Genomic DNA, 57,671 nt, shown 5'->3' with positions numbered 1-57,671 from the left:
GGCGATAGCCGGCACGAGGCCCTGGTGGTGGATCTTTTGCCCGCCGGGTTTGAAATCGAAAATTCGGCAATCGGTAATGGCCGGAATGCGGACGAGCTGGAATTTCTCGGGGAGCTGAGTTTTACAGAGTTTGTCATGGCGCGCGATGATCGTTATGTCGCGGCGATCAACCTTTGGGGCGACCAGACTTTCAAGCTGGCCTACATCGTCAGGGCTGTAACACCCGGACGCTTCGTCCAGCCCGGTGTGTTTATCGAGGACATGTATCAGCCTCAATTCCACGCCCGGGGTGAAATGGCCGGGATCACGGTGGAGAAATAAATTCGGGGAAAAAATGAGACAGGTAAACAATCTGAATGGTGAGATATAAATAGGAATGTTGCCCTTACCCCGGTTCCAGTGGATCGAGAAGCTGATCAGGCGATTGCAGGTTTCTGCAGTGGTGCTGTTGTTGCTTGGCCTTCTGCTGGGCGGGGGAGCGGCAATCCTTGATCGATTGTTCCCGCCGGATTTGGCCCGTTACCAGGACTTGGCCCGGGTGGTGGTGGATCGTCAGGGAATGCCGTTGCGTTATTACCTGAGCAAGGATGAAAGTTTTCGCCTGCCGGTGCTGAGCAGCAATGTTGATTCCGGTTATCTGGCAATGCTGGTTGCTTATGAAGACAAGCGTTTCTATGAGCATCCCGGTGTTGATCTGCTGGCTCTGCTCCGGGCCAGCGGACAGATGCTGGGGTCTGGCCGGGTTGTCTCCGGTGCCTCGACCCTGACAATGCAGGCGGCGCGGTTGCTTGAGCCCCGTCCGCGTACCCTTGCCAACAAGCTGATTGAAATGGCCCGGGCGCTGCAGCTGGAGCGGCACTACAACAAAGAAGAGATCCTGTCGATCTATCTGACACTGGCCCCCTTTGGCGGCAATGTTGAAGGGGTGGAAGCCGGGGCACAGGTACTGCTGGGGCGTCCCCCGCGGAATCTGACCCCAACGGAAGCGGCATTGCTGGTGGCTTTGCCGCAGTCGCCCACCCGTCTGCGACCGGATCGACATCCTCTTGCGGCCAGGGCAGCAAGAGACAAGGTGCTGACCCGGGTTGCGGAATCTCTAACGCTTGAGGCTGGACATCTGACGCGCCTGCTGGCGGAGGGACTGCCTCGGGGGCGATCTGATCAGCCTTTTATTGCCCCGCTTCTGGCGGAACGGATGCAGCGGAGCCAGCCGGATAAAAACCGGATCGAGACCACGCTTGACGGGGCTCTGCAACAGGGACTTGAGCAGCTCGTCAGGCGGGGGGCAAGCGATTTGGGGCCAGCGGTGAGTATCTCGGTACTGGTGGTGGAGAATGCCACCCGGGAAGTTCGGGCCTATATCGGTTCTGCCGACTTCCGATCAGAGGAAAACCAGGGGCAGGTGGATATGATAAGCGCGGTGCGCTCGCCGGGATCGACCCTCAAACCCCTGATTTACGGTCTGGCCTTTGAACGCGGGCTTGCCCATCCCGCCAGCCGTGTAAATGACGCACCGCGTCCCTTCGGTGCCTATGTGCCAAAGAACTTCCAGGACCGCTATTACGGCGAGGTTGACCTGACTGACGCCCTGAGAAAATCGCTCAATGTTCCTGCAGTTCTGTTACTGGAACGACTTGGTCCGGTCAATTTTGTAGAACGGTTACGCCGTGACAAGATCGGGATGCATTTCCCTGATGACAGTCAACCCGCCTTGCCAGTTGCCCTTGGCGGTGTGGGGATGCAGCTGGAGGATCTGGTGCGACTTTATGCGGCAATGGCGGATGACGGAATGGTTCGCCCGTTGGTCTATGGTCCGGAAGATCTGCAAAATTTTATGGAACAACAGCCAGATGGTCCGTTGTTGAAGTCGGAAGCCCGGGCCCAGATACACCAAATCCTGCTGGGGGTTGACCGCCCGGTTTTTGCAGCTTCGGGCAAGGCGAAGAGCGTCGCCTATAAAACCGGGACCTCTTACGGGTTCCGGGATGCCTGGGCGCTGGGGTTTAACGAAACCTTTACAGTGGGAGTTTGGATCGGTCGCCCTGATGGAACACCTAATCCTGATCATTACGGCTATAAAACCGCTGCGCCGCTGATGTTCGAGGTTTTTGATGCCCTGCCGGAAAACCGGGAGGGGAGGACGAAAACCAAACTGGTCACTGTTTCACTGGAAAACCCGAATTTGCCGCCGGGACTGCAGTATATCGACAGGCCCCTGGCAGACCGGGGGGAGCGAAGTCGCCCGGGGCCGCGTATTCTCTTTCCCCTTCCCGGGGCCGAGATCCCGCTGGATATGGTGGAGCTGGCCGGGCGGGGAATTCCCCTCGAGGCTGAAGGGGGGAGCCGTCCCTATCGCTGGATAATTAACGGTCGTCCGTTCCAGACAGAAGCGGTTCAGGGATTTTCAACTACTCCCCGGCTGATACCAGATGGACCCGGCTTTACCGAGATCACACTGGTGGATGCCTCGGGGCGGAAAAATACAACCTATGTCCGCTTTGTCAGGGAAGCTGCCAGCGTATTGCGGCGTTCTGCTCCGGCTTTGTGACGAGCGACCAGGTTCTGCGGAGCGCAGAAGCAGGGTGGTCTTGGCATTTAACAAAATCTAAAAGGTCTTCCGGCTAGGCTTGTTTACAAGGATAAAATTGTAGTCACAGCCTTTCATGATCGTGGAGAACCATGTTTGATATCCCGCGCCTATCTGTGCAGATTACCCGGTTTCTGGGCAGTTTTGCGCTGATTGTTCCTGTCTGTTTTTCCCCGCAGGGCGAGGCGGGTGAACTGAAGCTGGTTACGGGAAACTATCCTCCCTTTACCGCAGAACAACAAGAAGGCGGCGGTCTGGTAACCGAGGTTGTCCGCACTGTTTTTGCCAGGATGGATCTGGAAGCTTCCATTGAGTTCCTGCCCTGGAAGAGAGGCTATGTCCTGACAGAAAAAGGCGATTTTGCTGCTACTTTCCCTTATTTGCGCACGGATGTCAGGTCAGCTGCTTTTCTGTTCAGTGACCCGGTGATTGAATGGCGGAGCAGGATATTTGTCCGCCGCGAGGCTGAAGTTGAATTTGATAGCCTGTCAGATCTGTCAGATCTGTCGGGTTTGTCAGGTTTGACCGAATGTCTGCCGCATCACTATGGCGGTCTGGAGCAACTGGACCGGATGCATGCCGCAAAAGAAATCCGGCGTATCCGTCCTCCCTTTATCAAAAGCTGCTGGCTGATGGTGCTCAATGGCCGGGCAGATTTTTTCATCGAGGATATCATCGTTGCCGAGATTGCCCGCCATGAACATCTTGGTGAACAGCGAGATCAGGTTATAGCCGCTGGATCTGTGGTCAGTGTGGATCAGGGTTATGTAATCTTTCCCCGGAGCTTGCCTGGGTCGGAAAGGTTGAGGGAAAAGTTCAATGTAACTTTGCAGGGGCTCGCTGATCAGGGAGAAATTGATAAAATAACAAAAGGTTATGTTGCCCGGACAACAGACACACTGGATCTGGTAAATTGAAGGTCGATAAAGCAGGATCACACGGTCAGGGTTTTCTGACAGGAGCCTGTTCTTTTGAGTAATTCTGGCAGGAGTTAACTGCATATCAACATATGCGATACTAGGATCAAGCAATAAGTTCATCTTTATAAATAAAGTGATGACGCAGCCAGACACCTTGAATTTTTTTTCTGTGACGAGAATGACACAGCTCTTGTGCAGTTTGTGGCTGGTGGTTTTTTTCCTGACAGGTTCGTTTGCCAAAGCGGCAGACGGGTCAGAAAGTCAGGGTCCAGAAAGTCAGGGTCCAGAAAATCAGGGCCCAGAAAGTCTTGTGAGAGAAATCAAGCTGGGGATGTCAACGGCTCTGAGTGGACCTGCCGCGGATCTGGGGCAAAATATGTACCTGGGGGTGCGGATCGGGCTGGCTGAGCAAAATACAAAAGGGGGGATTCAGGGAAAAAAACTTCGCCTGGTTGCCCTGGATGATGGTTATGAGCCTGTGCGTACCGTGCCGAATATTCATGGTCTTATTGATCAGGAAAATGTTCTGGCAATTATCGGCAATGTCGGAACACCAACGGCCATCGCCGCCTTGCCAATAGTGAATGATGCCAAGGTTCTGTTTTTTGCGCCCTTTAGCGGTGCCGGGGGCTTGCGCAAGAACCCGCCGGATCGTTACATCGTCAATTATCGGGCCAGTTATGCTCAGGAAACCTCGGCCATGGTTGAAGCCCTGATCGAACAAGGTGGGGTCAAGCCGGAGGAGGTCGCTTTTTTTACCCAGTGGGATTCCTATGGAGATGCTGGATATGTTGGAGGGGTTGCCGCGTTGATGCAGCATGGCCTGAGTTCCCCGGCGGCAATCACGCACGCACGCTATGAACGCAATACACTGGCTGTGGAAAATGCCTTGGCAGATATTCTGCTGGCTGAACCCAGACCCAAGGCCGTGATTATCGTTGGGGCCTATGCGCCGAGTGCACGCTTTATCCATCTGGCCCGCGATGCAGGAATAAAAGCTCTGTTTCTGAATGTTTCTTTTGTCGGCAGCAGTTCGCTGGCGCGCGAGTTGACAGAAGAGCCGATGGCTATTCACGAATTTGCGCAGGAGGGTGAAGCGGCAAGAAACGCGCTGACAACATTTGAAATAGAGCACGACGAGACTGTGGATTATTCCAGGGGGGTGATCGTAACCCAGGTTGTTCCCCATCCCAAAGACCTGCTGGTGCCTGTTGTCCGGGACTACCACAAGGCTCTGGCCGAACATGCGCCGGGGAAACCTGAGTCTTTTGGCAGTCTGGAGGGGTATATCGCGGCCCGTATCTTTATCAAGGCCCTGGAAAGCCTAAAAGAAGAGCCAAATCGGGATAATATCGTTGACGCACTGGAAAAGCTTGGGAGGTTTGATATCGGTACCGGACATGCACTCTATTTAGATCAGCAGGAGCATCAGGCCAGTCATGAAGTCTGGCCGACAGTTTTTGTCGACGGGGAGTTCGTCCCTTTTGACTGGTCACAAATATCTTCTTTCCTTCCGCGTTGAGACGGGATCCTTATGAAGCCAGGGACAGATAATCCTTCTCCGAAAAGAGAGCCTGCCGAACAGTCTTCGGCTGTTGGAGGCTCTGCCTTGCCGGGGAAAGCCGAAACACCCAACATGGAGGCCAGACAGGTTAACCGGATGTTGTGGGCTCTGGTGGGATTGATTCTGGTGACTGCCCTGTCGATCAACCTTCTGATGGGCTGGGGTGTTCTCAGCCAGCAAAAAGAACTGGCAGACAGGACGGCGGAAAAGGTCGGCTTTGCTGCCCAGAGCGCCCAGATCAGGCTTTTGTTCAGCCGGAGCCGGGCGACAATCAATGATGTTCTTAACCCGGAAGGGGTTGTCCAGCAGCAGGGGGGGCCGGAGCAGGTTGTAAATTTCCGCGACAGCCTTTTGCATCTTCTGGATGATGACGGGGAAAGTGACAGGGGCGGTGGCCTGGCGCTGCGCAGTTCTGCTGAAGGCTTTGTCACCTTGCTTGACCAGGTTCACCGCTGGCGCAAAGCCTATAAACCGATCTTGAATGATATCGAAAGCCGCAAGTCACTGGAAAAGGTCCGCGGCGAAATTACGGCCATGCATGGCATTCTGACAGCGGTGGTTGGGCGTGAACGGATCGTGTCTGCCCGACAGATTCAGAAATACCAGGAAGCCACAGGTGATGAGGCGGAAAAAATGGCCCATGAACTGGTCGATACCCACATCCGCTATATCCGGGGAACCTGGGGCAATTTGCAGCGGGAACTGGCGGATGTACAGCGTTTGATTGAGGTCCTGTCAGGTGAAGATAACTATGATCATCTGGTTGATATCAAGGACAACAAGCTGAAACCGGCTCTGGAGCGTCTACAGCGCGATATGGTGGCGCTTAATCTGGCCGGGGAAAACGGGATTGTTTTCGGGGAAACCGAGCTGGAGGGGCTGATGAAGTCGCTTTTCGGTACGGGTTATGTGATTGATCAGCGTCACCAGACCATTCATGTTACCGGAGACGGGTTTTATCCCTTGCGCCGGGATTACCTGTTCTTGCAGTTACAACGCAGAAGCCTGCAACAAAATCTGGATGTTCTTTCGGGCAACTTTGAAAGGGCTTGGGCCCGCTTTGTCCAGTTTGAGCAAAACCGCCAGAAACAGGTTGATCTCCGGTCGGGCGACGAGCTTTCAACCACCTGGATTATCGTTTCTATCCTGAGCCTGACGGGCGCGGGGGTTTTCCTGTTGCTGGTCAGTCTGATATTCCGCGAAATCAGCAAACAGGTCCGTATTCTGGCCTATCTGCGCGGTGCTGCGGAAGCCTCCAACCAGGCCAAGAGCAAGTTTCTGGCGTCCATGAGCCATGAACTGCGCACGCCCCTGAATGCAATTATTGGCTTCTCCGAAGTGATGCAGATGAAAACCTTTGGGCCGCTGGGCAACAGCCGCTATGAGGAATATGTCCGCGACATCGGACTTTCCGGTAAACACCTGCTGGATATCATCAATGATATTCTGGATATTTCCTCGATCGAGGCGGGACGGCTGGAAATGAACGAGGCGCCGTTTGATTTCAATCAGGCGCTGGACGAGGCAGTACAGATGGTGCGTTTCCAGGCTCAGGAAGCCAGAATAAGGATTGAGCTCGACAGCGAAGAAGAGGCGATGCGCTTCTGGGGCGATGCCCGTCTGATCAAGCAGATCCTGGTCAATCTGCTGAGTAATGCTGTTAAGTTTACACCGGCAAATGGGTCAGTCATGCTGTCGCGTTATTGGGACGGTGAGGGGCATTTCTGCCTGGCGGTCACCGATACCGGGATCGGCATGGATGACGAGGGGCTGGTCACCGCCCTGACCCCCTTTGGCATGGTCAAGGGCGCTTATGATGGCAGCAGCCGGGGCACCGGGCTGGGGCTGCCGCTGGCCAAGAACATGATGGAAATGCATGGCGGCAAGATCGACATCCGCAGCAACCCCGGCGTTGGCACCGAAGTGGTTCTGATCTTCCCGGGTGAACGGGTGCTTGGCAAGGAGATCGCCCCGGCTGTAGCCATGGTGCATTGAGGCTTTCTGTTCCGTTCTGCTCTGTTCCGGGCAAAATTTCACAAGATCTGGGAACGCTGTTGCCGGAACATTTCATTTAAGCTGAAGCATAAAAGCGTTTCCGTTATCTATTCCTTCTGGTTCTGCTGTCTTTTATTGCGCTGTCTTTTCCTTTTGGGCAAAGCGTTTGCGGTAGGCGGCGGGGGAGGTGCCGACCAGCTTGCGGAAGGCGACGCGAAAGGTCTCGAGCGAGCGGTAGCCACAGTCTTCGGCGATGTCATCCAGTGCAGAGGACGAGGTTTCAAGCATCTGCTGGGCCCGGTACATGCGTTCGCGTTGCAGCCAGGCCATGGGCGGGCTGCCGACGGTTTCGCAAAAGCGCCGCAAGAAGGTGCGTTCGCTCATGGCGGCGCGGTTGGCCAGTGCCGAGATATCCAGCGGTTCTGACAGGTGATCCCGGGCCCAGTCCATCACCGCGCTCATGCTCTGGCCCGGGCGTTGCTGGATCGGGGCGGCGACATACTGTGCCTGCCCACCATCGCGGTGTGGCGGTGTGACCAGCCGCCGGGCCACGCTATTGGCAACGGCGCTGCCAAAATCCCGGCGTACCAGATGCAGACAGGCATCAATCCCCGCAGCGCTGCCCGCAGAGGTGATCACCGAGCCTTCATCAACATAGAGCACGTCTTCTTCAACCTGCAGGTCGGGAAAGCGCTCCTTGAGATGCGGCATGTGGCGCCAGTGGGTGGTGGCGCGTTTGTCTTGCAAAATACCCGCCGCGGCGAGAACAAAGACGCCGGAGCAGATCGACAGACAGCGTGCGCCGCGTTGTGAAGCCGCCGCAATGGCCTGAAGCAAGGCAGCAGGGGGCTGTTCGGCCCGGTCGCGCCAGCCAGGCATGATGATGGTGCGGGCCTGTTGCAACAGCTCCAGCCCCGCATCAGCCTCGACCATGATACCGCCCGTTGCCCGAACTTTTTTACCTTCGGCCGAGACCACGGCAAAGCGGTACCAGGGAAAATCAAACTCGGGACGGGCTAGACCAAAGACCTCAACCGCAATGCCAAACTCAAAGGTACAAAGACCGTCATAGGCAATGACAACGACAAGTCCAGGGTCCTGGCTGTTGCGATCTTGTTGAGGCAGATCATCAAGGGGATGGGCCTGCTGTCTGCGTTCTTTCAGCGTGTCTTTTGAGGTGAAATCCAAATGGTCAGTCACTGGCGGCATGGAAAATCGCTGAAGGTCAGAGAAAAGGGGCTGGTTTTCTGGGCTGTAGATCAGTTTCCAGTTATTTGGCGAAATATTACCAGTCTTTGTCATTAACGCCAATGGCGTTTTTTCATCGAGCGGGTTTATATGGGGCATTCACCCAAGACCGAAGCGTCCAGACCAAGGAGTTCATCATGACCAGTTCCGTAACCCAGACCCCGGCAGCCCCATCCGATCTGGCCCAGCAGCATTTTGCCGCCATGCTGGGCTTTGAGACCGATTGCTGGGATACCCATGAAAGCCTTGAGATGGCGGCACAGAAAGGCGCGGAGCCGGACTTTATTCTGGTTGATGTCCGCAGTCCTGATATGTATGCCAAGGGGCATGTGCCGGGTGCGATCAACCTGCTGCATGGCAAGATGATCGGCTCGCGGATGGCGCAGTTCCCCAAGGACAAGCTCTTTGTTGTCTATTGCGCGGGACCGCATTGCAATGGCGCGAACAAGGCGGCGCTGCGGCTGTCCCGGCTGGGCCTGCCGGTCAAGATGATGATCGGCGGGATTACCGGCTGGCTGGATGAGGGCTTCGCTCTGACAGCTCCGGGGGACACTGAGCCCGGTCTGGTGGATATCGGCGCGGTCGGGGTTGAGGCGTGAGCAGCCGTGATTTGCCCGGATCAGATTTGCCCAGACCAGATATACCCGGATCAGACAAGCCCGGATCAGACGTGAATATCCGCCGGGCGGGGGAGGGTGATATTGCCGCTCTCTCCCGGCTCTGCGCCGCCCATGCTGCTTTTGAAGGGGCCGGATTTGATGCGGCATGTTTTGAGCGGGGGATTGGCCCAGCCCTCTCTGCTCCCATGCCGCGTCTGTGGGTCTATCTGGCGGAAGATCAGGGAACTGTGGTGGGCTATGTCGCGCTGTCGCGGGAATTTTCCACCTGGCGGGCGCAGGACTATCTGCATATGGATTGTCTCTTTATCGAAGAGGGCCAGCGTGGATCGAGGCTGGGCCAACGGCTCTTTGCGGCTGCACAGGCCGAAGCCCGCGATCAGGGGCTGGAAACCATGGAATGGCAAACCCCGGACTGGAACGCCCCGGCCATTGCTTTCTATCAGGCACTGGGCGCAAAAGCCCAAAACAAGCTCCGCTTTTCGATTGGCTAGGTGTCTGAATAGCCTTGGTAAGAACCCTTTATCTTTGCCCTTTATTCGATCATGTCGCCTATGCAGTTTGTCAGGGGAGTATTGTTTCCTGATTGACAGAGTTGTAGCGGCTCATGCACGCTTTGCTGCCTTGAAGTGTGCTGATATGGCCCGACGCAGAGGGTCACCTTTTAGGCCGATTGCCTTAAGCTCTTTATAAAGTCTGGGCTGATTTCGGGCTTAAGGTCAGCCCCTCCACAACCAGAAATTTGGCCGCCCTGGTGGCACCGATCGTTTTGCTGGCAAAGCGAGCATTTGCGGCAGTTTTTTCTGAGTGAGTGCTTTTCTTCATGGGGTTATAATACCACTGATTTCAAAAGAAGGTGCTGGTATTTTGTTCCGAGGTTGACGGTTGCCCGGGCGAAACGGGGGCCTCTTCACTGGTGAATTGCCCAACTTCCTTTTCTCAGGTGCTGGGCAGGGATAAGGATATTCTCAATCCGCTTTTAATCGTCAGCTATTCCGGGGGGCTGCGCTCCACCGCTCCACCGCTCCACCGTTTGAGCGCTTGACCTTGAAGGCTTTAAGCCAATTTTTATTTTCCGTCTTTATGATGATACCCGGTACAGATTTTCAGTGTGATTTTGGAGACCAGTATAAAAACAAGGATCAGGGATGAGTCAGAGGTCCAATCGATTTATCAGGATGCTCATTTTTCTTTGTTCGGCTTCGTTATCGGTGTCGCTATCGGTGGCGCTATCACAATTGGTGGCGGCGCAAGAGCCGCTTGTCTTTTCCGCAATTGAAAAATCTTCCTACTCCACCATTAGTGAACGCGTCATGCGCGAAGCTTATGCGCGGATGGGTATCGAGGCCCGGTTTTCTGCTTTGCCTGCCGCCAGAGCCTTGGCGGTGGCTAATTCGGGAAGCGTCGATGGAGAACTCTACCGCATTAAAAATGTGCACTTAAGATACAAAAACCTCCTTATGCTGCCCGTGCCCATCGGGATTATGGAGGGAGTTGCCATTACAACAGACCCCGACATCACCTTGTCAGCGTGGCAAGATCTGAAGCCCTATCGGGTTTGCATTCGCAACGGTGTAAAGTTTTCCGAAATCGGTACCAGGGATTTACCCGTCGATACCAGCAATTCCAACGAGCAGCTTTTTACAAAGCTGGGCAGCAACAGATGCGACGTGATTATTTTGGCGCGTCTGACCTCTATCCCCCTTGCCAAGAAATTTGTTAAGGAGATGAAGACCCCGGTTTATTACCACGTGGTCGAGACCTACCCCTTGTTCCATTACCTGCACAAAAAGAACCAGCATCTGGTGCCAAAGCTGACGGCGGTTCTGAAAAGAATGGAAAGAGAGGGCACCATCGCAAAGATCCGGGCCCAATACATTGAAGAAATATCTTCTGCCAGCTAGGGATTAAGGCAGGCCTGCCGGATCAGGATTTCCACTTGATCGGGGTGATGTGCAAGCTGCTGTCATCGACAGAGACCATGATATCGCCGTCCTGGATGTTGACCTGCAACCGCATTGAACGGTTGGCCAGTTTTCCCAGTTCACTGGTGTCTGTTCTGGAAAAATTGATCACCTGGAGATTATCAAACCGGGTGGTGCTGTTTCTGGTTTTTTCCCACCACATATCCGCTGTACTGCCGCCGTAGGAATAGATAATCACCTTATCGGCCTTGCCGCAGGATTGACGGATGATTTTCTCGCCCGGCAGGCCCAGCGCCACCCACAGCTCAATCTCGCCGCTCAGGCTTTTCTGCCAGACGTCGGGCTCGTCATCGGTCGAGATGCCCTTGGTAAATTCCAGCTGTTCATGGGCATTCAGGGCAAAAGCGAGAAGGCGCACCATCAGGCGTTCATCGGTTTCGGACGGATGTTTGGCAACGGTCAGGTTATGGGTTTCGTAATAGTGACGATCCATATCGGCAACGGAAAGTTCAACTTTATAGATGGTGGCTTTCTGCGCCATGTCTTGTCCTTGGGGAAATGTATCCGGGGAATATCACAATCAGGGATGTGTACTGGGTCTGGCAACTTTGGGAAAGCTTAAAAAGAACCGCCCGGGGAGGCCCGGGAGCCCAATAGCGGGATTATCTGCTGGACAGGGCTATTCGGGCAGGAGGGCCGAACAGGCGCTGACCCCAAAAAGGGGTGCTTCGATTGAGCTGTTCGAAAGCGCAACCGTTTGGGTCAGTCGGGGATTTTGAGATGGGACTATTGAGGGTCAGGCGTGTTCTGCGGCCATCATTGCCTTGAATTGTGCCACTGCTTCCTGGGCGAAGCCCACGGCGGCAAAAACTTCGGCTGTGAAACTGGCCGGGGCGGTGCCGGGGGCGGTAATCACCCGATCCGCCGAGACCGCGCAAGGGCTGCTGACATAATGCGCGGAACCCGCGTAAGTCGCGGCATTGCGCGTGAGAAAATCCGGATCGTTCGAGGTGTGGCGCAGATCATTGAGCAGTCCGGCCCGGGCAAGGGCCAGCGTGCCGCCACAGATCCCCGCAACCGCAGCGCCACGGGCATGTTGAGCCTTGAGAAGATCGCTGATATCCGGTGCCTGATCCGTCTCCCAGATCATGCCGCCGACAACCACAACCGCCGCGGGCTGCCACGCTGCAAGCGCGTCCAGATCCTGTGAAACAAGGGCCGTCAGCCCGCCCTGGGATTGCACATCGCCCGTCACAGGCGCAAAAAAACGGACATCGAGACCATAAAACGGCCCGCCTGTTCCCGCAATCAAGGCGTATTCCCAATCAGCAAAACCTGGCGTGAGTAGTACCGCAATTTTAGCCATCGTCGCTGTCCTTGTGGGGTCTGTTCGTCTGGGGTGCTTTTGACGGGAACCTATCGTGAACAAAGTGTTTGCGCAATGGTTAATTTCGCCCTGAGGTGGTGATTGGCGCCGATGGATGCTTAATCTTGATTGATCTCTTTAGTAGATTTGTATAGTGTTTTTGCAGCTATAAAGGGATTTTTAGTTTCGTAAATTTTGTGAAATAAGAGCAAGATGATTTGTCGTTTTGATTGATCCGAATGTAAGCTTTCAACCCGAAGCGGTCCTCACCATTCAGATAGCGAAACGACAACTATGTGGACTTTACTGCCCGACACCGTCCTCGAACTTGCCGATTACAAGCACATCAAGGTGGTGCGGCCCAGTGAGGAAATTAAGAAAAGTTTGCCTTCGTCATTCCCATTGCTACCCAAGACAGATCTTGTTACCGAACGATCCGTAAATGCCTCCAAATCGCTGTAACTGACCAACCGTTTCTTGAGCCGTCGGTGACTTACCCGCCATTGACCAAATTCAAAGTCAAGATCGCGAGAAATGCGGGAAATAGAAATTGTTTCGTGCATGAGCTTTTTGGAGGGCAAAATCATTAGCCGAAGGCTGAGCGGGCCTCGTTTTTGTATAATTTCGACAAGGACGGACCCAGCGTTCAGTCAAACGGTCTTAATTTCGGCTCTCCTTTAAACCATGTTGTGTTGCGCACTGACTAGCTTTAATGTTTGAAAAATTGCATAGAGATCGCCACACAGTGATGCCAATATTCAAGACTTAACTGTGTGATACAACAAGAAAGATGGATCAATGACGTCAACCAATCAATCTGTGACCTGGGACCCACTCGACGCCGCTGGTTTAACAGATGCAAATGTCCTTGCTTCTGCGAAAAAACGCGAAATCAAGAATATTTTGAAGTCATATGTAAGTAATTATGACCCCCTTTCCGAGTTGATCCAAAATGCTATGGACGCAGTTGAGAAGAGGTGCGAGGCAGATACGAAGATCTACCCTAAGGTCACGATCATCGTTGATCTGAATGAGAATTCTATCGAAGTTTTGGATAATGGATGTGGATTTGAGGAAGCAGAATTTAAAGCGTTCCTAGCACCGAGTATTTCGTTCAAGTCGGGAGGCGAGACACGGGGCAACAAGGGCGTTGGTGTCACGTACATTGCATATGGGTTTAATGACCTAACTATACGGACGAAGAATCGCCTCTTCTCTTATCAAGGCACGATGCGCAGAGGGCGCGAGTGGATTGAGGATCACGAGGGGACTGTTTCGCGTCCGCTTATTGAGCCAGCAAAGACTAAGAGCAACGCGTTCGATGCGCTTGACCAAGGAACCAGCTTCAAAATTGCGTTCTCAGGCAAGCATGTTCGCCCTAAAAATCTTGGGTGGTATCAAGCAAAAACAGCAGAACAGTGGCTGTATTTGCTGCTTATTAAGACACCTCTTGGTTCGATTAAATTACCAAGTTGTTCTGCCTCAAATATCCAATTTGATTTGAGGGTCATGGACAAGGATGGCAAAGTTACAAGCCTTGAAGAGCAGGAAGCAAAATATAAGTTTCCCCACTTAGAGGTCCATGCAAGCCAACAACTTCGGAAGATTGTTGAGATTCAGCAAAAAGCTTTGAACGAAGGTAAAGACCCTGCGAGAGCAATAGACAAATTTCGAAAATCGAATGGTATTTATGAAGTTTATTCGCTCGACCAAGTTTTGCCGTTAGCTCGACTATCAGATGATGAAATTGAACTGGCTAAAACTCACAATGTTACTGCCTACGGTTACTTTGTATATTCGACCGAGATTTGGGACCAATTAAATGACAAGAAGGCTAAACTCAGGCAGGGATTGAGAATCATCAAAGGTGGCCTCCAAATTGCAAGCAACAGCATGCCGCAAGGTGAGCTTATTACCATTCCATTGTCCAAGAGTATGGGCCATCAAAACCAAAGCCATGTGATCGTTCACTTTGAGGGCGCTGAACCTGACTTGGGTCGGAAGGGGTTTCAACCTGAACTTAAAGAACTGGCCGAAAAAATTGCTGCGGGGGTCGTTAAACAGCTAAGCGCGAGAAGAGAGGATATCTTGAAATCGGATAGCGGTGCACATACTGATATCGATAAAGAGCTTAAGGTACATGAATGGCTAAAATATCAAGAACAATATGAGGCCGATCACCCCCTAGTGCTTAAAAATGATGGCTTCTTTCTGCCTACGAAAAAGATTTCTGTTATGTGTGTCCCACAAAGCGAGCAAGACGTAATCGTTTTATTCAATCAATTAATCGCAGGTGGGGTTATTCGTGGATTAAAGCTACTCGCAACTTCACAATCATCCCAATACGACGGCGTTTTCCGCTTCTCCGCGGAAGATCCATTGTCGGCATATGAATTCTGCCAAAAAAATAATCCGCTCGGAGTGTTCGGAGAACAGCTTACAAAGACATACACGACTCAACCGAAGGTTCTTGAGTATAAATTCTGTTTAGATGGATTGATCAGAGAGTTTGAAGGTGGAGACAAACACGAGAACGATGTCGATCTTGCAGTGTTTTGGGAGATGGGCAAAGATTTCGACAAAGAATATTCAGTGATTTCGTATCTTGATTCAGAACTAACTCACCGTCGATCACACCACGGCCTAACACATCGGCTTTGCTCAGCGAACTCTTATATTGAGGTTATTTGCCTGCAGGAACTCTTCCAAATGCTTAATGATCCAGAAGAAGCTCATAAATATCAGCAGTCTCACTATGGTGACGACATATAGAAATCGTTCCCCTCTGAGAATGGTTATTGACCGTAACAATCTCGGAGGGTTGAGTTAGGCCCATTGGTAAGTATAAGCGCTGGTTCAAATTCTTGGCGTAGCTGCGGTATTGGTAAAACACAGCAGCTTTTTATGCGCCAGTAGTGAAGGTCCGCTAATGGCACAAAGCAGTCATCAAATTATGGTTCTTAGATTCTCCTATACTTACTGCTTTACCAGCCCCCCCTCACACCCAATCGACGGCGGATTTGGGGGCGAGGATGATGGCGAGGTCGTGGGGGTGGGTCAGGGCGCTGTAGAGGGTTTTCTTTTCTTCGTCGCTGGGGAGTGCGGCGGGCGGGCTGTCTGATGGCGCGCCAGATGTATTTCCAGATGAACAGGGGCCGATGATCAGGGCGGCGGTGCTTTGCTGGGCGCGGCTGCGCGGGGCATGCAGGGCATAGGCGAGGGAGAGGCGGTCGAGCTCGTCAAAGGCGAGGTCGTGGCTTTTGCCCTGGAAGTCGATGGTGATGCGGCCTGTATCCAGCTTGGGAACTGTGTCTAGCCTGGAGCCTGTATCCAGTCTGCTATCCTGATCTTGCACTGCTGCGGGTTCTGTTGTCTGTGGCGCTGCGATGTTCGAGGTCATGGCAGAGGCCGTACTCGTGGCTGTGCCAGAGGCTGTGGGGGCTGCAGGGAGCGCGGCATCGGGGGAAGATGCTGTCAGGGTTGCTGGGGCAGATATATCTTCAGATACAGTCGTTGATCGTGGCCCGGAAGCTGTCGCCGGGACTGGCCCGGCCAGGGGCGGCAGGTCATCGCGGGTGATGTCCTTGATGATGCCACAGTCGCCCGCGAGCAGGTCGCGTTCGGGGTCGTTCTCGCTCAAGGTAACCTTGTCACCGATGCGAAAGCGCCAGCCAAAACGATCGACAAAGAGGCCGTCTTCGGGCGGGTTGAGCAGCTGTTGCAGGCGCAGGTTCAGCTTGCGCGGGCCGAGTTCGCCCAAGGCGGAAAGACAGATGACCTGCAGGTCCTTGCGCGGGTCCAGCTTGAAGGATTTGGGCAGGCGGTTGCTGATGATTTCGGTGATCTTGCGCAGGCTGTCGGCGGGGTCACTGGTCTCGACCAGATAAAAACTGCCCTGCGCGTTGGGGCCTGTCTTGAGGGTTACGGTCTTGCCATCCTTGATACGAGAGGGATGGGGGTGTTTGTCTTCGGCCATTTTTGCCTGCATTTCTGCAGCAGGTTTTTCGCGCTTCAGGTTGGGCGGTCTGCCGTGGAACAGGCGCAGCTGGTTATCGGACAGGCGGTTGTGTTCCAGTTCTGGCGGCAGATCCCACAGCGCCAGCCAGGGCACATCGGCCTGTCGGGTCAGTTCTTCGAGTACCCGGCCCGATCCGGCGGCGGGCAGGCGGGTCATGTCATCGATCAGCAGCAATCCGGCGTCTTCGGGCAGGGCTTCGAGCGCCGCCAGCAGCAGGGCGCGATCAAGCAACGCGGCAGAGGTAATCACCAGCAGCTGGCAATCCAGCGGCTTGCGGCTGTTGTGTTTGAAATTGCCCGATTTGGCGGTGTAGTCCAGCAGCTTGACCAGCGAGGTGGCGCTGTAGTCCTTGAGCGCCGGGTCTTTGGCGAGATCACGGGCTTCGGCTGCACTGGCCGAGGTCAGGGCAATGGAAAAGCCCTTGGCCGCGAGGATGCGCAGGAAGGCGCGGGTGACGGTCAACTTGCCTGTGTTCGGGCTGCCATTGATCAGGCGGATCTTGCCCGTGTCGGGCTTGGCGAGCAGGCCGATGACGGTCTGTTTCTGGTTGATGGTCAGGGGGATCTTGCCCTTGTCCCGCACCCAGTCCACCGCCTTTTCAGCCTCGATCCCGGCCCAGAGCGCGCTGCCGTCGCGCAGGGCCTTGAGCCGCTTGCTGATTTTCTGTTCGGCCTGCCAGTGGTCGTGCAGGATCAGTTCTTCAACTTCATAGCCTGTTTGATTCTGGGGAGGTTTTTCTTCGTAGCGCTTGCGGTCCTTGACCAGATGGATCTGTTTGTCCGCCCGTTCGGCCTCTAGCGCAGAAACCAGCAGATCCAGCGGCAGGTCGAGGCGTTTTTCCAGCTGGGCCAGCAGGGCATTCCTGCCGCGATAATCCGCCGCCTGGGCCAGCGCGTGATAAAGGGCGGCACGGGCGCGCAGGGGGGAATTGGGCTCCAGCCCCAGACGGTGGGCCAGGGTGTCGGCCATGGCAAAGGGCAGGCCACGGGTCACCCGCAGGAAACAATAGGGATCGGCACGCAGCAGATCGATGATCTCGGCGGCGGTCTTGCCGGGCCAGGCCTGAAGCAGGCGCAGGGCGCGGACGGGCTCGACCCCGTGGTTATGCAGGAAGCTGGCAAGGAGGGCAGAGTTCCGGCGTTCACTGGCCCAATCGCTGAGCAGGGTGAGCTTGGCCTTGGTCAGGCCCAGGTCCTTGGCCTGTGCCTCGAGCTTGTCCGGCTGGTTGAGGATGATATCCAGCGCTTCCGGGCCAAAGGTTTCGGCCAGCTGTTTGGCGGCCTTGGCCCCCAGCCCCTTGATCATGCCGCCCGCCAGTTGCTTTTCCATGCTGGCGATCTGGCGTTCACGTTGTTTTTCGGGGCTTTCAACCTTGCCCTTGCCGCCGAGATGTTCATCGAGAAAGTCGCGGCAGGTTTCAAAGTCTGAAGTGTAGCCCTTGGGCAGTTTCAGGCCGCGCGCCGCCGCGATGGATTTGGCGGTTTCTTTCATCTTGTCGGTCGGCTTGCCCCGCCCGGCCCCCTTGGGCATGGCAACCCCGGTGTTGATCTTGGGGGCAGAGGCGGCGTTGGTCTTGATGATGTTGATCAGACGCGCAGTATCCCTGCCGATGTCGTCCCAGACCTGTCGCGCCGACTGCTTGCCTTCGAGCACGTCATCCAGATGCATTTCCCAGATCGCGGTCACGCCGGGATCCACCAGTTCAGGCGCGGCGGTCTTGAGCGTGCTGTAGAGCGTCAGGCCAGCCTCGGTCGGGATGATGTGCTTGCCGCTCTGGGCCAGAAAGTTCTGGACCTTGAGCCCGGTAATGACCGAGGCGCGGGTCGCCGGGGTGCCGATGCCCTTGGCTTCCTTGAGCCGTTCTTTCAGGTCCTTGTCTTCGACAAAGCGCCAGGCGTTCTGCATGGCATCGATCAGCGTACCCTCGTTATAACGTGGCGGGGCCTTGGTCTTTTTACTGTCGGTGGTCACGGGATTGAGCGTGGCAAGGTCGCCGTCCTGCACTGGAGGTAACTCACGCCCCTCTTCACTGGCGTCCTCTTCCTTTTTCTCCATCACATCGGTGTAGACCGCTTTCCAGCCCTGTTCTTTCGGAATGTTCCCGGTGACCTTGAAGTCGAGGATCTTTTCCTTTGCGGGGCTGCCGTCGGGGTTGGGCAGGGTGACCGGCACATCCATGGCCACGGTGGTGGACTCATAGACATAATCGGGCAGCAGAATGGCGAGATAGGAACTGGCGACCAGATCAAACATGCGCTGCTCGTCTTCGCTCAGGCGCGGATAGATCGTGGTGATGCGGTCCATGGTGTTCTTGTTCGGCACAATCGCGTGGTGCGAGACCCCCTTGAGCCCCGCATCCGAGAAATGGCCGCTTTTGCCCTTGCGCACTTCCGGCTTGCTCAGGTCGATGTTCTGGTACTGCGGCAGACCCGTCAGACCCTGGATAATCTCAGCAATGTCCTCGATCTGGTTTTCCGCCAGATAGCGCGATTCAGCGCGGGGGTAGGTCTGGATCTTCTTGCCTTCGCCATCGTACAGTTCCTGGGCAATGTTCAGGGTCTTGTCGGCGGTCCAGCCCCAGCGTCGCGCGCAGATCTTTTGCAGTTCCGGCAGATCAAGCAGGCGCGGCGGCTTGGTCGACTTGATCTTCTTTTCGGCCTTCAGCGGCCCCTGATAACCCTCGACCGCAGCGCGCAAGGCCTCGGCCTGATCCGGGTCGAGGATCTTGTTTTTCGGGGCGTGGCGCAGATCGAGCGTGCCGTCTTGTTCCTGTGGGGCGGCGTCGGTTCCCAGCTGGAGCTTTACATTGGCAGTGGCGACGAGGTGGTAATAATCCTGGGGCGTAAAGTCACGGATTTCCAGCTCGCGCATGCAGACAATCGCCATGGTCGGGGTCTTGACCCGGCCAATACCAATGGCACCGTACTGTCCCGGCTGTTTCAATGCGACCGTCGCCGCGCGGGTCAGCGACAGGTTGTAGACCTGATCGGCCTGCTGACGCACCACCGCGGCCTGACCCAGATTGTAATACTTTTCGTTCGGTTCCAGATTGGCAAAGGCCTGGCGCAGGGTCTTTTCATCCTGCGCGGTGAACATGGCCCGTTCGACCTTGCCGGAAAATTTGTAGTGGCGCAGGATTTCCTCGCCGATCAACTGACCTTCGCGGTCGCAGTCGGTCGCGATAATGACGCGGGTGGCGGTCTTGAGCGCATCGGCAATGGCCTGCAGCTTTGACTTGGCCGAGGGCGAGGCATCGGGCGCGGGACAGGTCGGGTAAAAGTCATCGGGCTTGAGCAGGTCAAAGGACCAGCGGCCCCAGCTGCTTTCAACCTGTTGCGGTTCCTGCAGGCTGAGCAGGTGTCCCTCTGCCGGGAGAATGCGCCCGTAGTCATTGCCAACCGCCGCCTGGACATCCCGCTTCTGAGAAGTCTTTTCCGTAATAACTATGGTCGACAATCCGCAATCCCTAACTCTCAAACACACCGTTATCCGCTTTTAGCCCAAAGCCAGCACCCAAAGCCAGCAAAAGCATAAGTCCCGAATGGAGATTTTTTTTAACCCGCCGGGTTTTGGGGCGGGACTGTGCCGGGACTGGTGTTGTATTGGGGCTGGTCAGGCGGGGCTGGTGTTACCAGCGATATGTTTTCTCCGAAAGGGAAAGCTTCCCTTCCGGGCCATCCCGGTTTGTGTTTCAAGCTTATGATGAGTTGAGGGACGGCTCTGGCTGCCTTAAAATTCTGTTCAGTCTATTGATCTTGAACGGTTTTGGAGGGGTTGTGCAGCAGAAGTCAAAACCGGAAGCCGGGAAGGCTGGGGCGTCAGATCCGGGCAACGCGTCTGGAAAGTCCCAGAGAACGACCCAGAGAGCTATCAAGGCAAAGTTTCATGAACAGTCCAGTGCCAAACTGTCGGCGCGGCAAAGCCGTTTTGTCGAGGAATATCTGGTTGATCTCAATGCCACACAGGCGGCGGTGCGGGCGGGATATTCGCCAGCAGGCGCGCAGCAGAGCGGCAGCCGGGTGCTGGGCATGCCAGCGGTACGGACAGCGGTGGATCAGGCGCTGGCCGAGCGGTCCGCGCGCTTGAAAATCGATGCGGATTACGTGCTGCGCGGGGCGGTTGAGCTGTTCGAACGCTGTATGCAGCGCAGCCCGGTACCGGATGCGGCCGGGGAATACAAGTTCCAGTATGCGGGCGCGGGCAAGGCGCTGGAGCTGATCGGCAAACATGTCTCGGTTCAGGCCTTCAAGGAACGGGTGGATGTCGGGATCGAAAGTGCTCTGATGGAACGCCTCGCCCGTGGACGCAAACGGGTTCAGACCGGTGGGGTTCAGGTTGGCGAGGTTCAGGCTGGCGGGGTGCAGCCCGGGCAACCCGAACAGGCCACCCAACCCGAACAGGCCAACTGACCTGCTTTGCGGGCTTTATTGTAGAAAACATCCCTTATTCTTTAGCAGGACAGGATTGAACTATGGCCAGGGTTGATCTGGACATTGCCGAGGATTGCGCGCGCTTTTATGCCGATCCGCTCGGCTTTGTGCTCTGGGCGTTTGACTGGGGCAGGGGCGATCTGGCGGACTTTGCCGGGCCGCGTGCCTGGCAGCGTGACTATCTGGACCATCTGGGCGCACAGATCCGCAGCAGAGGCTTTGACGGCGTGCATCCTGTCGCCCCGACCGATATCGCCACGGCGTCAGGCCACGGCATTGGCAAGTCGGCGATGTCGGCATGGCTGATCCTGTTTATTCTCTCGACCCGGCCCTTTGCCAAGGGGGTCGTGACTTCCAACACCGGGGATCAGCTACGGACCAAGACCTGGGCCGAGCTGGGAAAGTGGCACCGCCGCTGTCTGACCGGACACTGGTTTCAGTACAATGCGAGCAAGGGCAACATGTCGCTCAGCCACAAGAGCCACGCCGAGAGCTGGCGTTGTGACGCGCAGACCTGCCGCGAGGAAAACTCGGAAAGCTTTGCCGGGTTGCACGCCGCCAACTCGACGCCTTTTTATCTGTTTGATGAGGCTTCGGCGGTGCCGGATAAAATCTGGGAAGTGTCGGACGGGGGCCTGACCGATGGGGAGCCGATGCGCTTTGTCTTTGGCAACCCAACCCGCAATTCCGGGCGGTTTTTTGAGTGTTTTCACCGCCTGCGCCACCGCTGGCACAGCCGCCAGATCGACAGTCGCGCGGTTGAAGGCACCAACGCCGATCTGATGCAGCAGTGGGTCGAAGACTATGGCGAGGACAGCGATTTTGTCCGGGTGCGGGTGCGTGGTGTCTTCCCCCGCGCGGGCTCGACCCAGTTTATTTCCGGGCAATTGGTGGCTGAAGCCAGGGCGCGTGAGCTGCCACCGCAGCCGGAACAGCCGATAGTGATCGGCGTGGATGTGGCAAGATTTGGCGATGACCAGTCAGTGATCCTTATCCGTCAGGGGCGCAAGCTGCTGGAAATTCGCAAATACCGGGTTGATACCATGGCCCTTGCCAGCTTTGTGATCGAGGCGATCGGACGCTACAAACCTGACGGCGTGCTGGTCGATGGCGTCGGGGTTGGCGGCGGCGTGGTTGATCGCCTGCACCAGCTTGGCCATGCGGTGATCGACGTCAACGCCGGATCAACCGCGCAGGATCACAAGAGCTTTCTCAACAAACGCGCGGAAATGTGGAGCCGCCTGCGCGACTGGCTCAAGACGGCGGATATTCCGGCGGATGACAGCGAACTTGAAAGCGACCTGACCGGGATTGAATACGGCTTTGACGCCAAAAACCGCCTGCAGCTGGAGAAAAAATCCGACATGAAAAAGCGCGGCCTGCACTCACCCGATGTCGCCGACGCCCTGGCCCTGACCTTCGCCGAAGAGGTTGTCAAATGGGGCGACGAACCCGGCGATTTTGACACGGCAATTATGGATTACGAACCGGGGGGGTAGGGCTAAGGGGGAAGGATCTTTATCGATCACAGCCTTCTGGCTTCTGATATGGCTTCATTGGCTTTATCTCTGATACGATCCATATCGTTCTTGGCGGCTTCGACATAACTATCTATACAGTTGAAATATTCTTCTATTTCTTGGTTGTAGCGACTAACTTGCTGATTGTACTGATCTATTTCTATCTGCTGAGTGATCCGATAGGGCTTGTGTGGTTTAGTACGTGGCTTGTTACAGGAGTGAGAGGGATAATTATTATACCCAAAGTTAGAATCTCCAAACGTCAGGGCATATGATACTGATGCCAGAATTATTGTTGAAAATATTGTTCCACAAAAAAATATGATATTTTTTGTTCTCATCTACATTTCTCACTAGTGATTTCTATAATTCAGCGCTGGTGTAATATGAGATCTGTTTTATTCGTCTCAATATCCCTGAATTTTCAGATATTCATCATAGAGGCCAATGGCTTTCAGGCCGCATTCCATCGGGTCGTAACCGCTGCTGAGGGGGGTAAAGCTGCTGGCTTCTGTGGTCAGGGTTTTGCGTTCGGACTGATCGAGGCTGATGCCCTGGACCATTTTGTTGTAGACCGCGCGGTGGTCGGCCGTCAGGACGCTGTTCCAGGTGTGTTCATTGGCACAGCGACAGGCCGAGACCTGTTCCCCGAGGGTGATCGAAGTTGATTTTTCGGCCATTTTTTTGACCAGACTGTGAAGCTGCGGCGGTGCGACGGCCAGCATCTGTTTGAATTCTTCCTGTCCGGCAGGGGTGTTGAGAAAGGCCTTTTTTTGCTGGCCTTCGATCATGCAGTCGCCATAGGGGATGGCTTCGCCGGGGGCAGAGAAATGGGCAGCCAGTTCCTGGAGCGGGCCAAGGACGGCACCGGGATAGGCGGTAAAACTTGTGCGGTAGAGTTCGCTCTGCTTTTGATAGAACGCTGCTGCTTCCGGGGAAGGCGCGCGGATGTGTTCCAGCCAGATCGCGGTTTGCTGTTCCAACGTGCCGGTTTCGGCAAGGACCTGGGCTGGCAGCAGGACAGATGCTGACAGCAGGAATGCTTTCAGAGCAGATTTCATGTAAATAACCCCCAATAGTTGTAGCGAGTTTAGGGGGAGTTTGTACGGCTGGCAAGACAAGGCTTGAGCCTCTGCCGACCACGATAGGGGCGTGATAACGGCAAGGCAGAAAAAACCTGGGGCGCTATCTTCCGGTTGTCCCCTGCTTTTTGTCCTCTTGCCGGGGGCGTTATTTCACAATGGCGTAATAGTGGGTGACAAAAACCTTTGCGGCAACATTGAGGAAATAATCTTTGGTCGCATCTGCATTGGACCGTAAATACAGAGGGAAGACAGTCAGGGTGGTTTTGACGTTGCGGCTGCCTTTGAGATAGAAAAAATCAGCGGTCACGTGGGAACTCAAGGGGCCGAGGGGGTCTTTTCCAGGTGCCTCGTGCGCCATCCCTGTTGTGGACCCATCGGAGCGGAATTTCTGGGGCGCGTCTTTTGTGAGAAAAAAGCTGAACCCGGCAAGAGATGGTACGACAAAGTCAGTTATGTCGGGTGTGTCGACCAGACGCCAAACTTCCGCGGATCTGATCCGGTCTGGTTCAAAGAGGATCATTTCGCTCAGGGGAAAACTTTTGGTCAGCAAAAACTCGTCGACCTGACAAACATGGAAGTCCCCGCGCCGGGCAAAAGCCTTGTCGATCAGGTTGAAACTCGATGGCAGGGTTAACTCAAGTCTTTTGGCCAGGGCCTTGAGCGTAAGAAGGAGGCTGTCGCCGATACCGGTGGGATCGCGTCCGATCACCACTTTCTGGATGGTGGTTTCAATAAATTCGGGCGATGCCGGTTCAAACAACAAGGGGCCAGACAGGCTCTCAAGAGTTGTTTGCAAGGCGCCTTTGAAATGGGCGAAGTCACCAAGCCGGGCAGTCTGTTGTGCCTGTGGTTCCAGATAAGAGAGATAGGCATTAACAAGTTCGGGAGAAGGAGGCGTGGGCGCATCCGTCAGGGATTGCAGGTAGAGGCAAAGCTGGGTCAGCAGGTTCCCCGGCAAAGGCGTAAGTTTTTCAGGAAAGGCTTCCTGGACGTAGGCTTGCATGTAATCGAAGACGTCATGTTCGATTTCTGTGCCATCCATTTGTAACGAAAGACTGGTTCCAGCTGTGGAAAAAACGGGATTTTGGGGCGGGTTTTTCATCTGGTGTTCTCCTTGTTCAAATACTTTGGCGTGATATTTCAACAGTGACCGAACTAGAGAGAACCAGCGTGACACGACTTGTGGTTGTTGCCAAGTTTCCGGTTTTTTTTGATCTTTTTTTCGGTGCCAGTACCGGGATCAGCTAGGGGATCAGTATCCGGAATTATCTTCTTCATCTTCACCATCAAAAGAGCGGGCGAGGAAAAACAGGCCGGGCAGGGCGATGTAAAGCGTAAGCAGTACAAGTGACAAGCTGGAGAAGTGATAAGAGAAGAGTGGACGGTCGATAAAAATCAGGTAGCTGAGCAGAAGGGCATAGACAGCGGCAAGAATACCACTTGCCATCGGAGAAATCCGTTCACTGATCCAGACGGATATTCCGACGTGGGGGAAGAGAAGATAAAGCAGTCCTTCGAATATCTGTTGTCTGCTGGTCATGAGGGTCCGTTGTTCTTGCCCGGTAAAATATGGATCGAGGAATGTTGGCCGGGTAGGGGCAAAGCTGTCAAGAAAACAGAAGCCGGCAGTCTGGCCTGAGCGGATATCCTGTTTCTGATACTTTGTTTCCAAGGAAAATAAAATTTATTCTTTTTCTGGATCAATGTGCAAAACGCATATGAAAATGCGGGATAAGTATATCAAGTCTCCGGCTCGACTTTATAATACCAGCAATCCATTTTGCTCTTCTTTTCACATACTTTTTCCAGGGTCATTTGGCCAATTTCAGTTTGAGAGATCGCCTGACACTTATCTCCCTTTTTTGTGCAGATCAGCTCTGGAGCTGTTGCCGGAGGAGAAAGGGGAGAGGAGGCGCTGGCGGCCCGGTTATCTTTTTTAAAGGTTGATCCGCTGTTGCCGTCAGGACTGCTGTTCCCGTAAGAGCGGATTTGCATATTGTCCGTGGTCTTGATTGCAAAGTGGGTACCCACGACTGTTCCGACCTGCTCCAGAGGCGTCAGGCAGCCGACCAGAAAAGTGGCCGGAAATAAAACAAATATCTTCCATACAGACATAAACAGACTCCTTAATCTCGCTCCCAGAATGAAAGGGGGGGAGAGAAGAGTCATTTATCCAGCATAAGGAGTGATCGTAATGCCCAAGGGATCAAGTCGGGGAGCAAGAGGAACCGGGAGCCATAACAATCAAGGTAACAGAGATTTGGAGGGGCGGGCAGGTCGGGGCGGAAGTGACGCCACAGGTAACGGGCGGAGTGATGCTGGTAATGGCGGTTCTGATACTTCCAGCCATAACCGCAGTATCGCAACCAGAGAGCTGAACAAGCCACCAAGCCAGAGAACAAGAACGAGAACAGCGGTAACCCAGGCCGTTCTTTCCTCACTTGAAGATTATCTGGATGAGAAGGACGTGGCCCTCAATGGAATTTCACGCGTTCCAAATGTGAGGGGCGGCGGCTTTAAAACCGAAGCCGAAGCCTATAGTCCCGAGCAGCTTGATGCGATGGGAAAGGCGCGAGGGTATGACACAATTACAGAAAACTCGCGTCGGGCTATCGCAAAACACCGGAGCCCGTTTGCGGCCTTTATGCACAGGTTTGGGTCATTTTTTATGCCCGGTGTGGATTCACACCTGAGCCTTGATCCCAAAACAGGTGAACTGGCCAGTGTTGATCAATTTGACGCCGTTGGTCTTGGCCTTGGATTGGTCGGGGGCAGGGGGGCGCCAGCCGCGAGCCAGTTAGCAAGATACGGCTATCGTGCGTTGAACGAATTTGGTGTCCAAGCACCAACCAACAGCTCGACCAGGGCTCATTCCAATTTCAGAAATGGCCAACAGGTATCCGGGATAAAGTCGGGTTATGGGGCTGCAGGACTTCCAGGACCTTCTGGTCTTGGTTCGGGTTCGGGTTTGGGCACTGGCCTGGGTGGCGGGATTCGGGAGAGGCAGGATGATAATCATGGGAATTTTGAGCCTGCCAAGTCGCTGTATGAAAGGGCTACAGAAACGCTTTATCCTTATGCGCTTAAGGAAGAAGACAAGCCGCAGTTTGGCGTGGGGGTTACTTTTGTACCGTCGGGCGTACGCAGGGCGCCAAAACTGTCCAATTTTAACAGCCGACGGGCTAGGTTTGATAAAGGCTGAATGCTTTTATGCCGTTTCAGGGGGAAGCTGTGTCTCAGGCCAGTGTAATATTAAGCAATTGTTAAAGCTTGTGTCAAAAGGGGTATCTGCTGAATTAACTGTTGCGCAGCTTCCTAATTTGGCTAGGATGCGCCCACGACTGATTGATTGTACCTGAGCGCCGTGAGGTCCCTGTGACCGAAGCGGCGCTTTTGGTTTTTGGGGTTGTTAATCAAGGCAGCAGGCGAGATGTTGCTGAAAGCTATTTGATAAGGCGGCCTGTGGCGGAGCCAATAACGCCGCCGACCAGGGCAAGGATCAAGGTACTCAATCCATAATCGCCGCCAATAAACTCAATTGTAAACCAACTGAGGGCCAGGGCGAAAGCTGCACCGAGAACGGCCCCGGCAAAGCTGGCAAGAAGTTTTCTCAGAAATCTCTTTGAAGAGGTTTCTGGATCAGCGTCTATGTCTCTTTGGTCCCTGGCATTGCCTGTACCGGCCTTGCGGATTTTGTGGTCGTCTGCATTGGCGGGTTTGGAACTCATGTCAGAGCTGGGCATTAATTTCTCTGTGAACTTCTCTGCAGGCTTCAGATGAAAAGAAGCCCGGGTATAGGCAAGTGAGGAAGCGGGGGCACTGCCAGAAGATGAAATTTGTTTGGTCGGTGTGGTCATAATCTCATCTGGAGTAAGCTTTACGCTTGTCCAAAGACATGGTGTGTCTTTAAGGTTGTATGAAATTTTGATCTAGTAACTGATATATGTCAAGAAATTGAATTGTAAATATATTTGATTTATTTTTATCAACAATCAAGGGTTTAGTGTTTTTAAGAAATCCTGAGCAGGTCAAAAAGCTTGATGCCGGGTACTTTTGTCGGGTTTCAGGCTTGTTCAGTGCCCAAGCCCAAGGGCAAGTCCGATCAATAGAAAACGCCCGATCTGAAAGCCGCCATCTATGAGCCAGAGTCGCAGACTGCGCCCGGCAAAAAGATAGTTTACACCGATGGAGGAACAGATCAGAGCGCCGCCACAAAGTAAAGAGAGGATAAGGCTGTCCCAAAGCTGGGGCGCGGGGCCCAAAAGAACAGCGAGAGCTGTCGCCGCGAGCAGGGTTAGGAGAAAGCCACTGGCAAAAACGACTGGTCCGGGGCTGAGCTTGTCGTTCAGGTTCGCGGCAAGTGACCAGCTGCGCAGGAACAGAAGTGGTGAGTACCAGAGCGCGCCAAAAGCATAAGCCGCCAAGGTTCCGGTCAAAACGGCAAACCAGTTGATTTCCGAAAGCAGCTCTACTGACAGTATATTGACCGACATGCTCTTCCTCTTTTCTTTTATCTCTTCCTTTGGTACGGAGGTATATCCTTTCCCGTGATCTGGCGATGTTATCCTGACAGAGCGAAAAACTCGACAGTTTTGTTCGGGGTCGCGTTGCGGGCTATAACAGCTAGAAACGGTAAGGAAGTTTGGTTGGGGGCGAGGTGTTTGTCTGAAAACCCTGATTTACCCGAGCAAGTCTAGGGCCTGTAGGCTGTGAGTATCATGCTTTCGGCAAAAGGCTGGTCGTCTGTGATGGTCAGCTCTTGCCCCGGGCCGGGGCTGTAGCCGAGCAGGGACAGCTGTTCGGGATCCAGGCTGAGAGTATAGCTTCCGTAGGGAATGCGGTTGAGGAAAAAGAAGCCGTCATAGGCTGTGATACTCTCGGCAACAAGAGTGCCATTGCTGTCATGAAGCCTTATGTTGATACCAGCACCGGGTTCTGTGCCGGAAGGTAGGTCCGTAGGGCCCCCGGAGTTATCAAGGCCAGGAGATCCCAGGTTCTTCGGGGCATCGCCAGGGCGCGCAGTCGGGTCATAGGACGGCAGGATCTCTGTGATATTGGGAATTGTTGCTGGCCCGGCAGCGGTCTCGAGGGGAGGGCGTTCTGTATCGGCCAGAAGAACCGTACCATCAATCTCGCCAGTCATAATAACGGGAAACTGGAGTGACGTTGTGGTGCCAGGGCGCATGACCAGTTCACGTGTCGGTTGGGCCGACATCCAGAAGGGGTCCTCTAGTGTGGCTTCGTTGAGGGCAATATCAACCGCTTTGTAAGGTTGCAGCCCGACAACAAAGGCAGATCCTTCTGGATCTGTTATGGTGCCCCGGGGAAGATGCGAGCCTTTGAAACCAGCATTCTCGATGGCCTCGTCGCCGGGGCCGAAGAGGCCATCGTTATCACGATCGAGAAAAACATGGGCGCTGACAGCGCTTTGCCGGGCAAAGGGTCTGCCGCGAACTTCGATCGTATCATCGGCGGGGTTGTGGCCAAAGCTGAAGGACAGACCGAGGCGGGCGCCGTAGTCTCCCTTGCTGTCAGCATCGACATTGAGGCCAAGATAAAAATTTTCATACTGCCGATTCAATCCGAGGCTGGCTGTTGTGATGCTTTCCCCGCCACGGGAATGACGCAGTCCGGCCCGGGCCCCCATATCCTGATTGATCCGCCAGTCCGTGGTAAAGGCCGCCAGAGTGAACTGTTGGGCTGGCGCGACGTCAAACCCGAGTTCGCCGCGCAGGCGGAAGTCGTCAACCAAAGTGCTGACCAGCAGGCGGGCATCGCTTTGAGTTTCCTGATCGCGGGATAACCGGGTACTGGAGGAAAGGGCGAGGTTCAGGGGGCGCACAACAGTTGAGATGCGATTGAAAATATTGGTCTGCCAATTGCCATCTTCCCCTGTCTCATGAGTGATGGAGGCCGAAACCGGTTGATGACCCAGCCCGAGATCGGGAAGGTGACCATTGATCCTTGCCGTGGACCTGCTGCGAAGATGATTGTCGGCAGACCCGCTTCCCGATTGTTCCGAATGGAAATCCTGATACCAGACCTGTTCACCAAAAAGCGACCAGGACCCGACCTGTGTCTGGACCCGCCCGCCAATGGCCAGGCCTCCGGTATCATCAATTGCCAGATCCAGATTGCCGAGGGTGCCGAAGAGCGTGGTCTGCGCCCCGGTGGAGAAATACTGATGCCGTTCTCCATCTACAGAAAGCGAGGCAAGGCCCGCCGAGACCGAAAGCGTTTCGCCCAAGCCGTGTTCAGCTTGAAAGATAAAGCGATTTTCGCCGTCGTCTGTTTTGCTGTTCTGCTGATCGTCAAAAGAAATCAGATCGCGATTGGCCTGGTTAAAGGCAAGGCGAAAGGAAGTTCGATCCGGTTCAGCCAGTTCCGGCGAAACAAAGTAACGTTCATATTCTTCACGTTTCTGCCCTTGGGGGCCAAAGAACACCAGACGAAATTCATTGAAACCGGAAAGGGTTGGCAGATTGGCGAATTCATACCTGCCATTGCCGATGTCCTGGTCGGTCTGGAAATCAAGCAGCTCGCCGTTGCGATAAACTTCGACCTCCCAGCCGACCGGAAGTTCCCCGCGGAGGGTGACACGGTTGGTCTGTTCCAGTCGATCAAGGTCGAAAGATGAAATCTCAAACCCCCGGCCCACGGCATTCTGGGCAACCAGGGGCAAGTCGGGGGTTGATACGTCGCCGATAGCAAAGGAGCGGGCATCCAGGGGACCCAGCAGTCCGCCACTCAGAGATCGTCGGCCCATGCGCAGACGCATGTTCGGATTTTCAAGATCGGTACTGGCGACGGTGGTTGCCTCGCTGTCGAGCCCGGCGAAGATCCCGGCGACAGTTGTGGTCTGGCGGGCTTGCCCCTGTCGCTCGTTTGCTGTGTTTCGTCCCGAGATCTGGATACTGGTATCGACGAAAGGCCATTCGAACCAGTCGTTTTCCGGCTCAATCCGCTGCAGCTTTTTGATCTCGTGCAGATCTGTCAGGTGGGCACGGCGGATCTCGCGGGCGATGCGTTCCTGAAGTGGCAGGGGCTCGAGGGGGCGGATGGCGATCTGAAGTTCCTGAAACCGCACTTCGAGTAGAAGCGGAAACCAGCTTTCCAGTTCTGACAGAGATACATAAAGGTCATCGGGATGCCGTTCTACCCGCCCGGGCGTGATCGGGCGGATACGGCCTTGGATGGTGACCTGGCCAGCCTGAAGATCGAGAGAGAAGGCCCGGTCATCATTGAGAAACCAGCCTGAAGCCGTGCCGCTTTCCGGATCTACTGTGATGGGGAATTCCAGCTCTTCCAAAAAAGAACCAAGCGGGACAAAGGCTTCCCGGCCATCATAGAAAATTAGAAAGGCATCGCTCAGGGCATAGCGTTCAAGCTGCAGGCCAAAAACAAATATCTCGTCGTCAGGGCGTTCTGACCAGGTCAATTCCCCGGGTAAGGGGAGAGGGAAAACTTCCTGCTCGAGATCAGAAGAGGGAGCGGGAGGAGGTGTTCCTGGTGATTGTGCGGTCTGAAGTGTCTCGGAGGACTGGGCTTTAGTCTTTTGGAGTTTTGATTTTACAAATGCCGGAAGAAGCTTTTCATCCAGATCCCCGGCCTTTGCTGAGAGAGCCAGCGGGCCGAGATGAAGGGTGAAGGCGATTGTCAGCAGAAATATAAGTGGCGGGAAGCGTCGCATGGCCAAAGACCGCTGTCTGGCGTTCTCAGTTGTTCCTAATTGATTATTGCCTTGCCTGTGGCGATGACCGGGGCCTTGTCGTCACCACGGGGGCGGTATTCGATCAGGATATCCTGACCCGGGGCAACAGAGAGTTTATCCTGCTGCAGAGGCATGACTACGTCGCGGTAAGGGGTTGAAAGATAAACTGCAACATTGTTCAGGCGGCCAACTTCGGTGCGACCAGCCAGAGCAACAAGGTCGCCACGCAGGGACTGTTTGCCGGATCGGGCGATACGCAGGCTGATATTTTTTTCGCCGTTGTGCTGTGAGGGCTGGATATTGGTCAGCTGCCCCTGGGATTCCAGCTGTCCATGGCGGACCAGAACAGGAATGGTGATGCCGAAGATGGTTTTGATCTCGACAGAAAGTCCGGCCTGGGTTGAGGAACTTGCGGCCTGGGGCAGAGCTTCAGGAACCTGCTGAAACAGGAGGTGGGAACGATATTCCCCCTCGGCCAGTGTTGCCGGGCGGCGATAGAGAATGCGCACGGTCTGGGGTTTGCCCGGCTCCAAAGTGACCTGGCGCGGGGCATAGCGGAAGAGACCTTCGGCAAAACCTTCATCTGCAGCCGGTGTGCCGGTGGGGAAGAGGTTGCCCTGGTCATCCATGCGGTAGTTGATGACCGAGATACGGTAGGTTTCGGGCTTGTCACCGCGATTGGCCAGGGTGAGGACTGTGCTGCGGTTGCGACTGTCGAGTTCAACCAGTTGCGGGGTGACAACCAGCCCACCAGCAGCCTGAGGCGAAGAAGCGGGGATGAGCGAGGAGAGTAAAGAGAAGGAGAGGGAAAGTAAAAAAAACAATTTTACTTTAAAATTTTCTCTATTGCAGAGCTCTTTTCGAATTGATGTCGAGTTGTTGTGATCTGCTGCAATGATATCAGAATTGTTTTTCATCTTACTTCCCCCCGGAAGATAGCATCTGTAAAACCGGCAGCGGCTCCGTAAAGGAGCCGCCATCGAAGTTTTGGTCTAGTAGTTCACTGTTACGGTATAGGTTCCGGCATAGGCACCAGACGCCTGTGCGGCGTTGACAACCAGATCCCCGCCAACGTTGAAGGCAAGATCCCCAGAACCGTCTGTGGTTGGTGTGCCCCCGGCATCATGGGTAAAGTTGTTCAGGGTCATGGCTGTCCCCGGGCCCGTTAGCGAGCCGTTGGTAAAGCTGATGGTTACAGCTGTACTGGCATCACCGGAAGCGGTGAAGGCACCTGCAGCAGGGGAGCCGGAGAAGGTGTACCCAGCCGGGCCGGAGACAGCACCAGCCGTAGAAATGGTTACAGTTCCCCCGGAGGCATCAACGGCAGTGTTCCCGAAATCCATGGCGGTGTCTTCGGTGATTGAGATGGCCTGCTGGATCTGGGCAGAGGCATTTCCGGTTCCGTCAGCAGCCATGGTGCCTGTTGAAGCGACAACTCCGGTCATAGTAATAACACTATAGGCGATGTATTTTAGTGAATTTTTCAATGTACAGTTCCTTGTTGTTGGTTTGTATACGAAATGAATATTCAACGACAGCGCTAATAACGAGAATGAATTTTTATATTGATTCAATTAATTCTTGGTTAAGTGGGTTTTTTATTTCGAATCTATTTTTTTATACTTTAATTAGGTGTGGTTATGTGTGTTTATCTCCTAATAAGTGCATAAAATATTCTTATGGTTGTTTTTTATAATGAGAAACACTCCTTAAATGAAAAGGCAGGGTGAAAAATAATTTTATTATGAAATCACGATTTATTTTGAAATGAAGTTTTGAGGGGCGAGCTGGCGCAACAAATCTCTGATCAATCACTGATGCTGGTTTGTTTTCCTGCAGCTGTATCTACGCATAGGAAAGCAGAACGGCAGTATTATTTCTGTTCTCTATTTTCCCTCTGGCTGCGCGAGATACTTTTTATTGCTCTTGCCCAGCGGATAAACTCTTTTCCGGATCATTGTGTCTTTTGTTCCAGAGTTTTTTTGCAGGCTGCGCAAGTGCGCGGCCTTTTTTGTTGGAAGGTCTGTCCCGCAATAAAGATGGACAAGTTATATCTTAGGAGAGCCGAAATGGGTTTTGGGTCAACAGAAGGTGGCGGTACAAACGAAGGGTTTGGCGGTTCAGATAGAGGCTTTGGTCGTGAACGCTCAAATGACAGTAGATCGCCCGGTGACAACAGGCCAGAAGACCGGATGAGCAAAGCCGGGAACGGTACATGGGGAACGGCGAGCAAGCAGGCTCCATCTGTTAGCGTTGAGCGTATGAGAGAAATACGTGCGAAAACAAAAAAACATGGATGGAATCCCACACCTGCTCCACCTGACGAATTTACTGGTAGCTGGCAGGAGTGGAGTGATCAATACAATAAAGCTAACGAGCTTGGGAAATATTCAGGTATGAGTGGAACTCCGATGGGATTCCATGAAGTCAGAAAAATGTCACAGATGAAGCCTGTTGCTGCCCAAGCGTATGCTAAAACTGTAGCTAAATATAATCATCCAGTTCGGTCTGCTTTTCATAGTTTTTTATCTAACTTGATTCCTGGGGTGCGTGGAGAATTGACCTATGATAGCTATGGAAATCTAGCAACAGAGAAACGCTTTAATGTTCCTGAGTTCACAGCAGCTTTATTAAGTCCACATTTTATGGGAATTGGGAAAACGACCCCTGCTGGTGTAGTTGCAAAAACAGCCTTGGCTGCGGCTGACATGGCAGGGTATCGCTCCAGGGATCTGGTTGATACACAAAGTATGTCCGATGCACTGGATGAAAGGTCTACTACCCCAGAGCGTTCGAGCGAATACAGGACCCCAGCCAGGCTAATTGAAAAACGCCCCGAGGATATTCTCTATCCCTACACCCTAGAGGTTGAAGATCTGCCTGCGGCACCCGGGGTTTCTTTTGGCAGTACGCCGGTTCGGCGGGCGCCGGCACTGTCGGCCTTGAACAGGCGGCGTGCCGCTTACGGGAGAGTATAGATATGAGTTTGGTGAGCAGCAGGACACCCCAAAAACCTACAGCAGAATGGCGGGAACGGCAAAACAGTCTTGTTGCATCCCGAAACGGATCAGCGTCAAAACCAGTTCAAAACAGGGTAGGGGCAAACTCTCTGACGTCGTTGAGACGAATTGATCGAAGCCCGGAGGAAGTACTTTATCCCCAATACCACCCTGTTGAGGAAAAGAAAGCGCTTTCACCCTATGTGTCATTAGCAGCATCGCCTGTGCAGCGCCTGCGCGGTATGGGGATGCTGAATGTCCGCCGGGCGCTTTATGAACGTGGCGACAATTGAGTGGAAAGGTTTGATAAATGAGTTTTTTGGCTATTTCCTCTGGAGAGGAACCTGTCCGGGAGCAGGGAGAGTTTGTTCGCAAGTCCCTGTCAAATCCGGGATCTGTAAAGAACAGTGGGGGCGGAATTCGTATGGGGCCTTTTACAGCCACGCAAAGAAGGCCAGAACAGGTACTCTATCCACAGTATCGCCCGTTTGAGGAAAAGCCGATACTTTCCCCTTATGCATCATTGGGGCCTTCTCCGGTGCAGCGTTTGCGGGGCATGGGAACCCTAAATGTTCGCCGGGCACTTTATGAGCGAGGAAATATTTAAGTGAGTTTGGCCGGAGTGTTTTGAGTAGATTGTATTGTTCCTTTTTCTCGCTAAACTTGAATAAATTTCTTTTGACGAAACCCGAGAAAATGCTAGTGGTGGCTGGCTCTGGATTGTTGGGTGAGAAACCTGAGCAAAAATAACCATCATGAAATTTCCGGGGGGAAATATGCAGAATATTGATATCACCACCAACAAACTCTTATCTGCTTTTGATAACAGAGAGACCGGGTTCTGGGTCTGGGTCGTCAGTTTTTTGCCGCTGGTACTTATTTCCGGAATTCTTATGGTTGTTGTTGGTGTCGGGTATTTTCTGTCCAATCCTGACGTGTTGAAAAACCCTGCTTTACTGAAAACTCCAGAACTGTTGATGAAAATAGAGGACTTCGACCGGGACGCTACGATCCGGCGCACCCTGACTTATTTTCTTTCGGTTGCGGTCGTTTTTCCCGGAATTTTTGTTGCACTCAAGATGTTCCGGATGAAAGTTTCCAATCTTATCGCACCGGGTGATGTCGTCCAATGGAAAAGCATCTGGGGGTTGGCAGTTACATGTCTGGTGCTGGTTTCGATTTCAGCTTTTATTTTTGGGTGGCTCGACGGGAGTACATTTTCCTTTGAACCCCATGTCGGTTGGGGGTGGGGCGCTGTTCTTGTAATGATCCCGATTGTGGCTGTTCAGGCCATGGCCGAGGAGCTGTTTTTCCGGGGATATCTGCTGCAGCTGGTCGGACGTTTTACCCGTCGCTGGTGGCTTATACTTCTGATTGTTGCCGGGCTTTTCTTTGCCATGCATCTGACCAATCCCCCAGTTGAGGTTTTTGGCTGGTACGCCTATCTGAGTTATGGGCTGGCGTCGTTGCTTTTTACATTTCTGGCTTTGAAAACGGGGCGTCTGGAATATTCCATTGCGCTTCATATAGGCTGGAACTGGTCCATTCTGATATTTGATACCCGGCTAAGTTCTGACATGTATATGGGGATAGGATCTATTATGATGGATTTTGAACCCGGCATTCTTACAGCGGTTCAGAATATTTTTCTGGCGGCGCTGCTCTATTATCTGGGGATGACGTTTTACAGGAAAAATATCTCCAGCGGGTTCAGCGGTTCTATCGAAGCAGTTCCGTCAAGCGGAGAATGAAAGCGCAGATATATATCAAAATATAGGAAATTATTTTCCATGATACTTTGTTTGATCTTTTGACAGGGGCTATATTCGTCCTTGGATAAATGGGTCTGCTGCAAGGTGGTTCCCAAGATTGTTTAAAACCCTCTCAACCTAACCTTTACCGGTTTTGGGAGGGTTTTTTGTTGCCTGATTTTAACCGGGTCTCCTTGAAAAGAGACAGACTGGAGAGCTTTATGGAACTTGCTGAAAAGGTGATCAACCGCCAGAGCGTGTTGCAGCAGGAGCGGCAGAAGTTCGAGAAGATCTGGAGGGAGACAGCAGAACGTCTTGATCCCTTTGGGTCGGTGCTCGAAGGCTCTATCGGCGATATGTCCAAGATGTACAGCTCGCGTCCCTTGCAGGATCTGGCGCGTTTTGCGGCTGCGATTGAAAGCCTGTTGATCCCGCGCGGGTCGATCTGGCACGGGCTGGAGCCGATGGATGATGAGCTCAAGCAGAACGACGAGGTACAGGTCTGGGCCGAGGCGCAGACCAAAAAGCTTTTTGCTGTACGCTATATGGCGCAGTCCGGTTTTGTCGCCAATACCCAGCGTATGTTCCGCTCACTCGGTTGTTATGGCAATCAGGTAATGATGACAGAGGAAGTGCTGGGGCGCGGCCCCGGTGGAATGGATCTGCCACCGATCCGCTATCGCATGATCCCGATGATTGAATGCTTCCTGGCAACCACGGCCTGGGGGCAGATAGATACTTTCTATCGGGTTTATAAACTGACACTGCGTCAGATGATCCAGGAATTCGGTGAGGAAAACCTGCCGGAATTTCTGAAGGTCCGGATGGACAAGCCAGATATTCTGGAACAGAAATTCGAGATCATACACGCGATTGATACCTCGCTTGCAGACGGGGTGGCAACGCAGTTGCCCTGGCCGTCGGTACATGTGCTTAAAGGGCAGAACCATGTGCTGAGACAGTCGGGCTATTACGAATTCCCAATCCATGCCTCGTCCTTTGTCGAAAGCGATGGTCATGCCTATGGCTGGGGACCGGGAATGATGGCGCTGCCGGATATCAAGCAGCTCAACATCATGAACAAGACCACGATCGCCGCAGCGGAACAGGCGGTATCCCCCGCTTTTGCCACAGTGCAGAAGCTCAAGCGTCGTCTGAACCTCAGTGCCGGGGCAATCAATCCAGATCTGATCACAGAAGACGGGCGATTGAAAATTCAGCCGATTGCCACAGGCGTTCGCCCGGATATCGGCGAGCAATTGATTGCCAAGAAGCAGGCGGATATCGGAGCCAATTTTTATGTCGATCTCTGGCAGATCCTGGTCAACAAGCCGGACATGACAGCCTATGAAGCGGCTTTGCGGGCGCAGGAAAAGAGTGAGCTGATCGGCCCGCCTTTTGCCAAGCAGGAGGAAATGCTGGCCTCAATCGTGATGCGTGAAAATGCCATTCTCGAACGGCAGGCCGCCGATGGTATTATTGACCTGCCGCCACGCCCGGAAATACTGCAGGGACGCAAGCTGTCGCTGAAATTCACCAGCCCGATGGCAAAACTGCGCCGGGCTGCCGAGGATGCCGGTATTCAGCGCACCCTGGAAACGGCTGCGCAACAGGCCCAGTTTGATCCGTCTATCATGGATAACTTTGACCATGACCGGATTATCCGGGCGCGGGCCGATATCAATGGTATGCCCGCGGATCTGCTCAACCCGATTGAGCTGGTCGAGGCCCGTCGACAGGCCAGAGCACAGGCTGAACAACAACAGGCCATGGCGGCGCAACAGGCCCAGAGTATTGATATGGCTGGCAAGGCTCTGCCTGTGATGGAAGCGATGGGGGCGGCGGGAATTGATCCGGCTGCACTGGAAGCTGCTGTCGCAGGAGGAGGTGAGCTTGCTTAAGGGCTGGAATTTTTCCCTGAAAAAACAGCATGAGCTGGTTGATGCCTATGCCCGTTTGTTCGCAAGTGCAGACGGACAACTGGTTCTGGCGGATATTCTGGACCAGGCGGCGGCTTTTGAAGCCACGCCACCGGGCGGGCCGTCCGTGTTCAATGATGGCAAGCGGGCCATTGCCTTTGACATTCTCCGCAAGGCTTCGATCAGCGCCGACCTTCGGGCCGAGCTGGCGAAAGCCGCCTATCTCGCACAAGAGGAAGATCAACAGGAATGAGTGATTTTGACGTCTCTAGTTCTTTTGACAACGGACCGGGTATTCCCGGTTCCCCCAGTGGGTCACCTATGACTGCTGATCCCCCAGGTTATCGGCCTGATCGACAGGATGGAGACTATGCTTCCGGTCCCGCCTCACAAGAGAGCGGGATTTTTTATGCCCGATCTCAAGCAGAAGGGGATCAGGAACCGGGAATAGATAGCCACTATCTGAATGATCCAGCTATTGCCGGAGGTGAGCAAAATCCCACAGCCGCAGAAGGTATGAAACCACAGCAAGAAGCCGAAGGCTTTGTCCGGCTGCCGGGGGAAGATGCTTCCCCGGAAGAGGTCGATGCTTTTTATGCCGCGCTCGGGGTGCCGGAAAGCCCGGAAGGCTATGAGCTACAGATCCCGGAAGCTTTGGAGCTTGAAGGGTCGGAAGAGCAATGGGGGCAGTATCGTTCTGCCATCAGCGAGCTTTCCCATGCCCTGGGGCTGTCTCCGCAACAGGCACAGGCCCTGTCTGACCTCGATCTGCAGGCCAAGGCCCAGTCGATGGAAAGCCAACAGGTCGAACGCGAACGATATCTCAAACAACAGGTTGACGACACCATCAGTACCTTGCGGCAGGAGTGGGGTCCCAATCTGGATGCGAATGTCAGAACCGCCAATCGGGCGCTCAGGGCCTTTGGCGGGTCTGAACTGGAAAGTGTGCTGAACGAAGCAGGGGTTCTTAATGATCCCGTGGTTCTGCGCGCTTTTCACAAGGCTGGCCTCTCCCTGGTAGAGGACAGCAGTCCCGGCGGAGCCGGTGCAACCCGACGCAACAGATCTGCTGCGGAAATTCTCTACCCATCATCTACTAAGGAAGGCTGAAAATGGCTACACTTGGAAATACCTTTGTCGATCTGATCGACATCTACAAACAGACCGATCCCAACGGATCAACCGCGACCATCATCGAGCTGCTGAAACAGCAGAACCCCATTCTGGATGATGCCATTGCCATGGAGTGCAACAAGGGTGGTGAACACCTGCACACTATTCGTACGGGGCTACCGTCCGTCAGCTGGGGCGCGCTCTATCAGGGCATCACCCAGTCCAAGGCGAAACAGCAGCAGGTCACCGATACCACGGGCTATCTGGAAGCGCTGGCAACCATTGACGAGCGGGTGTTGAGCCTGTCGCGCAATGAAGCGGGTGTACGGCTGAACGAAGCCATGGCCTTTATGGAATCAATGAACCAGGAAGCGGCTCGTGGCCTATTCTATCACGACACGGCAACCACCCCGGAAAAGTTCAAGGGCCTGTCTGCCCGCTTTAACGTCATCGGCGGCGGTGATGCCGGGGAACAGGTGATTGATGCTGGCGGTACAGGGTCGGACAATACCTCGATCTGGTTTGTCACCTGGGGCGATCGTCACTGTCACCTGCTTTATCCGCAGGGCACAAAAGCGGGCCTGCAGCGCGATGACATGGGCCGTCAGCGGGTGCTGGATGAAAACAGCAATCCCTATTACGTCAAGGAAGAGAAGTTCACCTGGCATCTGGGTCTGGCGGTGAAAGACTGGCGTTATGTATCGCGTGTGGCCAACATTGATGTCTCAGAAATGCAGGCGGGCAATGTGGCGCTTTATGACTTCATGCGCAAAGCTTACTACAAACTGCAGTCGCGCATGCGTCGCGGTGATGCGGCGGGTGGCCGTCAGGTGATCTATTGCAACCGCGATGTGCTCGAAGCGCTTGATGCGTTGGCAACCAATGCCGGGTCAGGTGACAATTTTGTTCGCCTGAAATCCACCGAACTGGAAGGTCAGGAAGTTCTGACATTCCGCGGCATTCCAATCCGTGAAACCGATGCGCTTCTGAATTCCGAAGCCCGCGTTCTGTCTGCCTGATAAGGAGGGATAATTTATGATCCACAGTAAACAGCTTACCTTTTCCGACCAGCAGGCGGTTACCGCAACAGCTGCGTCAACCAACATTCTTGATCTGGGGACCACAGGAACTGTCGTTGGGGCCTCTGCGGCTCTGACTTCTGATCCGGGTAATGGCACGGCTGTGCCGATCAATGTGCAGGTGACCCAGAATTTCAACAACCTGACCAACCTGAAAATTGCCATCGAAGTTGATGACAACACCGGTTTTTCCTCGGCCCGTGAAATCCTGGCCCAGACCATTCCTTTGGCGGAACTGAAAGCGGGCAAACAGACCTCGTTTCATATCCTGCCCAAGGGACTGAACGAGCGTTATATGCGTCTGCGTTATACCGTGACGGGCACCAACCCGAGCAGCGGTAAAATCTCTGCTGCCATCGTTGCCGGTGTGCAGAGCTGATGACGGCAAAAGAGGTGGCAAAACCGACGGCGGCAAAAGCAGCGGCTGTGAAAACGGCTCGTGTTCCTCTGGCTACGGCAGAAGCTCCTGAAAAATCCGGGGCAACTGCCCCTGTGAAAGTCCGGGCGATTAAGCTGGGCTATTACGGCGTGCAGTTGCGTCAGGTCGGGGATGCCTTTGACCTGCGGGATCCGGCGCATTTTTCCACCAGTTGGATGGAAAAGCTTTAGCAGCCTGAGCAGGCTGTTTGTAACCGGGAGAAGGGAACAGGTTTTCTTTCCCCGGTTTGTTTGAGAATGGCTCTGCTCCTTTGGAGTGGAGCCTTTTTCTTTCGCGTTGTTGCAATTGAAATCAGGACGGGATGAGCCATGACCAGCAAGGTTGAAATCTGCCGGGATGCCCTGCAGATCCTGGGGGACAAGTCGATTGTCTCGCTGGAGGAAAACAGCAAGGAAGCCCGCCAGTGCAAGATTGCCTATCCCCGGGCGGTCGAGACAGTCTTGCGGGAATATCCCTGGTCCTGCGCGATCAGAAGGGTGAAGCTGGCAGTCTCTGCCGAGGCCGTAGCTTTTGGCAACTGGCACCGCTATCGTCGCCCGGTCGATGATCTGCAGGCCCTGCCGATTACGACCACGGGAGAAGCAGATGGTCTGCCACTGCGCTATCAGCTTGAGGGGCGGTTTATCCTTTGCGATCTGCCTGCGCCGCTGAAATACCGCTATATCACCAGCAATCTGGACCCGGTGGAAATGTCGCCGGATCTGCGCCGGGTGATTGCGACACAGCTGGCGGTGCGCCTGGCCGAGGTGCTGACAGGATCACAATCCAAACTGCAGACAGCACTGGCGCTTTATCGCAACGATCTGCGCGATGCCAAGGCCAATGACATGATGGAAGACGGGATCACTGAAATTCTGCCGTCAGGCTGGCTGGAGGCGCGGCAATAATGACCCAGAGAACACTCCAGGCCAGCTTTGTCCGCGGCGAGATTACCCCAAGATTGCATGGTAGAGAGGATACCCAGCTTTATCAGTCCGGGCTGGCGATCTGTGAAAACTGGATCGTGCTGCCGCATGGTGGCCTGACCCGCAGGCCGGGCACGCGCTTTGTTGCCAGTGCCAAACATGCGGACAAACAATGTCGCCTGATCACCTTTGAATACTCGACCGAGGATGCCTATACTATCGAGGTCGGGGATCTTTATATGCGGTTCTATCGTGACTTCGGCCAGATCCAGAAAGACAGTGCGCCCTATGAAATCGTCACGCCCTACACCGAGGCCCAGCTGTTTGAACTGGTGGTGACCCAGACGGAAAATTCACTCTGGATTGTGCACAAGGATCACCCGCCCAAAGAACTCAAGCGCAATGATCACGACGATTGGACCCTGAGTGATATTGTCTTTACCGCCAAACCTGCGGAATGGAAGGCGGGGAATTATCCGCGTCGCTGTTCCTTTTATCAGCAGCGTTCGATCTTTGCCTCGCCGCCCGATCAGCCGCAAACCATCTGGACATCAAAAACATCCGACGAAAAAAACCTGACCCTGGGCACCAATGCGGATGACGGCTTCAAGGCGACGATCAAGGCCGGGCAGGTCAACCATATCCAGTGGATGGTCGAGGGCCGGGCGCTGATGATGGGAACATCCGGGGCGACCCGGACATTGAGCGGATCTTCGGCCAACGAGGCGCTGACCGTTACCTCGGTGATCAATCGTCGTCACACCACCGAAGGGTCCGCAGCCATTACCCCGATCCAGAAAGGCGAGGTGGCACTGTTCCTCAGTCGTAACCGCAAGCGCCTGCACGAGTTTGTTTTCTCGTTCGAGCGTGACAGTTTTATCGCACCCGACCTGACCTTTTTGTCTCAGCACATTACGGGCAAGGGCATCAAGGCCATGGATATGGAGAACGACCCAGATGCAATTATTTGGATGGTCCGGGATGACGGGCAGCTGGTCGGTGTGACCTATGAAAAATCACAGGAAGTGGTGGCGTTCCATCGGCACAAGCTGGGCGGCAAAACCGACGAGCACCCCTGGGGCGAAGCCGAAACCGTCGCCGTGACCTATGAAGCCAAGCGCGAAGTGCTGTGGCTGTCGGTCAAGCGTAAGGTCAATGGCGCGGTGGTGCGGCATATCGAATATATGGAAGCCGTTTTCAACGACGACGCCGTCAAGGATGATGCCTTTTTTGTCGACTGTGGCGGCACCTATAGCGGCGAAACCGCAGGAACCATCACTGGGTTTTCCCATCTGGTTGGCGAGACGCTGGACATTCTGCACGATGGCAAGGTATCGCCCCAGGCGATTGTGATTGCCGATGGGTCGGTGACCCTGCCGAACAACCGCAAGGGCGTGAAGATTACGGCGGGGTTGCCCTATCAATCGCTGGTCCAGCCGCTGTCGCCGATTGTCGCCACGCAAAGTGGCACCGGGCGGGGCAAGAAAAAGCGCGTGGTTTCCATGGGGGTGGATGTGATGAACACCGGAACGCTTGAAGCCGGAGAGAACCCAGACGAGACCCAGACCTATATCTTCCGCGACGGCTCGACCCCCTTTGGCCAATCACCGGATCTCTACACCGGCTATCTGGAAATCGACCCGGACAACGGTTTTAACGACAAGGCCCAGATCTATATCCGCGCCAGCCAACCACTGCCCGCGACCATCAGATCACTGATCACCGAAGTCCAGTCGGAGGGATAGACATGGGGTTTCTGGAGTATAAATTATCCGGGAATGGAAAGCTGGGAGGCAATCCTGAGCGTACACCGGAGAGGAAGCCAGCAAGAGGAGCAGGGTTGTACAACGGAAGGTATGTTACTCTCCCGCAGCCCACACCAGAGCCTGTGAATAAAGAGCAGTACTATAGATTTCTTGACTACGATCCGGATAACGGTCCAGGGGATGTGGGGAATTATCTCTCCAATGATGGTGATCCGGAAGATGCTGTCGATGAGGCGGAGGAGACAGCTAGGCGCCTGGTACCGGGGAGGGGATATGATGATGCTCAGGATGCTGTACGTCATGCATTAGGTAGTTATCTTTTGGTGAAAAAGTATGGCGTCAGAAGAGCAAAGGAAATAACAGATGGCCATGAAAGAGCATCTTTTCCATTGGGGTATATTGGATTAGACGATGATAACGACCAAAGTGAATTACAGGATCTTTATAATAATCGTGTTGGTCGGGATGCGGCAGGGAATTTAAAAAATAAAGGTCGAAATCCGGAAGATGTAATCATGGAACTCTTTCGCGAGGGGAAACTTCAATCAGTCCCTTTCGCCCTCAGGCGATAACAGAACACCAGAAATACGGGTGTAAATGTGAGTATGCTGCCGATGATCAGAAAGTGGTAAAATAAATTTTGGGCCGAATTTTTGAAATGTTCTGCGCTGGGATCGCCATAGATATGACGGATGGTTTCGATCATGTCTGGCGGATAGGCAGCAAATAAAAGCCGGAGTGTAACAATACCCCAGGTTAGTACCCAGATACACAAGGCAAGCCATAGAAACGCTCTTATGTTTCTGGAGCTTTCGATGAAAGAGCCGAGTTGCTGTTTGGAGTGGTTGATGAAGGCATCCATCACAGGTTTGTTTTGCAGGTAGAGTGGTCCGAGCAGAGTGATGGTCAGGAAGATAAAGAGAAAGATGAAAATCCCAAAAGACAAAAAAATGTCTCTGTACTGACTGTATGCCTGTAGTTCAGGCGGTCGGACGTCCCTTCCGGCACGCAAAAAATCTGCAGGTGTTAAAAACATGAAGGCAAAAATCAGGGAAAGAGTAAGCAGGATAGCGAAAGACCAGGAAACAGTCCTGTAGACCCAGGGGTGTTTTTCGTAGAACGGTGAGAGTTTTGTGAATATCGATGACATGCATATCTCATGTTTGGGGCTGATTATTCTTTTAGGTTTTCCTCTTGGGTGGCTTTATTGAGGAGGCAAACTGCAGGCTTTCTTTTTTGTTGTGAAACGAAAATATCCATACAAGACCACAGGGAAAAAAGTTATGGCGCTGCCAAGGATGACAAGCCGGAAAAACAGCGAGTTGATAAAGTCAGCATAGTGGTCAGAACCAGAGATTCCATATGTCTGGCGCATGATTTCCATCAAACTCGGCGGGTAGGCTCCTGAGAGTATTTGCAGGGTAACAATACTCCAGATCAGAACCCAGAGAGCCAGTAAGAGCAGAATGCCTTTTTTTATAACACCAGTACCTTCAAGGGGGATGAGCCATCGACGTCTTTGTTGAAGGATAAAGGTATCAACAGCCTTTTTGTGGAACAGGTAAAGCGGACCAACCAAGGCCATCAACAGAGCGATCACCAAGGTCGTAAAGAGCCCGAGTGAGAAAAAATAGATCTGGTACTGACTGAAATCCAGTAATTCTGGAGGTGTTGACCAGCTTGCCTGACGGAGCAATTTTGCAGGTGTGAAAAGCTGGAAAGCGATAATAAGGCAATAGATAAAAAACACCCCAAGTCCGTAGGAAACCCCAGTATAGATCCATGGGTGTTTCTCATGAAATTTTATAAATTGTCTAACAATCCAGTGCATTTGTGTTCTCTGGCAGGGGTATCGTCTTTGCGGGAGTTGTTGCTGGCTCTGCTTTAGAGGATATCGCTGATCGGGTTGTGCAACAATCCGGTTTATCCCTTTTTTGTTTCGTCGTTCATGGTTGCTTGTCGGGCTTGAGATCCGGGGTGTTCGATTTTTATTAGATGAATGAGCGATGAGCTGACGTGCAGAACCGGGTTTTGCGCGAATTATTCTGCTGCCTTTAATCAAGGAATTCAGCCCGAAATTTCGGGTGTTGTCACATGTATGGAGCTTTGGATGTTCGGGTTTATAAAAACGATTTTTTCAGGTTTGGGCGGGCTCGCAGGTACTGCAAAAGCTGCGGCATCCCTGCTTGGGGCGGGAGCGTCTCTCTATGGCGGCATCCAGCAAAATAAACAGGCAAAAAAGCAGGCCAGGCAGGCGCGGGAACAGGCTGCCTTTGATGCAGAGAGAAAACGCATTCAGACCAGGCGTTTATCTGGGCAGCAGCGGGCGAATTTTGCCGCGGCAGGATTGAAGATTGAAGGCAGTCCGGCCCTGTTGATCGAAGAGACCGAACAGTTGGGGTATCAGGAAGCAGACAGCATCCTTAGGTACGGCGATATGCAGGCGAAAGCCCTGAAAAAACAGGGGCGTAATGCCCTTATTGGTGGCGGGTTGAGCGCAGGCGGCGGGATACTCGGTGGTATTGCCGATAACAGGCTGCTGAAACAGACATATCCAACGTTGTTTGGACCACAACCATAACATTTTTTGCCACAAGCCCAGAACATTTTTATCCGGATTGATTGATCATGCCAAATATTCCAGACAGCCAGAACATTGTGACCGGAGATGGTCGCCAGAAGATCCCTGATACAGGGGAAGGATACATTACCGAGGGAATTCAGGCCCTTTCTGAGGCGCTTGGGCACTTTGGCGATCAGCAGGTGCAGATCGAAAAGGATCGCGCAACCAAATCTGCTGTCCAGCAGATTAAAGCCAAGAATGCCTATATTCAAAATACAGAAGCAGCAGTCGGACTTCTTGCCAGTGATCCTGATTTTGCCAATGCGGACGCCGAAACAATCACACAGAAATGGCATGAAGAGGAAGCCCTACGTCGCAACTCTGTGATCGAGGGGGTTAATTTTTATACTGAGGGTAGTCGGGAAGAGTTACTCGCTGAATTTGATGCCCAAAATGAGAGCGGGCTGAAGTTGTTGCTCAATTTGCACTCTAAAGGTGTTGGAGCCGACGCGGAAAAAACCTGGCTGAATAACGTTTATGATCAGAGTGTCTTGATATACAACAATCCGATACCGGGGACGCTTTTTTCAGCAATTTATGATTTGAAAGCCAAGAGTGAGAAGCTTGTGGCCAGCCTGGGCGCCTCGGAAATGCAGGCGGTATTGCGTGAAAGCACTTTCAATCTGGTTAAAGGAACTGTTCTTTCCCTGGTCGAGAGAAAACAGTTTGAAGCAGCGCAGTCGCTTTTACTGGGAGAATGGCTGGAGCCGGCCACAAACAAGGCAACCAGCTTTGATACAATTCTTGGGGATGAAGCCAAGCGAGACCTCGGGGACCTGATTGCGGCCAAATGGCAGGAGTCAGATACGCTTGAGGTTCAAAGCTTGTGGCAGGCTGTGGAGAGCGGAGAGGCCGGGGAGCAGGAAATTGCGGTTGCTCTGGAGCAGGAGCTGATTGATGAACAGCAATCACAGGAATTAAGGCAACGTCATGCGCAGGTTTCATTCGAACTGCAAGAGGCGCAAAAACGTGCCGATACCGTTCAATACAGTATGGAGACCGGGATTGGCCTTGATCCGTACATTCCTGAGCATCGTCAGGCAGTGGAAGAAAGATATGTCGAAATTCTGAAAGGATCTGGTGTTTCAGAGTTGCCGATGGAAGAGCAAAATCAGTTCACTGTAGATTTCATCCAGAAAGTTGGAATTGTTCCAAATGTTGTTCGGCAGAGCCTTCGAAAGGGGCGCCAAGGGAGTGTCGAAAGCCAGGTGCGTGCTGCGGATCTTTTTGCACGATCCCAGAATCTTCCGATAAATGTCATTTCCGATATTCCGCCTGTAGAAGCCGCCCGTTTGTTGGTGATCAATCAGGGTATTAAAGCAGGGAAACAAGCGGATAAAGCAATTGAGGATGCCATTGCGAAAACCGATCCGACCATTTCTGAACAATACGAAAAGCGCGATTATGCTTTCTCCAGACTTTATCCCAGCGGTGGTCCTTATGCATCTGAGGCTGCAAATGCTGCTCTTTCACTTGAAGCGTTTATTGGCGCGTCGCTGAACGACAACACACCCGCAGGAGCGGTTTTTGTTTCGGATGAGGCGAAAGAACGCCTTGCCGCCGAATTGAACAGTGTCTTCCAGCAGCAGTACGTCCTGACAGGTGATGGCAATCTGGCACAGGATTATGCGGAGAATGTTGTACGGCGGAGTTGGAGCGCGACTGAAGTAAACGGACGGCTGGAATTTATGAAAAATGCGCCCGACAGGTTTTATGGCAAAGGACGAGAGAGAAATCTGATCCGCCAGGAACTGGAAGCGGATGTGGAGAAACTGGCATTACCGGAAGGCAGCCAGGTTTCAGTTGTGGCTGACGAGCAAACCGAAGCTGAAGCCCGCAAAACCGGAAAGCCGAGCTATAAACTGGTCGTTACAGATCAGAACGGCAATGAAGTTGAGGAGGTGGCAGATCGACGCTTGCCGGACGAACCTAGCTCCAGGAGAAATGTCAGGTGGACACCGGGTGAGGGTGTGGTTGAGCAGGATGGCGAGAAGTCTCCACAAAATACACGCAATCAATATTCTTCTCCCTACCTGGCCTCTCAGGGGATGGTCACAGATTATTATAACGAAATGGGTAGGCGTAAAACGCCCGGTAAATCCTCAGGAAATAAGCCATTCGAGAGGTTGATCAGTATAAAAAATAACAATTTACTTTATGCGGACGATCGGATCAGGAATGCTTGGGGCGAACTTACCAAAAATAGTGTTGGAGATGAGTATGGCGATAAGGGTTATGTAAAATTTCAACAAGAGGTGATAAAGAGAATTCCTGAGGACGTTCTGACACATCACCCTGATAAGCACCTGATTGAATATAATGTGGATAAAATCCTTATGGATTTGGGTGAAAACGGGGTGATCCCAAGTAAGTTTAGGTCAGAAAAATATGCCCAATTTTTCTCTGAATTTGCAGGTAAAGAGGAAGAGGTTAAAGAAGCAGCCTTTGCCTTAAAATATTTCATCACAGTTCCGACTGTTGACGATATTCGTCGTTACTTGCCCGTACTACAAGAACTTAAAAAAATTCCGGTAGAGCAGCTCTCTTTTTTTGCAGATGTACTAAAGAAAAATGATCTTGGAATAACTGATGAAGGTGTTGTTGCTTTTTATAAATCTATAATTCGTTCTCGACAAAAATATGAAGAAAAAATCAACAAGATTGATCAAAAAATCAATGACCTTGATAAGCTTAGAGACACTGATGAGGTGAGATTTAATCCTAAGCATGTACTTAATAAGAAAGTAGCTGAGCTAAAAAGGCAGAAAATGGGTATTCAGGCTTATATAGTAAGCCGCAAATTTTATGATGTGTTGAGCAAGAATAATGAGGTTAAAGATAACATTAAGAAAGCAAATTCTAACAGTGAGTTAGCTCGTAGTGGGGTAACAGGACAAATTAAAGTATCTGTTCATCAGGGATTGATGGCTAACAGAAAAAAGAGGTTGGGATTTTACTTGATGACGAATCAAGGAAATCCTGATGATATTATCAGGGAAATAGAACTGATTGATAATCATGAAATTAAGGGCATTGGCTTGGAAAACGGCCTAGGGCGTTATGTTTTGCCAAGTATCAATACATTTGCAGAAGGAATTGAGCCTTATGCAAAAAGTGCTGTAGTTGGTGCGGTAACTGGAGCGGCTGCGGTAAGCTTGGCGACGGCGATAGGCGTTGCAGGCCCTCAAGCGCTCTTTCCAGAAGAAGTTGCTACTGTACCTGGGACATTTATGATCGCTTTTAGTCTTGGGTTTAAACTCAACATGGCTAATGAAACATATCAGTTGGAAAGTGGGGCACTGTATCTGGAATTAAGGGATATTGCATTAAAATCAGGCGTACCATTTAATGAGGAAACCGCCAGGTATTTATCCATGGGGATAGGTCTAACTACAGCAGCCTTGGGGTTGGCAGTTGGTCAAGGATCTGATGTAGTAAATAAGAGAATAGAAAGAGCCATGAAAGATGCTTTGAAAGATAGATTATTTGTAAAATCTATGATTCAACTTGGGGCAAAAGAGATAATAGGTACTGCGGGTGCCGAGACTAGAGGTTTTATTGGTGGTTATTCTAAAGATGTTGCTAAAAAAGGCTATGTTCAGTCAACCTCTAGCAGTAATGATAATATCGTATTGGATGAATCTGAAAGTGACGATTACAAAATAGGGAAATCTATTGAAAAGCATTTAGGTAAAAGAGTTCTTGCTGATATTTTTAAAATGTAACGCGGAGAACACGGTATGTAAAGAGATGGTAATTGGTTGACAGCGGCTGTGTCTTCTGTGGGGTTCCAGGTGTGAACGTCACTTGATTTGCTTTTGATCTGATGAATTGTTGCCTGTCTTCTCACTCTTTATAATCGGTTCTGGATAAACAGGTCTTCACCTCTGCTTTGGCGGAGGTTTTTTTATGGGAATTTCTGACATGACAATTTCTGCGACGCCGCGCCGGGCCTCCTATAGCGGGGACGGGGCCACGGTGACCTTTGCCGTGCCATTCAAGTTTCTCACTGACAGTCACCTGAAGGTCGTGGTAACGGCGGCGGACGGAAGCGAGCTTGCCGTTGCACCAGCGCTGGTAACCGGTGCAGGCGAGGCCAGTGGTGGATCTGTCAGTCTGGCTGTAGCCCCTGCTGCAGGAGAGACGGTGACCATTCTGGGCAATACACCGCTGGAGCAGCAGACCGATCTGGCGATCAGTGATGGTATGCCTGCGGATGTGATCGAAACAGCCGTAGATCTTTTGACCATTCAAAACCAGGAACAGGCCGACCAGATTGGTCTGGCGATCAAGCTGCCGGTTTCCTATAGCGGGGATGCTCTGCAGTTCCCCGCGCCGGTGGCGAATGAGGTTCCCTATTACGACACGAGCGGCAAACTGGTGACCTCGACCGTTGGTTTTGGCAACCTGATGGGGACGGTACAGGACCTGATTACTTTGGCGGGGGAGACGGGGCAGGCGCACAGCCATCCCTTTTCCGTGCTGACCGGCACAGAAAAGGTGGTGGTGAGCGACCAGAGTAAAACACTGGATGTTGGCTATCCGACCAGTGAAAACGACTATGGCACCCTGACAGCGGGGCAGAGCCTGACCATTGATCTGACCAAACAGCGCATAACCAGGGCGATCAATAATGGCGCTTTTATCCTGGCGGCAGATCCGGTCAACAGTGGCGAGCAGGTGATTTATCTGACCAATGGCGCAGGGGCAGGGGCGGTGACGTTGTCGGGTCTGACCCTAGCGCCGGGATCGGGGGCCTTTGATGCGGCGTCAGGAAATGTGTACCGCTGTTTTGTTGAACAGTCTGCTGCAGGGAACTTTATCTGGATCGAGGCAATGCAATGAGTTTTGGAGCTGTCAAAACGCTGGGCAAGAAAAAGTATACGCCCGATCTAGAGGCTTCGCTTGCTCTGTCTGCGGGGAAGAAGTTGACGGTTACGCCGACGGTTACAGGAAATCGCCGACAGTTCACCGTGATGATGAATGTGCGGCGTCATAAATTCGGTGTCCTGAACAACATATTGAGCGCAGGATCTTCATGGTATCTCTCGTTTACGGCGGCGGATCGGTTATCATTGTATACCTCCGCTGCGAATGGCGGGGACTTTGGACCTAAGAGACTTTTTAGGGACACTGAATGGTTCTTTCTGGGAGTTGCCTACGACACGGTATCAAGAACCGTTAAGATGGTTATAAACGATCAAGAGGTCGATGAGTGGCAGACAAGCACCCTTCCTAATTCAAATTATCAATCAAACATGAACCTTGCCGGGGCTGTTATGGGACTGGGGGCATTTAACGGAGCCTCTGGGGATGCTGAAGTAAGCATCTCAGACTTCGTGATTCTTGATGGAGAAGTCCTGACCCCAGCTGAGATGATCGCCTATCGTACCCGGCATATTCCATTTGGGGACAACAGTGTCGTCACAACGAAGAAGTTTGATACGGCGGGGACAGCAGAGCGGTTTTATACCTTGACCAGTAATGTTGCTGGTGTGGCGGATGTCATAATTAATGATGAAGGCAAATTTATCAAAAGAACCACGGCTGGATGGGCAAGTATAGGTACAGAAATGCTCCCTCAAACTGGTTTATTTCAAGCGGAATACGAGCTGCTGGATACAGGTAATTTACAGGTCTTTGTGGGATCTGACGATGATTCATCTATTACAGGCGCTTGGTCCAATTATAGCTCGCCTACGGGTATGTATGCTGGGGGTAATGCTTTCGTCGAAAACAACAATGGTGTCGAGAGTGGTTTGTTACAAAGTCCAGCACCTGCAATCGGACAAGTTCTTTCGATACAAGTAAACTTAACTGCTCGTAAATTCTATTACTCAATCGATGGTGTACCTCAGACAGGAGATCCGGCATCCGGGACGGGGGGGGTAGCTATACAGTCTGGTGATGTTCGACTTTATAGTAATATGCATAGTCTGGAAGGTGCCAAGGTCAACTTTGGTCAGAAAGACTACGCCTACCCTGTTGCCGGATATGGTCCGCTCAAGGAACCAGCCAAGTCTGATCTGAAACGATTGAACATGGCTCCGCATTATGGGGATGTCATCTGTGATAATGTGAATGACCGTTGCAATCAGGGCGCTGCAGCATGGTACTCAGCCGTCTCAAACTTTGTGATGCCGAGCGGGAAATATTATGCCGAGTTCAAATGTGTGAACAGCGGCCAAAGTACCATTGTCGGTGTGGCGTCACACAATGCTGCGGCCAACATGACCTTCCCCGGAAACCAGCCCAACTCTGGCGGGATGTACGGATATTCAGGGGGGTGGACGGATTATGAATATCGGACGGGCGGTTCCCAGACTTCGAAAGGCATCCCCGGATCTGTGGCCTCTGGAAGCATTTCCAATACCCAGACCTTGCAGGTTGCGGTTGATGTTGACACCGGGAAGATCTGGTACGGCGTGAATGGCAACTGGACAGGTGATCCTTCGGCTGGAACGGGGGCGCTTCATACAATCGTTCCGGGGAACCTCAAGTTTGCTATCGGCCTACACAACCATACGGGGCTGTACTGGAACTTCGGGGACAGTCCCTTTACCCATACACCTCCTGCCGGATTTGTGGGTCCTGCATCTGTGGATTTCGATACGTTGCGTCCGAATGGTCCGAACAAAGCGGTACATGGTGCAAGTACAACTCATGTATTTTCTAACAACGGTCTGACAGTCGTTGGCCCAAATAATCTGTACGATGCGTCTTATTCTAAATACCACATGGTACGTGGAAAATATTATGCGGAAGCAGTTTTAGATGATGCGGAACAGACTATGGTGGGTATTGGAGGCCCGGCATCAAGAGCCGTCACAACGAACTCATATGGACAAGCTGATAGTAATCTTATTTATAGCCGCACATCAGCGGGTTTTTACAACTATGTTGGGGGGGCGTCTCAAGGGAGCCCATTATTCCCACAGTATGCGGTGAACGGTGATCGTGTCGGTATAGCGGTAGATCTGGACAGCTCTAAAATATGGTACGCTATAAACGGAACATGGGACGGTGATCCTGTAGCCGGGACCGGGGGGTATAGTATTACTCCAAACACTCGATATGCGTTTCAATTTAACGGCTTTTCAAGTCAAATCACTTGGGATTTTTTAGCTACGCCACCAATAGGTTTCCAAAACCTCAATGGCCAAACAGCTTACCAACCCGATCTTGAGTATGGCCCCAACGGCTGTCAGCTTCTGTTCGAGAATGCGGCGAACCTTGGTGAGGTTACAGCAGGGAACAAGATCAACTGGACCCTGACAGGGATTGCTTCAGGAGATCAGGTCGCGGATGTACCGGGTGATTCCTTTGCGGTTCATAACCCGTTAAGTGCCAGCAATACATCCATAACGATCACCGAAGCAGGGACAAGGGTTAATTTCAATAGCGCCTATCCCGGCACCGCCATGGGATCTTTGGGGATGACTTCCGGAAAGTGGTACTGGGAAGTCAAATTCTCGGGAGGATCGTCCGCGAACGGTCATGCCTGTGGGATTGCTACAGAAGCTTGGTCAAATAAAAATGTTGATCCTGCAGGGAACACGACGCCTTACAGCCATTTAATAGATAGTCGTGGGCAGTACGTGGATAACGGTACGTCAACAGGTAACTCAAACACATTCACCCCGACCGTCACCATCGGGATAAAGCTCGACTGTGACGCTAACACAATCTCGTATTACAAAGATAATGTTCTTATCGGGACGCGGTCTATTGAGGCTGGTCAAACGTGGTATCCGCTGCACAAAAACAGCACGTCTGCTACTTCGCTTAGCCAGATTGTCAACTTCGGACAGAAACCCTTTACTTACACGCCTCCGACCGGCTTTAAAGCGCTCCGAGCATCCACCCTACCGACACCTAAATATCATGGGCGGGACTGGTTTAATGTCCTTCTGCATGTGGGGACAAGTGCCGTTAAAGGGTTGTCTGGGGCAGGTTTTACGCCTGATTTGTACTGGGGTAAGGCCCGTTCGTCGGCCTTTAATCACAGGCTACTCGATCGCGTAAGAGGGGCTAGTCTCGTCCTTTCCTCCTCGGCAACAGCGGCGGAGAGTAACCAAACAGACAGTCTTATCTCTTTTGATGCGGATGGTGTGACGCTTGGCGCTGATCCAAACTCTGGGGTCAATCAAAACGGCGTATCTTACGTTAATTGGCTGTTCCGGGCTGGTGGGGCTCCTGTTGCCAACAACGACGGTACAATCCCGTGTATGGTTTCGGTCGCTGAGGCCGGGCATTTCTCGATTGTGTCGCATGTTGGAACTGGTTCTGCTGGTACAATTGGACATGGATTGCCCGGAAAAGCCGAGTGTATTATCTCGAAAAATCGGGACGGTGGGTACGATTGGGGAAGTGCCTTTGATGTCGATGGTGTCAAATATGACCCGTTGTACTTAAATTTGACGATGGGTGAAGGGACAACCGAGCGCTTCGGGGGTTTCTCGGTGGATACGGTAGGGTTAGCTAATCAACTTCAGGTGAACCGACTAAATGACAACTATATACACTATCTTTTCCGCTCAGTTCCGGGCCTGTGCAAAGTCGGGGGCTACACCGGGAACGGCTCTGTTGATGGTCCATTTGTTCACTGCGGATTTAAGCCAAGGTGGATCTTGTATAAAGTAGCCACGTCTACAGCCTCATGGGCGCTGATTGATACTGCCCGCCAGCCAATTAATAACGGCAGTACGGTACAGGCATTGTTTGCGGATTTGTCAAATGCCGAAACCGCAAATACGAACGCGGTTGATCTACTTTCAAACGGCTTCAAGCCACGGGCAACACATGTTGGCATTAATGCCTCTGGTCAAAAGTACATCTACCTCGCACTAGCTGAAGAAGCAGGCGGCGGGGATCTGCCGTGGCCTCTGGCGCGATAAAAGGAATTTCAAACATGTATATCATTGAAAAAGACGGTGCGGCTGTAATGGGACCTTCAGCATGGGTGCCGCGTTTGGCGGTGGCTTGTGGGCTGGCGGGAAACCTCTCGGCTCCCAAAACAATTCCGTTGGATCTGGGCGGAGGTAAAACCCTGCGTTCAGTGCGCTTTACCGCCACAACGGTGGGCAAGTACCAGATGCTGGTTGAGGATGCCGGGGCGCTTGTAGATGGGGAATGGGTGATCACCCGTTCGGCGATGGATATTCCGCTGGAGCAGGCAAAGCAGCTGGCGCTGGCTGAGATCAAGCAGAAACGCGATGCCATTGCTGATGACGGGAACTTTCTCTGGCCCCTGGACGATGTGACCTACCGTTTGCAGGGGAAAGCGTCATCCCTTACCCAGATGGAGCGGTCGCGGGATCTGCTGCGGGAAATGATTGCCCGTGGTGCGCCCGCAGAACAGGCATTACAGCCGTGGCGTACGGCGGACAACGGCTGGACAGCGCCGCTGACCCCGGATCAGATCAACGATATGGCCTTTACCAAGGGGCAGCAGAGCCTGGCAGCCTGGCAGCACTTCGCGGAGCTGGAAGCAAGGATCGTTGCCGAAACGACGGACAGTCTTGCCAAGCTTGCCGTGCTTAATCTAGCCGCGGGTTGGCCGGAAGCGGGTGAGGACTGACCCGGTGATCAATGAAGTCTTTAAACAGATCCCGCTGGTGGACAAGGTTGCAGCGCTCCCCGTGCTGACGGTTCCAATCTGGTTGCAGTATCTCAACGGCGCTGTGGCTCTAACTGTCGGCCTTGGTACTATTCTGATTGTGGTTTTCAGAGTGCTTTCTGCCTACCAGGATTGGGTGAACAAAAAAGCTGGCCCTCAACAGGGCGAGTAATAATGGCTCAATTTGTCTGTCAGGCGATATTTTAACCTTTATAACAAACCGAGTTAAGTTGAGGAATGTTTTATGGCTACCCTATTGCATGGCATATCTTCCCCGTCAGTAAAGGAAATTGTGGCACCTGACTGGTCCCTATATCCAAACTTCACCGTCAAAGAATTCACCTGCCGCTGCGGCTGCAACCGGTCCGATATGGACACGGAGTTCATGCATAAATTGCAACAGCTGCGTCTTGCGGTCGGGCCGCTGAAAATCACCAGTGGTTTTCGCTGTGCCAGTCATCCGGAAGAACGCAAGAAAAAGGCTCCCGGCGCCCATTCTGCTGGGCTGGCGGCGGATGTGGTGCCGCTGTCCTGCGGCAGATATGAGTTTTTGAAAACCGCGCTCGACCTGGATTTTGTCGGTATTGGTGTGGCGAAGTCTTTTATTCATCTGGACACGGGGCATCCCACTGCGGGGCGTCCGGCTTTATGGAGTTACTAAACCCATGAAACATATCCTGCTGACAGTCGCCTTTCTGGCGGCTTTTTTTGTGCCCGGTTTTCTCACCGGGATTATGGGACCTGCCCAGGCTCAGACGGCTGGACGCTGCCTGACGCAAGAGGCCATGACAGCCCGGCTTGCTGCCGATTATCACGAGCAGCTTGCCTATAGCTCAATCTCGACCCGTGGGCATGTGGTGTCGGTTTTCCTCTCACCCGGGGGTGAAACCTACAGCGTGATTTTTACAAAGGTGAACCCCGATGGTGTCCGGGTCAGCTGCCTTGTCTTTGCCGGTGAGAACTGGCGCGAACTCCCCCAACAAAAGGAACACGACAATGAAGTTTAAAGTTCTCCTGATCGGGCTGGCCCTGATCACTGCCGGCTGCACCACGCCAGCCGGAAACAAACTCACACCAGAGCAGCAGCTACAACTGACCTGTGACGGGATTTCCTCCACAGTCAAGGTGTTGGCCGGGTATCGCGCCGCCGGGCAACTGTCCGAAAGCTCGATCAAGCTGGTCGATGAGCTGCGGCCTTCTACCGTTGCGCTCTGTGACGGCTCGGTCACGGATTACACGGCTGCACTGGTTACCCTGTCCGATGCCGCTTTTACCCTGCTGACCATTCGTAAGGAGGCCGCACTATGAACCCCGCAACAATCGCAACCGTAAACGCGCTGGTGGAAATCGGCCTGTTTGCGTTCAAATCGATCCGTGCCGTGCAGAACGGTGATAAAACGCCAGAGGAAATCCGCGCTGAATGGGCCGTTATTTCGGCACGGCTTGACGATGCCTGGGCGGCTTGGGATGCGGCGGGGGATAAAGCAGGGGAACAGAAGTGAGCAAGGTTTTCACCTTCAATCCTGTAATCAACCCGGTCAAGATCCGGCAATCCCGCCCGCCCGGTGGCGTGTTGGTCTGGATTGCGCCGGGTGATCCGGATAACCCCTTTACCGCGGCCTGTGATCACAAGATCACGGGTCCTGTGGGCATGGATATCGTGATGCAGGCGGGCTTTAACTATGACGGTGCTTCGGTGCCGCGTCCGCTCTGGTGGTTTATCCCCCGTGCCGATGCCCGATTTTTTCGTGCGGCTTCCCTGCATGATCTGCTCTACGCCACAAGGGAGGGCTCCCGCGCTGTGGCGGACGCGATCCTGAAGGCTGTGGCAGAACAGGACCGCATGCCCTGTCTCAAACGCTGGGCGGCTTATCTGGCTGTGCGGTTCGGGGGGAGAGGGGCGTGGGAGGATGATGATTGAAGAGGGCGGATCTTGTATTGCTTTTCGCCGATCTGGGCGTGCGGCAGACAGCGGGGTTGCAGATGGTCACTATCCGAGGATTGAAGGAATTGAGGAGGAGTTTAAAAACCTGGTCCGGGTTGAGTCTCCGCTGATCTGGGGGGAGGTGGTTGCCCTGAGCTTTGATCCCGCGGTCCGTATTTCTGACTGGAATTCTCTGCGCAACTATTCGGTCGGTTACCCGGCGGACTGGATGATCTTTTCCAGCCGGACCGGGGACTATGGCCACCCTGCGCCGGTAGAGTTGGAAAGCAATATCCTGAGAATGCTCAAGGCCGGGCGGTTTCAGGTAGCTCTGGTTTGGAAAGAGCTTTTCCGCATATCTTCCGAACAGGAACAAAGCGGATATTCAGGCCTGACAGTGACACCGCTGGAACAGCGGAATGCCTATCTCTATCTGCATAAAAAACACAGCGCTCTGGCCCCTCTTTTGGCAACAGCGCTGGATGACATGCACAGGGATGGCAGCTTCGAGGTCATTTGCCCCTTTTGCAAAGGCCCCAATCAGGACA

General features: G+C 53.1%; 53 protein-coding genes (1 of these 53 running past the window's edge). 37 read left to right on the top strand and 16 right to left on the bottom strand.

Annotation, left to right across the window (positions count from 1 at the left end; genetic code table 11):
- The 5 genes from B152_RS0104875 to B152_RS24980 form a co-directional block, all read left to right on the top strand.
- Positions 1-321 carry the 3' end of an alpha-2-macroglobulin family protein gene (locus tag B152_RS0104875; protein ID WP_020591270.1) on the top strand. Its footprint begins 5,088 nt before the window's first position, so only the last 321 of its 5,409 coding nucleotides appear in the window; the start codon falls outside the window, past its left edge; it ends in the stop codon at positions 319-321.
- Between the two features lie 55 nt (positions 322-376).
- Positions 377-2,548 (top strand): penicillin-binding protein 1C, encoded by a 2,172-nt coding sequence (gene pbpC, locus B152_RS22570; RefSeq protein WP_020591269.1) that lies wholly within the window; start codon positions 377-379, stop codon positions 2,546-2,548.
- Between the two features lie 131 nt (positions 2,549-2,679).
- Positions 2,680-3,504 (top strand): substrate-binding periplasmic protein, encoded by an 825-nt coding sequence (locus B152_RS24985; protein WP_020591268.1) that lies wholly within the window; start codon positions 2,680-2,682, stop codon positions 3,502-3,504.
- Positions 3,505-3,817: 313 nt separating this feature from the next.
- Positions 3,818-5,029, top strand: coding sequence for an ABC transporter substrate-binding protein (locus tag B152_RS0104860; protein WP_211212127.1), 1,212 nt, complete (start codon positions 3,818-3,820; stop codon positions 5,027-5,029).
- Between the two features lie 12 nt (positions 5,030-5,041).
- Positions 5,042-7,066, top strand: a complete 2,025-nt coding sequence (locus B152_RS24980) for a sensor histidine kinase (protein ID WP_020591266.1) — start codon at positions 5,042-5,044, stop codon at positions 7,064-7,066.
- Positions 7,067-7,198: 132 nt separating this feature from the next.
- Here B152_RS24980 and ftrA read toward each other — a convergent pair whose 3' ends face one another.
- Positions 7,199-8,275, bottom strand: coding sequence for a transcriptional regulator FtrA (gene ftrA / locus B152_RS0104850; RefSeq protein WP_157230847.1), 1,077 nt, complete (start codon positions 8,273-8,275; stop codon positions 7,199-7,201).
- A gap of 176 nt (positions 8,276-8,451) precedes the next feature.
- On the opposite strand from ftrA, the gene B152_RS0104845 reads away from it, so the two are divergent.
- The 3 genes from B152_RS0104845 (at position 8,452) to B152_RS0104830 (ending at position 10,835) form a co-directional block, all read left to right on the top strand.
- Positions 8,452-8,913, top strand: a complete 462-nt coding sequence (locus B152_RS0104845) for a rhodanese-like domain-containing protein (RefSeq protein WP_020591264.1) — start codon at positions 8,452-8,454, stop codon at positions 8,911-8,913.
- Positions 8,910-9,425, top strand: coding sequence for a GNAT family N-acetyltransferase (locus tag B152_RS0104840; RefSeq protein WP_020591263.1), 516 nt, complete (start codon positions 8,910-8,912; stop codon positions 9,423-9,425). The genes B152_RS0104845 and B152_RS0104840 overlap by 4 nt, the downstream gene beginning before the upstream one ends.
- A gap of 729 nt (positions 9,426-10,154) precedes the next feature.
- Positions 10,155-10,835 carry a substrate-binding periplasmic protein gene (locus B152_RS0104830; protein ID WP_157230844.1) on the top strand — a complete coding sequence of 227 codons (681 nt, stop codon included), beginning with the start codon at positions 10,155-10,157 and terminating at the stop codon, positions 10,833-10,835.
- A 22-nt stretch (positions 10,836-10,857) separates the two neighbouring features.
- Here B152_RS0104830 and B152_RS0104825 read toward each other — a convergent pair whose 3' ends face one another.
- Entirely contained in the window at positions 10,858-11,397 is a 540-nt protein-coding gene (locus B152_RS0104825; protein WP_020591260.1) for a YaeQ family protein, read from the bottom strand.
- A 255-nt stretch (positions 11,398-11,652) separates the two neighbouring features.
- Positions 11,653-12,222, bottom strand: a complete 570-nt coding sequence (locus tag B152_RS0104820; RefSeq protein WP_020591259.1) for a DJ-1/PfpI family protein — start codon at positions 12,220-12,222, stop codon at positions 11,653-11,655.
- Between the two features lie 798 nt (positions 12,223-13,020).
- Here B152_RS0104820 and B152_RS0104810 point away from each other — a divergent pair.
- A complete protein-coding gene (locus B152_RS0104810) occupies positions 13,021-14,994 on the top strand; it encodes an ATP-binding protein (RefSeq protein ID WP_020591257.1) in 1,974 nt (657 codons plus the stop codon).
- Between the two features lie 226 nt (positions 14,995-15,220).
- On the opposite strand, the gene B152_RS24975 is transcribed toward B152_RS0104810, so the two are convergent.
- A complete protein-coding gene (locus tag B152_RS24975) occupies positions 15,221-19,696 on the bottom strand; it encodes a DNA topoisomerase (RefSeq protein WP_020591256.1) in 4,476 nt (1,491 codons plus the stop codon).
- A gap of 320 nt (positions 19,697-20,016) precedes the next feature.
- Here B152_RS24975 and B152_RS24970 point away from each other — a divergent pair, with 320 nt between their 5' ends.
- Together B152_RS24970 and B152_RS0104795 are read left to right on the top strand one after the other, a co-directional pair.
- The gene (locus tag B152_RS24970) at positions 20,017-20,649 is read left to right on the top strand and encodes a terminase small subunit (protein WP_157230842.1); all 633 of its coding nucleotides are present in this window, start codon (positions 20,017-20,019) and stop codon (positions 20,647-20,649) included.
- Positions 20,650-20,711: 62 nt separating this feature from the next.
- Positions 20,712-22,169 (top strand): terminase, encoded by a 1,458-nt coding sequence (locus B152_RS0104795; RefSeq protein WP_020591254.1) that lies wholly within the window; start codon positions 20,712-20,714, stop codon positions 22,167-22,169.
- Positions 22,170-22,195: 26 nt separating this feature from the next.
- On the opposite strand, the gene B152_RS22545 is transcribed toward B152_RS0104795, so the two are convergent.
- The 5 genes from B152_RS22545 to B152_RS0104770 form a co-directional block, all read right to left on the bottom strand.
- Complete coding sequence (locus B152_RS22545; RefSeq protein WP_020591253.1) at positions 22,196-22,531, bottom strand: hypothetical protein; 336 nt, start codon at positions 22,529-22,531, stop codon at positions 22,196-22,198.
- A gap of 66 nt (positions 22,532-22,597) precedes the next feature.
- Positions 22,598-23,251 (bottom strand): hypothetical protein, encoded by a 654-nt coding sequence (locus B152_RS0104785; protein WP_020591252.1) that lies wholly within the window; start codon positions 23,249-23,251, stop codon positions 22,598-22,600.
- A gap of 169 nt (positions 23,252-23,420) precedes the next feature.
- On the bottom strand, positions 23,421-24,377 hold the full coding sequence (locus B152_RS0104780) for a hypothetical protein (protein ID WP_020591251.1): 957 nt from the start codon (positions 24,375-24,377) through the stop codon (positions 23,421-23,423).
- Positions 24,378-24,527: 150 nt separating this feature from the next.
- Positions 24,528-24,815: a hypothetical protein gene (locus B152_RS0104775; protein WP_157230840.1), complete on the bottom strand. Its 288-nt coding sequence runs from the start codon at positions 24,813-24,815 to the stop codon at positions 24,528-24,530.
- 200 nt (positions 24,816-25,015) lie between these two features.
- Positions 25,016-25,390, bottom strand: a complete 375-nt coding sequence (locus B152_RS0104770; RefSeq protein WP_020591249.1) for a hypothetical protein — start codon at positions 25,388-25,390, stop codon at positions 25,016-25,018.
- 79 nt (positions 25,391-25,469) lie between these two features.
- On the opposite strand from B152_RS0104770, the gene B152_RS0104765 reads away from it, so the two are divergent.
- Positions 25,470-26,477 carry a hypothetical protein gene (locus B152_RS0104765; protein ID WP_020591248.1) on the top strand — a complete coding sequence of 336 codons (1,008 nt, stop codon included), beginning with the start codon at positions 25,470-25,472 and terminating at the stop codon, positions 26,475-26,477.
- 241 nt (positions 26,478-26,718) lie between these two features.
- Here B152_RS0104765 and B152_RS0104760 read toward each other — a convergent pair whose 3' ends face one another.
- The 5 genes from B152_RS0104760 to B152_RS24965 form a co-directional block, all read right to left on the bottom strand.
- Positions 26,719-27,132 (bottom strand): hypothetical protein, encoded by a 414-nt coding sequence (locus B152_RS0104760; RefSeq protein WP_020591247.1) that lies wholly within the window; start codon positions 27,130-27,132, stop codon positions 26,719-26,721.
- Positions 27,133-27,348: 216 nt separating this feature from the next.
- Positions 27,349-27,768, bottom strand: a complete 420-nt coding sequence (locus tag B152_RS0104755; protein ID WP_020591246.1) for a DUF1761 domain-containing protein — start codon at positions 27,766-27,768, stop codon at positions 27,349-27,351.
- Positions 27,769-27,968: 200 nt separating this feature from the next.
- Complete coding sequence (locus B152_RS0104750) at positions 27,969-30,965, bottom strand: peptidase associated/transthyretin-like domain-containing protein (protein ID WP_020591245.1); 2,997 nt, start codon at positions 30,963-30,965, stop codon at positions 27,969-27,971.
- Positions 30,966-31,000: 35 nt separating this feature from the next.
- Positions 31,001-31,903, bottom strand: a complete 903-nt coding sequence (locus tag B152_RS0104745) for a fimbrial biogenesis chaperone (RefSeq protein WP_020591244.1) — start codon at positions 31,901-31,903, stop codon at positions 31,001-31,003.
- A gap of 75 nt (positions 31,904-31,978) precedes the next feature.
- Complete coding sequence (locus B152_RS24965) at positions 31,979-32,473, bottom strand: DUF4402 domain-containing protein (protein WP_157230838.1); 495 nt, start codon at positions 32,471-32,473, stop codon at positions 31,979-31,981.
- 288 nt (positions 32,474-32,761) lie between these two features.
- On the opposite strand from B152_RS24965, the gene B152_RS0104730 reads away from it, so the two are divergent.
- From B152_RS0104730 to B152_RS0104670, 13 genes are all read left to right on the top strand, one after another.
- Positions 32,762-33,964 (top strand): hypothetical protein, encoded by a 1,203-nt coding sequence (locus B152_RS0104730; RefSeq protein WP_157230836.1) that lies wholly within the window; start codon positions 32,762-32,764, stop codon positions 33,962-33,964.
- 2 nt (positions 33,965-33,966) lie between these two features.
- Entirely contained in the window at positions 33,967-34,278 is a 312-nt protein-coding gene (locus tag B152_RS25955) for a hypothetical protein (RefSeq protein ID WP_157230834.1), read from the top strand.
- A gap of 17 nt (positions 34,279-34,295) precedes the next feature.
- Entirely contained in the window at positions 34,296-34,592 is a 297-nt protein-coding gene (locus B152_RS0104720) for a hypothetical protein (protein WP_020591239.1), read from the top strand.
- 169 nt (positions 34,593-34,761) lie between these two features.
- Positions 34,762-35,736: a CPBP family intramembrane glutamic endopeptidase gene (locus B152_RS0104715; protein WP_157230832.1), complete on the top strand. Its 975-nt coding sequence runs from the start codon at positions 34,762-34,764 to the stop codon at positions 35,734-35,736.
- A gap of 221 nt (positions 35,737-35,957) precedes the next feature.
- The gene (locus B152_RS0104710) at positions 35,958-37,637 is read left to right on the top strand and encodes a portal protein (protein WP_157230830.1); all 1,680 of its coding nucleotides are present in this window, start codon (positions 35,958-35,960) and stop codon (positions 37,635-37,637) included.
- Positions 37,624-37,908: a Bbp19 family protein gene (locus B152_RS0104705; RefSeq protein WP_157230828.1), complete on the top strand. Its 285-nt coding sequence runs from the start codon at positions 37,624-37,626 to the stop codon at positions 37,906-37,908. The genes B152_RS0104710 and B152_RS0104705 overlap by 14 nt, the downstream gene beginning before the upstream one ends.
- Positions 37,905-38,765: a hypothetical protein gene (locus tag B152_RS0104700; RefSeq protein WP_020591235.1), complete on the top strand. Its 861-nt coding sequence runs from the start codon at positions 37,905-37,907 to the stop codon at positions 38,763-38,765. Before B152_RS0104705 ends, B152_RS0104700 begins: the two co-directional genes overlap by 4 nt.
- A 2-nt stretch (positions 38,766-38,767) precedes the next feature.
- On the top strand, positions 38,768-39,787 hold the full coding sequence (locus tag B152_RS0104695; protein WP_020591234.1) for a major capsid protein: 1,020 nt from the start codon (positions 38,768-38,770) through the stop codon (positions 39,785-39,787).
- A 16-nt stretch (positions 39,788-39,803) separates the two neighbouring features.
- On the top strand, positions 39,804-40,226 hold the full coding sequence (locus B152_RS0104690) for a Bbp16 family capsid cement protein (protein ID WP_020591233.1): 423 nt from the start codon (positions 39,804-39,806) through the stop codon (positions 40,224-40,226).
- Positions 40,226-40,456 carry a hypothetical protein gene (locus tag B152_RS0104685; protein WP_020591232.1) on the top strand — a complete coding sequence of 77 codons (231 nt, stop codon included), beginning with the start codon at positions 40,226-40,228 and terminating at the stop codon, positions 40,454-40,456. The genes B152_RS0104690 and B152_RS0104685 overlap by 1 nt, the downstream gene beginning before the upstream one ends.
- A 138-nt stretch (positions 40,457-40,594) precedes the next feature.
- Positions 40,595-41,173 (top strand): phage connector family protein, encoded by a 579-nt coding sequence (locus tag B152_RS24960; RefSeq protein WP_020591231.1) that lies wholly within the window; start codon positions 40,595-40,597, stop codon positions 41,171-41,173.
- The gene (locus B152_RS0104675) at positions 41,173-42,936 is read left to right on the top strand and encodes a phage tail protein (RefSeq protein ID WP_020591230.1); all 1,764 of its coding nucleotides are present in this window, start codon (positions 41,173-41,175) and stop codon (positions 42,934-42,936) included. Before B152_RS24960 ends, B152_RS0104675 begins: the two co-directional genes overlap by 1 nt.
- A 2-nt stretch (positions 42,937-42,938) precedes the next feature.
- The gene (locus B152_RS0104670; RefSeq protein WP_020591229.1) at positions 42,939-43,529 is read left to right on the top strand and encodes a DUF6973 domain-containing protein; all 591 of its coding nucleotides are present in this window, start codon (positions 42,939-42,941) and stop codon (positions 43,527-43,529) included.
- Here B152_RS0104670 and B152_RS0104665 read toward each other — a convergent pair.
- Together B152_RS0104665 and B152_RS0104660 are read right to left on the bottom strand one after the other, a co-directional pair.
- A complete protein-coding gene (locus B152_RS0104665; RefSeq protein ID WP_157230826.1) occupies positions 43,499-43,903 on the bottom strand; it encodes a hypothetical protein in 405 nt (134 codons plus the stop codon). The two genes, B152_RS0104670 and B152_RS0104665, sit on opposite strands and share 31 nt — an antisense overlap.
- Positions 43,904-44,161: 258 nt before the next feature.
- Complete coding sequence (locus B152_RS0104660) at positions 44,162-44,788, bottom strand: hypothetical protein (RefSeq protein WP_020591227.1); 627 nt, start codon at positions 44,786-44,788, stop codon at positions 44,162-44,164.
- Between the two features lie 279 nt (positions 44,789-45,067).
- Here B152_RS0104660 and B152_RS0104655 point away from each other — a divergent pair, with 279 nt between their 5' ends.
- The 12 genes from B152_RS0104655 to B152_RS0104595 all read left to right on the top strand — a co-directional run.
- On the top strand, positions 45,068-45,538 hold the full coding sequence (locus B152_RS0104655) for a hypothetical protein (RefSeq protein WP_157230824.1): 471 nt from the start codon (positions 45,068-45,070) through the stop codon (positions 45,536-45,538).
- Between the two features lie 47 nt (positions 45,539-45,585).
- The gene (locus B152_RS0104650) at positions 45,586-49,305 is read left to right on the top strand and encodes a hypothetical protein (RefSeq protein ID WP_020591225.1); all 3,720 of its coding nucleotides are present in this window, start codon (positions 45,586-45,588) and stop codon (positions 49,303-49,305) included.
- A gap of 199 nt (positions 49,306-49,504) precedes the next feature.
- Positions 49,505-50,425: a hypothetical protein gene (locus tag B152_RS0104645; RefSeq protein WP_157230822.1), complete on the top strand. Its 921-nt coding sequence runs from the start codon at positions 49,505-49,507 to the stop codon at positions 50,423-50,425.
- Positions 50,422-54,477 carry a DUF7483 domain-containing protein gene (locus tag B152_RS0104640; RefSeq protein WP_020591223.1) on the top strand — a complete coding sequence of 1,352 codons (4,056 nt, stop codon included), beginning with the start codon at positions 50,422-50,424 and terminating at the stop codon, positions 54,475-54,477. Before B152_RS0104645 ends, B152_RS0104640 begins: the two co-directional genes overlap by 4 nt.
- Before the next feature lie 14 nt (positions 54,478-54,491).
- Positions 54,492-55,160 carry a DUF4376 domain-containing protein gene (locus B152_RS0104635; RefSeq protein ID WP_020591222.1) on the top strand — a complete coding sequence of 223 codons (669 nt, stop codon included), beginning with the start codon at positions 54,492-54,494 and terminating at the stop codon, positions 55,158-55,160.
- A gap of 4 nt (positions 55,161-55,164) precedes the next feature.
- Positions 55,165-55,371, top strand: a complete 207-nt coding sequence (locus B152_RS0104630) for a hypothetical protein (protein WP_157230820.1) — start codon at positions 55,165-55,167, stop codon at positions 55,369-55,371.
- A gap of 72 nt (positions 55,372-55,443) precedes the next feature.
- The gene (locus B152_RS0104620) at positions 55,444-55,860 is read left to right on the top strand and encodes a D-Ala-D-Ala carboxypeptidase family metallohydrolase (RefSeq protein WP_020591220.1); all 417 of its coding nucleotides are present in this window, start codon (positions 55,444-55,446) and stop codon (positions 55,858-55,860) included.
- A gap of 4 nt (positions 55,861-55,864) precedes the next feature.
- Positions 55,865-56,206, top strand: coding sequence for a hypothetical protein (locus B152_RS0104615; RefSeq protein ID WP_020591219.1), 342 nt, complete (start codon positions 55,865-55,867; stop codon positions 56,204-56,206).
- Positions 56,196-56,507: a hypothetical protein gene (locus tag B152_RS0104610; protein ID WP_020591218.1), complete on the top strand. Its 312-nt coding sequence runs from the start codon at positions 56,196-56,198 to the stop codon at positions 56,505-56,507. Before B152_RS0104615 ends, B152_RS0104610 begins: the two co-directional genes overlap by 11 nt.
- Positions 56,504-56,701 (top strand): hypothetical protein, encoded by a 198-nt coding sequence (locus tag B152_RS0104605; RefSeq protein ID WP_020591217.1) that lies wholly within the window; start codon positions 56,504-56,506, stop codon positions 56,699-56,701. Before B152_RS0104610 ends, B152_RS0104605 begins: the two co-directional genes overlap by 4 nt.
- The gene (locus B152_RS26200; protein WP_020591216.1) at positions 56,698-57,120 is read left to right on the top strand and encodes a DUF1353 domain-containing protein; all 423 of its coding nucleotides are present in this window, start codon (positions 56,698-56,700) and stop codon (positions 57,118-57,120) included. The genes B152_RS0104605 and B152_RS26200 overlap by 4 nt, the downstream gene beginning before the upstream one ends.
- On the top strand, positions 57,110-57,671 hold a 562-nt coding region (locus tag B152_RS0104595; RefSeq protein WP_020591215.1), incomplete at its 3' end, for a hypothetical protein. The genes B152_RS26200 and B152_RS0104595, both read left to right, overlap by 11 nt.

The organism is Kiloniella laminariae DSM 19542 (assembly GCF_000374005.1).
GTDB lineage: Bacteria > Pseudomonadota > Alphaproteobacteria > Kiloniellales > Kiloniellaceae > Kiloniella > Kiloniella laminariae.
The sequence above is the reverse complement of the archived record's forward strand: the minus strand, read 5'-3'. Positions and strand labels throughout refer to the sequence as shown.

What these genes read in the sequence shown, in the direction of transcription:
- B152_RS0104715 (WP_157230832.1), top strand. Translation starts at nt 34,762, where the DNA reads ATGCAGAATATTGATATCACCACCAACAAACTCTTATCTGCTTTTGAT.
- B152_RS0104700 (WP_020591235.1), top strand. Translation starts at nt 37,905, where the DNA reads ATGAGTGATTTTGACGTCTCTAGTTCTTTTGACAACGGACCGGGTATT.
- B152_RS0104720 (WP_020591239.1), top strand. Translation starts at nt 34,296, where the DNA reads ATGAGTTTTTTGGCTATTTCCTCTGGAGAGGAACCTGTCCGGGAGCAG.
- B152_RS0104660 (WP_020591227.1), bottom strand. Translation starts at nt 44,788, where the DNA reads ATGCACTGGATTGTTAGACAATTTATAAAATTTCATGAGAAACACCCA.
- B152_RS0104640 (WP_020591223.1), top strand. Translation starts at nt 50,422, where the DNA reads ATGAGTTTTGGAGCTGTCAAAACGCTGGGCAAGAAAAAGTATACGCCC.
- B152_RS0104695 (WP_020591234.1), top strand. Translation starts at nt 38,768, where the DNA reads ATGGCTACACTTGGAAATACCTTTGTCGATCTGATCGACATCTACAAA.
- B152_RS0104780 (WP_020591251.1), bottom strand. Translation starts at nt 24,377, where the DNA reads ATGAAAAACCCGCCCCAAAATCCCGTTTTTTCCACAGCTGGAACCAGT.
- B152_RS0104770 (WP_020591249.1), bottom strand. Translation starts at nt 25,390, where the DNA reads ATGTCTGTATGGAAGATATTTGTTTTATTTCCGGCCACTTTTCTGGTC.
- B152_RS24985 (WP_020591268.1), top strand. Translation starts at nt 2,680, where the DNA reads ATGTTTGATATCCCGCGCCTATCTGTGCAGATTACCCGGTTTCTGGGC.
- B152_RS0104785 (WP_020591252.1), bottom strand. Translation starts at nt 23,251, where the DNA reads ATGAAATCTGCTCTGAAAGCATTCCTGCTGTCAGCATCTGTCCTGCTG.
- B152_RS0104710 (WP_157230830.1), top strand. Translation starts at nt 35,958, where the DNA reads ATGGAACTTGCTGAAAAGGTGATCAACCGCCAGAGCGTGTTGCAGCAG.
- B152_RS0104650 (WP_020591225.1), top strand. Translation starts at nt 45,586, where the DNA reads ATGCCAAATATTCCAGACAGCCAGAACATTGTGACCGGAGATGGTCGC.
- B152_RS0104605 (WP_020591217.1), top strand. Translation starts at nt 56,504, where the DNA reads ATGAACCCCGCAACAATCGCAACCGTAAACGCGCTGGTGGAAATCGGC.
- B152_RS24960 (WP_020591231.1), top strand. Translation starts at nt 40,595, where the DNA reads ATGACCAGCAAGGTTGAAATCTGCCGGGATGCCCTGCAGATCCTGGGG.
- B152_RS0104615 (WP_020591219.1), top strand. Translation starts at nt 55,865, where the DNA reads ATGAAACATATCCTGCTGACAGTCGCCTTTCTGGCGGCTTTTTTTGTG.
- B152_RS0104645 (WP_157230822.1), top strand. Translation starts at nt 49,505, where the DNA reads ATGACAATTTCTGCGACGCCGCGCCGGGCCTCCTATAGCGGGGACGGG.
- B152_RS0104820 (WP_020591259.1), bottom strand. Translation starts at nt 12,222, where the DNA reads ATGGCTAAAATTGCGGTACTACTCACGCCAGGTTTTGCTGATTGGGAA.
- B152_RS0104620 (WP_020591220.1), top strand. Translation starts at nt 55,444, where the DNA reads ATGGCTACCCTATTGCATGGCATATCTTCCCCGTCAGTAAAGGAAATT.
- B152_RS0104755 (WP_020591246.1), bottom strand. Translation starts at nt 27,768, where the DNA reads ATGTCGGTCAATATACTGTCAGTAGAGCTGCTTTCGGAAATCAACTGG.
- B152_RS0104845 (WP_020591264.1), top strand. Translation starts at nt 8,452, where the DNA reads ATGACCAGTTCCGTAACCCAGACCCCGGCAGCCCCATCCGATCTGGCC.
- B152_RS25955 (WP_157230834.1), top strand. Translation starts at nt 33,967, where the DNA reads ATGAGTTTGGTGAGCAGCAGGACACCCCAAAAACCTACAGCAGAATGG.
- B152_RS0104675 (WP_020591230.1), top strand. Translation starts at nt 41,173, where the DNA reads ATGACCCAGAGAACACTCCAGGCCAGCTTTGTCCGCGGCGAGATTACC.
- B152_RS0104690 (WP_020591233.1), top strand. Translation starts at nt 39,804, where the DNA reads ATGATCCACAGTAAACAGCTTACCTTTTCCGACCAGCAGGCGGTTACC.
- B152_RS0104750 (WP_020591245.1), bottom strand. Translation starts at nt 30,965, where the DNA reads ATGCGACGCTTCCCGCCACTTATATTTCTGCTGACAATCGCCTTCACC.
- B152_RS0104655 (WP_157230824.1), top strand. Translation starts at nt 45,068, where the DNA reads ATGTTCGGGTTTATAAAAACGATTTTTTCAGGTTTGGGCGGGCTCGCA.
- ftrA (WP_157230847.1), bottom strand. Translation starts at nt 8,275, where the DNA reads ATGCCGCCAGTGACTGACCATTTGGATTTCACCTCAAAAGACACGCTG.
- B152_RS0104765 (WP_020591248.1), top strand. Translation starts at nt 25,470, where the DNA reads ATGCCCAAGGGATCAAGTCGGGGAGCAAGAGGAACCGGGAGCCATAAC.
- pbpC (WP_020591269.1), top strand. Translation starts at nt 377, where the DNA reads ATGTTGCCCTTACCCCGGTTCCAGTGGATCGAGAAGCTGATCAGGCGA.
- B152_RS0104810 (WP_020591257.1), top strand. Translation starts at nt 13,021, where the DNA reads ATGACGTCAACCAATCAATCTGTGACCTGGGACCCACTCGACGCCGCT.
- B152_RS24980 (WP_020591266.1), top strand. Translation starts at nt 5,042, where the DNA reads ATGAAGCCAGGGACAGATAATCCTTCTCCGAAAAGAGAGCCTGCCGAA.
- B152_RS0104685 (WP_020591232.1), top strand. Translation starts at nt 40,226, where the DNA reads ATGACGGCAAAAGAGGTGGCAAAACCGACGGCGGCAAAAGCAGCGGCT.
- B152_RS0104745 (WP_020591244.1), bottom strand. Translation starts at nt 31,903, where the DNA reads ATGAAAAACAATTCTGATATCATTGCAGCAGATCACAACAACTCGACA.
- B152_RS0104610 (WP_020591218.1), top strand. Translation starts at nt 56,196, where the DNA reads ATGAAGTTTAAAGTTCTCCTGATCGGGCTGGCCCTGATCACTGCCGGC.
- B152_RS0104670 (WP_020591229.1), top strand. Translation starts at nt 42,939, where the DNA reads ATGGGGTTTCTGGAGTATAAATTATCCGGGAATGGAAAGCTGGGAGGC.
- B152_RS0104795 (WP_020591254.1), top strand. Translation starts at nt 20,712, where the DNA reads ATGGCCAGGGTTGATCTGGACATTGCCGAGGATTGCGCGCGCTTTTAT.
- B152_RS22545 (WP_020591253.1), bottom strand. Translation starts at nt 22,531, where the DNA reads ATGAGAACAAAAAATATCATATTTTTTTGTGGAACAATATTTTCAACA.
- B152_RS0104775 (WP_157230840.1), bottom strand. Translation starts at nt 24,815, where the DNA reads ATGACCAGCAGACAACAGATATTCGAAGGACTGCTTTATCTTCTCTTC.
- B152_RS0104825 (WP_020591260.1), bottom strand. Translation starts at nt 11,397, where the DNA reads ATGGCGCAGAAAGCCACCATCTATAAAGTTGAACTTTCCGTTGCCGAT.
- B152_RS0104635 (WP_020591222.1), top strand. Translation starts at nt 54,492, where the DNA reads ATGTATATCATTGAAAAAGACGGTGCGGCTGTAATGGGACCTTCAGCA.
- B152_RS0104760 (WP_020591247.1), bottom strand. Translation starts at nt 27,132, where the DNA reads ATGACCACACCGACCAAACAAATTTCATCTTCTGGCAGTGCCCCCGCT.